This window comes from Streptomyces sp. NPDC029139 (assembly GCF_055564335.1).
Genome location: NZ_JBVHWN010000011.1, coordinates 1 through 56,530, shown reverse-complemented (window position 1 = coordinate 56,530; position 56,530 = coordinate 1). Strand labels below are relative to the sequence as shown.

Annotated in this window: 49 protein-coding genes (1 of these 49 cut by a window edge); 28 read left to right on the top strand and 21 right to left on the bottom strand. The window is 72.6% G+C overall.

The window, feature by feature from the left end; genetic code table 11:
* From ACZ4VW_RS23400 to ACZ4VW_RS23385, 4 genes are all read left to right on the top strand, one after another.
* Positions 1–362: the 3' end of a YcaO-like family protein gene (locus ACZ4VW_RS23400; RefSeq protein ID WP_467965422.1), read on the top strand. Its footprint begins 1,012 nt before the window's first position; 362 of the gene's 1,374 nt are visible here — the last part of the coding sequence; its start codon lies off the left edge, out of view; it ends in the stop codon at positions 360–362.
* 422 nt (positions 363–784) lie between these two features.
* A complete protein-coding gene (locus ACZ4VW_RS23395; RefSeq protein WP_467965420.1) occupies positions 785–2,107 on the top strand; it encodes a hypothetical protein in 1,323 nt (440 codons plus the stop codon).
* Positions 2,104–3,840 (top strand): ABC transporter ATP-binding protein/permease, encoded by a 1,737-nt coding sequence (locus ACZ4VW_RS23390; RefSeq protein ID WP_467965418.1) that lies wholly within the window; start codon positions 2,104–2,106, stop codon positions 3,838–3,840. The genes ACZ4VW_RS23395 and ACZ4VW_RS23390 overlap by 4 nt, the downstream gene beginning before the upstream one ends.
* 593 nt (positions 3,841–4,433) lie before the next feature.
* Positions 4,434–6,122 (top strand): ABC transporter ATP-binding protein, encoded by a 1,689-nt coding sequence (locus ACZ4VW_RS23385; RefSeq protein WP_467965734.1) that lies wholly within the window; start codon positions 4,434–4,436, stop codon positions 6,120–6,122.
* Between the two features lie 100 nt (positions 6,123–6,222).
* Here the strand turns inward: ACZ4VW_RS23385 and ACZ4VW_RS23380 are convergent, their stop codons facing one another.
* Positions 6,223–7,914, bottom strand: a complete 1,692-nt coding sequence (locus ACZ4VW_RS23380; RefSeq protein ID WP_467965416.1) for a PucR family transcriptional regulator — start codon at positions 7,912–7,914, stop codon at positions 6,223–6,225.
* Between the two features lie 311 nt (positions 7,915–8,225).
* Between ACZ4VW_RS23380 and ACZ4VW_RS23375 the strand changes: the two genes are divergently transcribed.
* From ACZ4VW_RS23375 to ACZ4VW_RS23350, 6 genes are all read left to right on the top strand, one after another.
* Complete coding sequence (locus ACZ4VW_RS23375; RefSeq protein WP_467965415.1) at positions 8,226–9,116, top strand: FAD binding domain-containing protein; 891 nt, start codon at positions 8,226–8,228, stop codon at positions 9,114–9,116.
* A 2-nt stretch (positions 9,117–9,118) separates the two neighbouring features.
* Positions 9,119–9,712 (top strand): (2Fe-2S)-binding protein, encoded by a 594-nt coding sequence (locus tag ACZ4VW_RS23370; RefSeq protein ID WP_467965413.1) that lies wholly within the window; start codon positions 9,119–9,121, stop codon positions 9,710–9,712.
* A 2-nt stretch (positions 9,713–9,714) separates the two neighbouring features.
* On the top strand, positions 9,715–12,117 hold the full coding sequence (gene pucD, locus ACZ4VW_RS23365; RefSeq protein WP_467965411.1) for a xanthine dehydrogenase subunit D: 2,403 nt from the start codon (positions 9,715–9,717) through the stop codon (positions 12,115–12,117).
* Positions 12,118–12,334: 217 nt separating this feature from the next.
* Positions 12,335–13,810, top strand: coding sequence for an NCS2 family permease (locus ACZ4VW_RS23360; RefSeq protein WP_467965410.1), 1,476 nt, complete (start codon positions 12,335–12,337; stop codon positions 13,808–13,810).
* Between the two features lie 42 nt (positions 13,811–13,852).
* A complete protein-coding gene (locus ACZ4VW_RS23355) occupies positions 13,853–14,989 on the top strand; it encodes an XdhC family protein (protein WP_467965408.1) in 1,137 nt (378 codons plus the stop codon).
* A gap of 76 nt (positions 14,990–15,065) precedes the next feature.
* On the top strand, positions 15,066–16,289 hold the full coding sequence (locus tag ACZ4VW_RS23350; protein WP_467965732.1) for a GNAT family N-acetyltransferase: 1,224 nt from the start codon (positions 15,066–15,068) through the stop codon (positions 16,287–16,289).
* 51 nt (positions 16,290–16,340) lie between these two features.
* On the opposite strand, the gene ACZ4VW_RS23345 is transcribed toward ACZ4VW_RS23350, so the two are convergent.
* The 3 genes from ACZ4VW_RS23345 to ACZ4VW_RS23335 form a co-directional block, all read right to left on the bottom strand.
* The gene (locus ACZ4VW_RS23345; RefSeq protein ID WP_467965406.1) at positions 16,341–16,574 is read right to left on the bottom strand and encodes a hypothetical protein; all 234 of its coding nucleotides are present in this window, start codon (positions 16,572–16,574) and stop codon (positions 16,341–16,343) included.
* Positions 16,571–17,224 (bottom strand): TNT domain-containing protein, encoded by a 654-nt coding sequence (locus ACZ4VW_RS23340; protein WP_467965730.1) that lies wholly within the window; start codon positions 17,222–17,224, stop codon positions 16,571–16,573. The genes ACZ4VW_RS23345 and ACZ4VW_RS23340 overlap by 4 nt, the downstream gene beginning before the upstream one ends.
* A gap of 172 nt (positions 17,225–17,396) precedes the next feature.
* Positions 17,397–18,002: a TetR/AcrR family transcriptional regulator gene (locus tag ACZ4VW_RS23335; RefSeq protein ID WP_467965403.1), complete on the bottom strand. Its 606-nt coding sequence runs from the start codon at positions 18,000–18,002 to the stop codon at positions 17,397–17,399.
* Positions 18,003–18,124: 122 nt separating this feature from the next.
* Here ACZ4VW_RS23335 and ACZ4VW_RS23330 point away from each other — a divergent pair, with 122 nt between their 5' ends.
* The 4 genes from ACZ4VW_RS23330 (at position 18,125) to ACZ4VW_RS23315 (ending at position 21,504) form a co-directional block, all read left to right on the top strand.
* The gene (locus ACZ4VW_RS23330) at positions 18,125–19,279 is read left to right on the top strand and encodes an acyl-CoA dehydrogenase family protein (RefSeq protein WP_467965401.1); all 1,155 of its coding nucleotides are present in this window, start codon (positions 18,125–18,127) and stop codon (positions 19,277–19,279) included.
* Between the two features lie 44 nt (positions 19,280–19,323).
* Complete coding sequence (locus ACZ4VW_RS23325; protein WP_467965399.1) at positions 19,324–20,085, top strand: SDR family NAD(P)-dependent oxidoreductase; 762 nt, start codon at positions 19,324–19,326, stop codon at positions 20,083–20,085.
* A 169-nt stretch (positions 20,086–20,254) separates the two neighbouring features.
* Positions 20,255–20,995, top strand: coding sequence for a TetR/AcrR family transcriptional regulator (locus tag ACZ4VW_RS23320; protein ID WP_467965397.1), 741 nt, complete (start codon positions 20,255–20,257; stop codon positions 20,993–20,995).
* Positions 20,996–21,105: 110 nt separating this feature from the next.
* A complete protein-coding gene (locus ACZ4VW_RS23315) occupies positions 21,106–21,504 on the top strand; it encodes a Zn-ribbon domain-containing OB-fold protein (RefSeq protein WP_467965396.1) in 399 nt (132 codons plus the stop codon).
* Between the two features lie 209 nt (positions 21,505–21,713).
* Here the strand turns inward: ACZ4VW_RS23315 and ACZ4VW_RS23310 are convergent, their stop codons facing one another.
* From ACZ4VW_RS23310 to ACZ4VW_RS23300, 3 genes are read right to left on the bottom strand one after another with little or no spacing between them, the layout of a single operon-like run.
* Positions 21,714–22,670: an electron transfer flavoprotein subunit alpha/FixB family protein gene (locus ACZ4VW_RS23310; protein ID WP_467965394.1), complete on the bottom strand. Its 957-nt coding sequence runs from the start codon at positions 22,668–22,670 to the stop codon at positions 21,714–21,716.
* A 33-nt stretch (positions 22,671–22,703) separates the two neighbouring features.
* Complete coding sequence (locus tag ACZ4VW_RS23305; RefSeq protein WP_467965392.1) at positions 22,704–23,489, bottom strand: electron transfer flavoprotein subunit beta/FixA family protein; 786 nt, start codon at positions 23,487–23,489, stop codon at positions 22,704–22,706.
* A gap of 28 nt (positions 23,490–23,517) precedes the next feature.
* Positions 23,518–24,669, bottom strand: coding sequence for an acyl-CoA dehydrogenase family protein (locus tag ACZ4VW_RS23300; RefSeq protein ID WP_467965390.1), 1,152 nt, complete (start codon positions 24,667–24,669; stop codon positions 23,518–23,520).
* A gap of 213 nt (positions 24,670–24,882) precedes the next feature.
* Here ACZ4VW_RS23300 and ACZ4VW_RS23295 point away from each other — a divergent pair, with 213 nt between their 5' ends.
* The gene (locus ACZ4VW_RS23295; protein ID WP_467965388.1) at positions 24,883–25,749 is read left to right on the top strand and encodes an AraC family transcriptional regulator; all 867 of its coding nucleotides are present in this window, start codon (positions 24,883–24,885) and stop codon (positions 25,747–25,749) included.
* A gap of 12 nt (positions 25,750–25,761) precedes the next feature.
* Here the strand turns inward: ACZ4VW_RS23295 and ACZ4VW_RS23290 are convergent, their stop codons facing one another.
* Positions 25,762–26,832, bottom strand: coding sequence for a helix-turn-helix domain-containing protein (locus ACZ4VW_RS23290; protein WP_467965386.1), 1,071 nt, complete (start codon positions 26,830–26,832; stop codon positions 25,762–25,764).
* A 115-nt stretch (positions 26,833–26,947) separates the two neighbouring features.
* Between ACZ4VW_RS23290 and ACZ4VW_RS23285 the strand changes: the two genes are divergently transcribed.
* Both ACZ4VW_RS23285 and ACZ4VW_RS23280 read left to right on the top strand, forming a co-directional pair.
* Positions 26,948–27,979 carry a saccharopine dehydrogenase family protein gene (locus ACZ4VW_RS23285; protein WP_467965384.1) on the top strand — a complete coding sequence of 344 codons (1,032 nt, stop codon included), beginning with the start codon at positions 26,948–26,950 and terminating at the stop codon, positions 27,977–27,979.
* Positions 27,980–28,160: 181 nt separating this feature from the next.
* On the top strand, positions 28,161–29,606 hold the full coding sequence (locus ACZ4VW_RS23280; RefSeq protein WP_467965382.1) for a polyprenyl synthetase family protein: 1,446 nt from the start codon (positions 28,161–28,163) through the stop codon (positions 29,604–29,606).
* A gap of 76 nt (positions 29,607–29,682) precedes the next feature.
* Here ACZ4VW_RS23280 and ACZ4VW_RS23275 read toward each other — a convergent pair whose 3' ends face one another.
* Positions 29,683–29,922, bottom strand: a complete 240-nt coding sequence (locus ACZ4VW_RS23275) for a hypothetical protein (protein WP_467965380.1) — start codon at positions 29,920–29,922, stop codon at positions 29,683–29,685.
* Positions 29,923–30,073: 151 nt separating this feature from the next.
* On the opposite strand from ACZ4VW_RS23275, the gene ACZ4VW_RS23270 reads away from it, so the two are divergent.
* Both ACZ4VW_RS23270 and ACZ4VW_RS23265 read left to right on the top strand, forming a co-directional pair.
* Positions 30,074–30,220 (top strand): hypothetical protein, encoded by a 147-nt coding sequence (locus ACZ4VW_RS23270; RefSeq protein WP_355114945.1) that lies wholly within the window; start codon positions 30,074–30,076, stop codon positions 30,218–30,220.
* Between the two features lie 9 nt (positions 30,221–30,229).
* Complete coding sequence (locus tag ACZ4VW_RS23265) at positions 30,230–30,643, top strand: FhaA domain-containing protein (protein ID WP_467965377.1); 414 nt, start codon at positions 30,230–30,232, stop codon at positions 30,641–30,643.
* Positions 30,644–30,670: 27 nt separating this feature from the next.
* Here ACZ4VW_RS23265 and ACZ4VW_RS23260 read toward each other — a convergent pair whose 3' ends face one another.
* From ACZ4VW_RS23260 to ACZ4VW_RS23245, 4 genes are all read right to left on the bottom strand, one after another.
* Positions 30,671–31,801: a serine hydrolase domain-containing protein gene (locus ACZ4VW_RS23260; protein WP_467965375.1), complete on the bottom strand. Its 1,131-nt coding sequence runs from the start codon at positions 31,799–31,801 to the stop codon at positions 30,671–30,673.
* Positions 31,802–31,865: 64 nt separating this feature from the next.
* Positions 31,866–33,053 carry a DUF4185 domain-containing protein gene (locus ACZ4VW_RS23255; protein ID WP_467965373.1) on the bottom strand — a complete coding sequence of 396 codons (1,188 nt, stop codon included), beginning with the start codon at positions 33,051–33,053 and terminating at the stop codon, positions 31,866–31,868.
* A gap of 158 nt (positions 33,054–33,211) precedes the next feature.
* Positions 33,212–34,342, bottom strand: coding sequence for an alpha/beta hydrolase (locus ACZ4VW_RS23250; RefSeq protein WP_467965371.1), 1,131 nt, complete (start codon positions 34,340–34,342; stop codon positions 33,212–33,214).
* Between the two features lie 221 nt (positions 34,343–34,563).
* Positions 34,564–37,128: a helix-turn-helix transcriptional regulator gene (locus ACZ4VW_RS23245; protein WP_467965369.1), complete on the bottom strand. Its 2,565-nt coding sequence runs from the start codon at positions 37,126–37,128 to the stop codon at positions 34,564–34,566.
* 160 nt (positions 37,129–37,288) lie between these two features.
* On the opposite strand from ACZ4VW_RS23245, the gene ACZ4VW_RS23240 reads away from it, so the two are divergent.
* Complete coding sequence (locus ACZ4VW_RS23240; protein WP_467965367.1) at positions 37,289–37,516, top strand: hypothetical protein; 228 nt, start codon at positions 37,289–37,291, stop codon at positions 37,514–37,516.
* A gap of 43 nt (positions 37,517–37,559) precedes the next feature.
* Here ACZ4VW_RS23240 and ACZ4VW_RS23235 read toward each other — a convergent pair whose 3' ends face one another.
* From ACZ4VW_RS23235 to ACZ4VW_RS23225, 3 genes are all read right to left on the bottom strand, one after another.
* Positions 37,560–38,048, bottom strand: coding sequence for a GNAT family N-acetyltransferase (locus ACZ4VW_RS23235; RefSeq protein WP_467965365.1), 489 nt, complete (start codon positions 38,046–38,048; stop codon positions 37,560–37,562).
* Positions 38,045–38,365: an ArsR/SmtB family transcription factor gene (locus ACZ4VW_RS23230; RefSeq protein ID WP_467965363.1), complete on the bottom strand. Its 321-nt coding sequence runs from the start codon at positions 38,363–38,365 to the stop codon at positions 38,045–38,047. Before ACZ4VW_RS23230 ends, ACZ4VW_RS23235 begins: the two co-directional genes overlap by 4 nt.
* A gap of 94 nt (positions 38,366–38,459) precedes the next feature.
* A complete protein-coding gene (locus ACZ4VW_RS23225) occupies positions 38,460–38,846 on the bottom strand; it encodes a DoxX family protein (protein ID WP_467965361.1) in 387 nt (128 codons plus the stop codon).
* 252 nt (positions 38,847–39,098) lie between these two features.
* Here ACZ4VW_RS23225 and sigJ point away from each other — a divergent pair, with 252 nt between their 5' ends.
* Complete coding sequence (gene sigJ, locus ACZ4VW_RS23220; RefSeq protein ID WP_467965359.1) at positions 39,099–40,031, top strand: RNA polymerase sigma factor SigJ; 933 nt, start codon at positions 39,099–39,101, stop codon at positions 40,029–40,031.
* Here the strand turns inward: sigJ and ACZ4VW_RS23215 are convergent.
* Together ACZ4VW_RS23215 and ACZ4VW_RS23210 are read right to left on the bottom strand one after the other, a co-directional pair.
* Positions 39,967–40,953: a leucine-rich repeat domain-containing protein gene (locus ACZ4VW_RS23215; protein ID WP_467965357.1), complete on the bottom strand. Its 987-nt coding sequence runs from the start codon at positions 40,951–40,953 to the stop codon at positions 39,967–39,969. The two genes, sigJ and ACZ4VW_RS23215, sit on opposite strands and share 65 nt — an antisense overlap.
* A gap of 968 nt (positions 40,954–41,921) precedes the next feature.
* Positions 41,922–43,310, bottom strand: a complete 1,389-nt coding sequence (locus tag ACZ4VW_RS23210) for a GH1 family beta-glucosidase (RefSeq protein ID WP_467965355.1) — start codon at positions 43,308–43,310, stop codon at positions 41,922–41,924.
* A gap of 204 nt (positions 43,311–43,514) precedes the next feature.
* On the opposite strand from ACZ4VW_RS23210, the gene ACZ4VW_RS23205 reads away from it, so the two are divergent.
* The 4 genes from ACZ4VW_RS23205 (at position 43,515) to ACZ4VW_RS23190 (ending at position 47,418) form a co-directional block, all read left to right on the top strand.
* A complete protein-coding gene (locus tag ACZ4VW_RS23205) occupies positions 43,515–44,618 on the top strand; it encodes an ROK family protein (RefSeq protein ID WP_467965354.1) in 1,104 nt (367 codons plus the stop codon).
* Between the two features lie 78 nt (positions 44,619–44,696).
* Entirely contained in the window at positions 44,697–45,965 is a 1,269-nt protein-coding gene (manA, locus tag ACZ4VW_RS23200; protein ID WP_467965352.1) for a mannose-6-phosphate isomerase, class I, read from the top strand.
* A gap of 305 nt (positions 45,966–46,270) precedes the next feature.
* Positions 46,271–46,423, top strand: coding sequence for a hypothetical protein (locus tag ACZ4VW_RS23195; protein ID WP_467965350.1), 153 nt, complete (start codon positions 46,271–46,273; stop codon positions 46,421–46,423).
* A 14-nt stretch (positions 46,424–46,437) separates the two neighbouring features.
* The gene (locus tag ACZ4VW_RS23190) at positions 46,438–47,418 is read left to right on the top strand and encodes an acetylxylan esterase (protein WP_467965348.1); all 981 of its coding nucleotides are present in this window, start codon (positions 46,438–46,440) and stop codon (positions 47,416–47,418) included.
* 153 nt (positions 47,419–47,571) lie between these two features.
* Here the strand turns inward: ACZ4VW_RS23190 and ACZ4VW_RS23185 are convergent, their stop codons facing one another.
* Complete coding sequence (locus ACZ4VW_RS23185) at positions 47,572–48,567, bottom strand: LacI family DNA-binding transcriptional regulator (RefSeq protein WP_467965346.1); 996 nt, start codon at positions 48,565–48,567, stop codon at positions 47,572–47,574.
* A gap of 77 nt (positions 48,568–48,644) precedes the next feature.
* Positions 48,645–51,143 carry a glycoside hydrolase family 2 protein gene (locus ACZ4VW_RS23180; protein ID WP_467965344.1) on the bottom strand — a complete coding sequence of 833 codons (2,499 nt, stop codon included), beginning with the start codon at positions 51,141–51,143 and terminating at the stop codon, positions 48,645–48,647.
* A gap of 292 nt (positions 51,144–51,435) precedes the next feature.
* Here ACZ4VW_RS23180 and ACZ4VW_RS23175 point away from each other — a divergent pair, with 292 nt between their 5' ends.
* The 3 genes from ACZ4VW_RS23175 to ACZ4VW_RS23165 all read left to right on the top strand — a co-directional run bounded on the left by ACZ4VW_RS23175 (position 51,436) and on the right by ACZ4VW_RS23165 (position 54,766).
* Positions 51,436–52,758: an ABC transporter substrate-binding protein gene (locus ACZ4VW_RS23175; RefSeq protein WP_467965342.1), complete on the top strand. Its 1,323-nt coding sequence runs from the start codon at positions 51,436–51,438 to the stop codon at positions 52,756–52,758.
* Positions 52,759–52,877: 119 nt separating this feature from the next.
* A complete protein-coding gene (locus ACZ4VW_RS23170) occupies positions 52,878–53,840 on the top strand; it encodes a carbohydrate ABC transporter permease (protein ID WP_467965728.1) in 963 nt (320 codons plus the stop codon).
* Positions 53,837–54,766, top strand: a complete 930-nt coding sequence (locus ACZ4VW_RS23165; protein ID WP_467965340.1) for a carbohydrate ABC transporter permease — start codon at positions 53,837–53,839, stop codon at positions 54,764–54,766. Before ACZ4VW_RS23170 ends, ACZ4VW_RS23165 begins: the two co-directional genes overlap by 4 nt.
* Before the next feature lie 107 nt (positions 54,767–54,873).
* Here ACZ4VW_RS23165 and ACZ4VW_RS23160 read toward each other — a convergent pair whose 3' ends face one another.
* On the bottom strand, positions 54,874–55,893 hold the full coding sequence (locus ACZ4VW_RS23160; RefSeq protein WP_467965338.1) for a LacI family DNA-binding transcriptional regulator: 1,020 nt from the start codon (positions 55,891–55,893) through the stop codon (positions 54,874–54,876).
* Between the last annotated feature and the right edge of the window lie 637 nt (positions 55,894–56,530).

Sequence of the window (56,530 nt, the reverse complement as noted above, 5' to 3'; positions counted from 1 at the left end):
GCGCGCACGTCCAGGTCTGGCTGGACCCGCGCATGGCCGCGTACGCCCGCCGCTTCACCCACCCGGCCCTGGGCGTCGTCCCCGTCGACGCGATCCCGGCGGGGAACCGCGCCGCGCTCGACGCCCGCCTGGCGGCCGGCGGTCACCGCCTGATCACCGTCGACCTGACGACCGAGGACATCGCCGAGACCCCGCTGCGCGTGGCCCGGGTCCTCGTCTCGGGCCTCGTCCCCAACGCACCGGCCGCCTTCGGCTACTTCGGCTGCGAGCGGTTCGGCCGGGCGGCGCTCGAACGGGGCTGGCGCTCCACGCCACCGTCGGGCCCGGACGACTTCACCCTCGCGCCGCCCCCGCACATGTGAGGACGCGGACGATGACCGATGCATACGTGGACCCGGCGGTCGGGCCTCCTCGAACGGCCCGGGACGGGGCCCGTCCGCACGACGCGCCTGCCGTCGCGCGGCCGGAGCCCGTGCGGCGGAAAGACCCGGGGGCCGGCCGCTCGGATGGCCCTGCGACCGGCCGCTCGGAGCGCTGGGAGACCGGTCGGCCGGTTCGCCCGGTGGGCGGCCCCCCGACGCCGGGCCGGGACGTGAGCCCGCCGCCCGTCCCGGCACGGGCCACCGGCCACGCCTCCGGTGCGGGGGCCGACCACGTGCGCGGCTCGGGGTCCGCCCAGGACACCGAGCCGGGGGCGGGAGCGGGGGTGCGGCGGGGGCACGTGCCGGCGTCCCGGCCGCGGCCAGGGTCGGCGTCCGAACCGGCGCCCCGGGCAGCCTCCTTCGTGCCGGCCACCGCCGGCGCTTGCGCGGAAGGCTGCCGTATCGCCGCCGCCCTGCGGCTCGCGCGGTCGGGGCGGCTGCCCGGGCCGGACATCGCGGCGGGGAGCGCCGTCACCGCCTGGCCCGGAGAGCCGCTGCCCGTGCCGGGCGGCCTGGACCGGCTGCTCCGGGCGTCGTTCGCGGGCGGACGACTGCGCCCCACCGCGTCGGCCGGGGCCCTGCACCCCGTCAACGTGCATCTCCTGGTGGGCCCGGGCGGAGTGCCGGAGCCCGGCCGGTACGCGTACGACCCCGTCGCCCACCGGCTCCACCGCCGAGGAAGCGCGCCCGCCGCCGCCCCGGCCGGCGTGGTCGTCGTCCTGACGGTGACCGCTCGCCGCACCGTCTCCCACTACGGCCACCGCGCCTGGCCGCTCCTCCTCCTCGACACCGGGCACGCGCTCGCCGCCCTCGCCCTGGCCGGCGCGCACGCCCACTGCGGGGACACCGACGGGACGCTCCTGGCCGCCGCCGCGGGCCTGGCGACCGGCGGCGGGGAGCCCGAACACGCCGTGGCGGCCGCCTGGTGGAACCGAGGCCCGGCCGAGCGGCCCGCCCCCGACGTGCTCGCACGCTGGGCCGCCCACGGCCCGGGGGACGCGCCGCTCGGCGCCCGCGGGCCGGCGCCCCGGGTGCTCCTTGCCGCCTGGGACGCGCTCACGGAGGTCACGGCCTCTGCGGGGGAGGGGAGCTGGCACGGCTTCCCCGGGCTGCCGTCGTCCCCGCCCGGCACCCGTCGGCGCAGCGCGCCGCCCGGCTTCGGCGGAGTCCCCGAACCGGCGGAACTGGCCCGCCTCCTGCGCGCGGCCGAGGCGGCCGGGCCCGAAGGCGTGCGCTGGTGCGTGGCCGTCGGCGGCCCCGAACCGGCCGTCCTCGGCGGCCCCGGCCTGCGCACGCTGGCCACCGGGGACGCCCGCCCCACGCTCGCGCGATGGGCCGCCGGCCAGGCGTGGCTCGCCGAGGCCGGAGCCGTACTCCTCGCGTACGGCTGCCCGGACGACGCACCGCCCGCCGAGATCCGCCGGACGCACCTGGGCGCCGGCTACGCCGTCGGAATCGCCCAAGTCCTCGCGTGTGCAGCCGGATCGGCCTCCCGTCCGGTCGGCTCGTGGCAGTCGGCCGACCTCGGCGCCGCACTCGGCGAACCGCCGGGCCGTTCCTCGGTCCTCCACGCCCTGGCCCTCGGCCGACGACCCGAGGGGTCGCCGTCGGCACCGCCCTCGGGACCGTCCGCCTCGGCCCGTCCACCGTCCAGCCCCGCCGCCCAAGGAGCCCCGCCGTCATGATGCTCCACCCGGAGCTGGTCCGCGCCGCACGTCCCGCGCGCGGACCCCTCACCGTCGCCACCGTGCTGCTCGTCGCCGTCTCGGTCACGCACCTCACGCAGGCGGCCCTGCTCGCCCTCGCCCTCGCCCGGATCGCCCGCGGCGCCGCCGACGGCCTCGGCCCGCTCCTCGCCGGTGTGCTCGGCACCGTCGCCGTACGGGCCTGGCTCACGCGCCGGCAGCGTCGGGTCGCGGTGCGCGCCGGGGCCACCGTACGGACCGGACTGCGCGACACCCTCCTCCAGCGGCTCGGGACGGTCGGAGCCCCCCGGGAGGCGGCCGCGCGCGCCGGGGCCGTACGGGCCACGCTCGTCGACGGCGTCGAGGGAGTCGACGCGTACGTGTCCCGCTACCTTCCCCAACTCCTCGTCACCGTCGCCGTACCCCCCGTCCTGCTCCTCGCCGTCGCTCTCGTCGAGCCGTACGCGGCGCTCGTCCTCGCCCCCGCGCTCCTCCTCGCGCTCTTCGCCCCCCGCTGGTGGGACCGGCTGCTCGCGCGGCGCGGGCAGGAGCACTGGGGCGCGTACGAGGCGCTGTCCGCCGACTATCTGGAGGCGCTCCAGGGGATGCCGGCCCTGCGGGCGACCGGGGCCGTCGCCCGCACCCGTGCGCGTCTGGAGGCACGGTCCGCGGAGCTGCACCGGGCGACGGTGGCCAAGCTGCGCGTCTCGCTGGTCGACACCGGGATCACCGACCTCGCCGTGCAGGGCGGCACGGTCGCCGCCGCGCTCGTCGCCTGCGCCTCGGCCGTGTCGGGGCGGATTGAGGCGACCGGCACGTACCTCGTCCTGATGCTGGCGTCCGAGTGCTTCCGGCCGGTGCGCGACCTGTCGCGGGAGTGGCACTCCGGCTACCTCGGCATCTCGGCCGCGGACGGGATCGCGGCGCTGAGGACGGCGACGGGTGCCGTGCCGGACACCGGGACCACCCCGGCCGCCTGGGACCGCGCGCCCGAGATCCGCTTCGAGGACGTCCGCCACACGCATCCCGGCGCGTCCGAACCGTCCCTGCGCGGGGTGACGTTCACCGCGGAGGCGGGCCGGACGACGGCGATCGTCGGGCCCTCGGGCGCGGGCAAGTCCACGCTCCTGGGGCTGCTGCTGCGGCAGGGCGGAGACCCCGAGGGCGGACGGATCACGGTGGGCGGCGCCGACCACACCTCGTACACGCTGGCCTCGCTGCGGCGCGGGATCGCGGTCGTCTCCCAGGAGACGTACCTCTTCCACGCCACCGTCGCCGACAACCTGCGGCTGGCGCGGCCGGGCGCCACGGACGGGGAACTACGGGCCGCGGCGCGGGCCGCCGGGATCCACGAGGAGGTGCTGGCGCTTCCCGAGGGGTACGGGACGGTCGTCGGGGAGCGCGGCGCGACGCTGTCGGGAGGTCAGCGCCAACGGCTGGCCCTGGCACGGGCGTTGCTGGCCGACGCACCGGTCCTCGTCCTCGACGAGGCGACCAGCGCGGTCGACGAACGGCGCGAGGCACGGATCGGCCGCGCCCTGCGGGAGGCGGCGCGGGGCCGTACGTGTCTGGTGGTCGCCCACCGCCTCGCGTCGGTCCGCGACGCGGACCGGATCGTCGTCCTGGACGGCGGCCGCGTCGAGGCGATCGGCACGGACGAGGACCTGCGCCGCCGGGACGGCCTGTACGCGCGGCTCCTGGCCGCGGCGAGCACGAAGGAGAAGGCGGCATGAGGAACCCGGGCAACACCCACGACCCCCTGGCGGGCCCTGACCGCCCACGCCCCTCGCCGCCTGCGGCGGGCGGTGAGCCGGAGACCCCGCCTCGGGGCGTCGCCGGCGCCGCGGGGCCGTCCTGCGGGGAACCGGCGAGAGGCGCCGGGACGTGTGAGGGGCCGCACGGCGGGTCGGTGCGGGGGGCCGACGCCCCGCCCCGACCCGCCCCGTCGGTCCCGGAGACCGACGACCCGCCCCGCCCTCCGGGGGCCGACGGCCCGCCCCGCCCTCCGGAGGCCGACGGCCCGACCCGCCCTCCGGAGGCCGACGCCGCGCCCCGACCCGCCCCGTCGGTCCCGGAGACCGACGACCCGCCCCGCCCTCTGGAGGCCGACGACCGGCCCCGCCCTCTGGAGGCGGACGACCGGCCCCGCCCTCTGGAGGCGGACGACCGGCCCCGCCCTCTGGAGGCCGACGGCCCGCTCCGCCCTCCGGGGGCCGACGGCCCGACCGAGGCCCCGCTCGACGGCCCGCCGGCTCCTCGGTCCGACGGGGCGTCCGAGTCCGGGCCGACGGCCCCCCGCCCCGAGCTCGTACCCACCGCGCGGGCTCTGCGGGCCCTGGTGCCCGTGCTCGGGGCGCACCGGGGGATGGCCCTGCGGACCTTCGTCGCCGCGCTCGTCGACCAGGCCGCGCTCGTCGCGCTGGTCACGCTCGCCGCGCACACCGTCGGTGCCGCCGTCGTGGACGGGGCGGTGCCCTCCGGCGGGACCGTGGGGGCGCTGGTCGCGCTCGTGGTGCTGCGGTCGTTCGCCACCTGGCGGGAGATGGACCTGTCGCACGATCTCGCGTACCGGGTGCTCGCCGAACTGCGCGTCCGCGTCTTCGACGGGCTCTCCCGGAGCGCGCCCGCGCGGATCGCCGGCCGGCGCAGCGGCGATCTGGCGTCGGCCGCGCTCGGCGACGTGGAGGCGCTGGAGTTCTTCTACGCCCACGCCATCGCCCAACTCCTCGCCTCCGGAACCGTGTTCACCACCGGCACGGTCGTGCTCGGGATCGTCGACCCGTGGCTCCTGGCCGCCGTCCTGCCGGCCGCCGGGCTCCTCGTCCTCGGCCCGCTCCTGGACGGCCGCGGCCGGGCCGTGCGCGGGGCGCGGACCCGCGAGGCCGCCGCCGCGCTGTCCGCGGAGACCGTGGAGACCGTCGACGGGCTGCGCGAGCTCCTCGCCTTCGGCGCGCTCGACCGGCGCCGGTCGAGCCTGCGCGCGCACGGCAGGCGGCTCGGGGACGCCCAGCGGGCCGAGCACACCTGGGAGGCCGGCGCGGCCGCCGTACGCGACCTGCTCGTGGTCGCGGCGGTCGTCGGGGTCGTCGCCGCGGCCGCACACACCCTGAGCGGTCCGTGGGCGCCGGCCGCCATGGCCCTCGCCCTGGGCTGTCTGGCACCGGTCGCGGACGCGGCCGCGGCGCTGGGCCAAGCGGGTGGTCTTCGGGCGGCGGCCGCCCGCGTCGGTGCGGCGATCGGGGCCCGGGCGGGCGCGCCGGCTGCCGCGACGCCCGTGGCGCTGCCGGACGGACCGCTGGGGGTACGGCTGCGGGGCGTCCGCTTCGACTACGGCGGTACGGACGTCCTCGCCGGGGTCGACCTGGTCGTCCGCCCCGGGGAGACGCTGGCGCTGGTCGGGGCCTCGGGGGCCGGGAAGTCGACGGTCGCCCATCTGCTGGCCCGGTTCTGGGACCCACGGGACGGCGCCGTGGAGCTCGTCGGGGGCGGCCGTGCCGTCGACGTACGCGACCTCGCCGACGCCGACCTGCGGGGCGCCGTGGCCGTGGTCGGGCAGGACGCGCCGCTCTTCCACGGCACCCTCGCGGAGAACCTGCGGCTGGCGGCTCCGGACGCCCCGGACGGGCGGGTCCAGGAGGTCGCGGAGCTGTGCGGGATCGGCCATCTGGTCTCCGGCCTCGCGGTCGGCGAGCGCGGCGCCACCCTCTCGGGCGGCCAGCGCGCCCGCGTCGCCCTGGGCCGCGCCCTGCTCGCCGCGCCCCGTGTCCTCGTCCTCGACGAGACGACGGCGAACCTGGACGCCGCGGGGGAGGCGGACCTCGCCGCGGCGCTCGCCGCCGCGGAGGGTGCGGCGACCCGCACCACGGTCCTCATCGCCCACCGGCCGTCCACCATCCGCCGCGCCGACCGGATCGCGGTCCTGGACGGCGGGCGGGTCGTGCAGACCGGGACCTGGGAGGCCCTGACGGCCCGGGAAGGCCCCTTCAGGACGCTCCTGACCCGCACCGGCCCCTGACCCGCCCGGACCGACCCGGACAGGCCCTGACCGGCGCGCACGGGTCGCTGCCCCGGCCGGTCGTTCCCCGCCAGGGGCAGGCCCCGGCCACGCTCCCGCGTCACGACATGCGCAGCGCCAGGAAGAAGTCCAGCTTGTCCTCGAGACGCGACAGGTCCCTGCCCGTCAGTTGCTCGATCCGGCCCACCCGGTAGCGCAGGGTGTTCACATGCAAGTGCAGCCGGGTCGCACAACGGGTCCAGGAGCCGTCGCAGTCGAGGAACGCCTCCAGCGTGGGGATGAGCTCGGCGCGGTGGCGGCGGTCGTAGTCGCGCAGCGGGTCGAGCAGCCGCGCCGTGAAGGCCCGGCGGACGTCGTCCGGGACGAACGGGAGGAGCAGCACGTGGGAGGCGAGCTCGTGGTGGCCCGCGGCGCACACGCGGCCCGGGCGGGCGGCCGCGACACGGCGGGCGTGGCGGGCCTCCTCCAGAGCGCCGCGCAGGCCCTCCGCCGAGTGGACGGCCGCGCTGACGCCCAGGGTGAGGCGGCCGTCACCGTCCAGACCGGCCGACAGCGGCTCTCGTACCGTCGCCAGCAGCACGTCGGCGTGCAGTCCGATGGTGCCGTTGCCCTCGTCCTCGCTGTCCGGCAGCGGTCCCGCGGGCAGCGGGACCAGGGCGATGGCCTCGTCGCCGTGGTGGGCGACGGCGATGCGGTCGGCGGAGTCGGCGCCCACGGTCGCTGGGTCCACCAGGACCTCCTCCAGGAGGGCCTGGGCCACGGGGCCGGTCTCCACGGCGCCCGCGCCGCCCTCCGCGTCCCACTCGACCCGGGCGACCACGACCTGCCAGTGCGGCGCCGTCCCGAGGCCGGGCAGCAGGACCGGGGCGGCGACCCGCAGGCGGGCGGCGATCTCGGCCGGGGCGGCGCCCGCCTGGACGAGTTCGAGGACCTCCTGCGCGAGCCTGCGCCGTACGGTACGTGCCGCGTCCCGCCGGTCCCGCTCCACGGCGATGAGCTGGGTGACGCCCTGGAGCAGGTCGAGCCGGGCCGCCGGCCAGTCGCCGGCGTCGGCCTCGACGGCGAGCAGCCAGTCGGACAGCACGGTCTCCCGCACGTCCCGCGTGGCGGGCGCGGGCCCGCGGCCGGTGTTGCGGATCGGGAACAGGGAGTACGTCGTTCCGGCGATGCCCAGGCGGTGCGGGCCGCGCCGCCCGGTGCGGGTGGCGGCCAGGTGCTCGCCCGCCAGTTTCGCCGCGAGACCGGCCTCCAGCGGCTCCCCGGCGCCCGCGATCTGGCGGCCGGTGGGGGACAGGACCCAGGCCCGGAGGTCGAGGTCGGAGCCGAGGAGGTCGAGGACGACCTCGGGGCCGCCGCCCGCCGGGCCGGAGGTCATCAGCCGCCGGTGACGGTCGACGACCGCCGCGAGGTCGCCGGCCCGCTCGCCGGACACCTGTCGAACGACGTGTTCGGTGATCGTCGCGAACGCAACCGTCTCGTTCACCGCGAACAGCGGCAGACGATGGCGCGAACACGCCTCCACGAGGTCGGCGGGGATGTCTCCGAGTTCCGCCTCGCCGGCGGCCAGGGCCGCCACCCCGGCGGAGGCCAGGATCCGGACGAAGGGCTCGGCGTCCGCCGGCTCCCGCAGCCAGGCGAGGCCGGTGAGGACCAGCTCGCCCCCGGACAGATACCTGCTGGGGTCCTTCAGGTCCGTCGTCATCACGCCACGGACGGTGCGGTCCAGCTCGTCCTCACCACCGAGCAGGCGCAGCCCCAGCGCGTCGGTTTCCAGCAGTGCGCGCAGCCGCATCTCGTTGCCGCCGTTCCTTCTCGTCCGTCGCGAAACTGTCGCGTTGTCGTCGGTGGCCCGGTGCCACCGTTTCCAGGGGAAAACAGCGAGGTTACCGAGCCCCGTCTTTCGTTCGAATCTACAAGACGAACAAGGTCACCAGCCAACTCCTTCATGTTTTCGGTGACTGCACCGGGGCGAGCCGGGCTTGTGTACTAGGCCACACATCGCGTTAACAGCGGATGAACATGAATTCGAAGTCGAGGGCCGGCCGTCCCCCCGGGCCCGTACGACCGACCCCCGATCACTAGAAGCACAAGAAGAGAGCCACCATGGACTTCCTTCGCCCCGCCAGCTGGGAGGAGGCGCTCGCCGCCAAGGCAGAGCACCCCACGGCCGTGCCCATCGCGGGTGGCACCGACGTCATGGTCGAGATCAACTTCGACCACCGGCGTCCCGAGTACCTCCTGGACCTGAACCGTATCGAGCTGCTGCGCGAGTGGGAGGTCGGCGAGGAGAACGTCCGCCTCGGCGCGTCCGTTCCGTACACCCAGATCATGGAGAACCTGCGGACCGAGCTGCCGGGCCTCGCCCTCGCCTCGCACACCGTGGCCTCTCCGCAGATCCGTAACCGCGGTGGTGTCGGCGGCAACCTCGGCACCGCCTCGCCGGCCGGAGACGCGCACCCCGCGCTGCTCGCGGCCGGGGCCGAGGTCGAGGTCGAGTCGGTGCGTGGCAACCGGTTCATCCCGATCGACGCGTTCTACACGGGCGTGAAGCGCAACGCGCTGCAGCCCGACGAGCTGATCAAGACCGTCCACATCAAGAAGGCGGACGGCCCGCAGCAGTACTCCAAGGTCGGTACGCGCAACGCGATGGTCATCGCGGTCTGCGCCTTCGGCCTGGCGCTCCACCCGGAGACCCGCACCGTGCGCACCGGCATCGGTTCGGCCGCGCCGACCCCGATCCGCGCCAAGGAGGCCGAGGTCTTCCTGAACGCGGCTCTGGAGGAGGGCGGTTTCTGGGAGAGCGGAAAGATCATCACTCCGTCGATCGCCAAGCAGTTCGCGGACCTGTGCTCGGGCGCCGCGAACCCGATCGACGACGTCCGTGGCACCGCCAAGTACCGCCGCCACGCCGTCGGCATCATGGCCCGCCGCCAGCTCGGCTGGACCTGGGAGCAGTACCGCGGCACCGGCCGCACGCTTGAGGGAGCTGCATAACCATGCGCGTCAATTTCACGGTCAACGGTCGTCCGCAGGAAGCCGACGATGTCTGGGAGGGCGAGTCCCTTCTCTACGTCCTGCGTGAGCGGATGGGGCTCCCCGGCTCCAAGAACGCCTGTGAGCAGGGCGAGTGCGGTTCGTGCACGGTCCGTCTGGACGGCGTGCCGGTCTGCTCCTGTCTGGTCGCCGCCGGGCAGGTCGAGGGCCGCGAGGTCGTCACGGTCGAGGGCCTGGCCGACTTCGCCAAGCAGCGCGAGGAGCAGGGGCACGGTGGCTGCGCCTCCGGCGCCTGTGGCACCTCGCTCGACGCCGCCAAGCAGTGGGAGGCGCGGCCGGGTCAGGACTCGCAGACCGGTGAGGGCCTCGAACTGAGCCCGATCCAGCAGGCGTTCATCGACGCCGGCGCCGTCCAGTGCGGCTTCTGCACCCCCGGTCTGCTGATCGCCGCCGACGAGCTCCTGGAGCGGCACAGCGACCCGTCGGACCAGGACATCCGCGAGGCGCTCTCCGGCAACCTCTGCCGTTGCACCGGTTACGAGAAGATCCTGGACGCGGTCCGCCTGGCGGCCGCCCGTCAGGGAGAGGCGGTCTGACCATGGCTCAGAACACGCGCACCGTTCCGGCGGGCACGCCGACGAACGTCACCCAGAGGCACAACCAGGGCGGCATCGGCGAGTCCACGCTCCGCCCGGACGGCACCCTCAAGGTCACCGGTGAGTTCGCGTACTCCTCGGACATGTGGCACGAGGACATGCTGTGGGGCCAGACGCTGCGCTCCACCGTCGCGCACGCCGAGATCGTGTCGATCGACACCTCCGAGGCGCTCGCGATGGCCGGCGTGTACGCCGTCCTCACCTATGACGACCTGCCGGCCGAGATGAAGAACTACGGCCTGGAGATCCAGGACACCCCGGTCCTCGCCCACGGCAAGGTCCGGCACCACGGTGAGCCGGTCGCCATCGTGGCCGCCGACCACCCGGAGACCGCCCGCCGCGCCGCCGCCAAGATCAAGATCGACTACCGGGAACTGCCGGTCATCACCGACGAGGCCTCCGCCCTCGCCGAGGACGCCCCGCTGATCCACGAGGGCCGCGACGACCACCACATCGGTCACGTCCCGCACCCGAACATCGTGCACCGCCAGCCGATCGTCCGCGGCAACGTGGAGGAGGCCCGTAAGAAGGCCGACGTGATCGTCGAGGGCGAGTACACCTTCGGCATGCAGGACCAGGCCTTCCTCGGCCCGGAGTCCGGCCTCGCGGTGCCCGCCGAGGACGGCGGCGTCGACCTCTACGTCGCCACCCAGTGGCTGCACTCGGACCTCAAGCAGATCGCCCCCGTCCTCGGCCTGCCCGAGGAGAAGGTGCGCATGACGCTCTCCGGCGTCGGCGGTGCCTTCGGCGGTCGTGAGGACATCTCGATGCAGATCCACGCCTGCCTCCTGGCGCTGCGCACCGGCAAGCCGGTCAAGATCGTCTACAACCGCTTCGAGTCCTTCTTCGGCCACGTGCACCGTCACCCGGCGAAGCTCTGGTACGAGCACGGCGCCACCAAGGACGGCAAGATCACGCACATGAAGTGCCGGATCGTGCTGGACGGCGGCGCCTACGCCTCGGCCTCCCCCGCCGTCGTCGGCAACGCGTCCTCACTGGGCGCCGGTCCGTACGTGATCGACAACGTCGACATCGAGGCCGTCGCGCTCTACACCAACAACCCGCCCTGCGGTGCGATGCGCGGCTTCGGCGCGGTCCAGGCGTGCTTCGCGTACGAGGCGCAGATGGACAAGCTCGCGAAGAAGCTGGGCATGGACCCGGTCGAGTTCCGTCAGCTGAACGCCATGGAGATGGGCACGATCATGCCCACCGGCCAGGTCGTCGACTCGCCGGCCCCGGTCGCCGAGCTGCTGCGCCGCGTCAAGGCCCGTCCGATGCCGCCGGAGCAGCAGTGGCTCGCCGCCGGCGAGGACGCGGACGTCCGCGCGCTTCCCGGCGGTCTGTCCAACACCACGCACGGCGAGGGTGTCGTCCGGGGTGTCGGCTACGCGGTCGGCATCAAGAACGTCGGTTTCTCCGAGGGCTTCGACGACTACTCCACCGCCCGTGTGCGCCTGGAGGTCATCAACGGCGAGCCCGTCGCGATGGTCCACACGGCCATGGCGGAGGTCGGCCAGGGCGGTGTCACCGTCCACGCCCAGATCGCCCGCACGGAGCTGGGCGTCACCCAGGTGACCATCCACCCGGCCGACACCCAGGTCGGCTCCGCCGGTTCGACGTCCGCCTCCCGGCAGACGTACATGACCGGTGGCGCGGTGAAGAACACCTGCGAGAAGGTGCGCGAGGCCGTCCTGGAGATCGGCCGGCGCAAGTTCGGCTCGTACCACCCGGCGTGGGCCACCGCCGAGCTGCTGCTCGAAGGCGGCAAGGTCGTCACCGACGGCGGCGAGGTCCTCGCGGACCTGGCGGACGTCCTCGAGGGCGAGGCCATCGACCAGGAGCACGAGTTCCGGCACCGTCCGACCGTTCCGTTCGACCTCGTCACCGGTCAGGGCGACGGCCACGTCCAGTACACCTTCGCCGCGCACCGCGCGGTGGTGGAGGTGGACACCGAGCTCGGCCTGGTGAAGGTCATCGAGCTCGCCACCGCCCAGGACGTCGGCAAGGCGCTCAACATGCTCTCCGTCGTCGGCCAGATCCAGGGTGGCACCACCCAGGGCCTGGGCGTCGCGGTGATGGAAGAGATCATCGTGGACCCGAAGACCGCGAAGGTGCGCAACCCCTCCTTCACGGACTACCTGATCCCGACGATCCTCGACACGCCGACCATCCCGGTCGACGTGCTCGAACTGGCCGACCCCAACGCGCCGTACGGCCTGCGGGGACTCGGCGAGGCTCCGACCCTGTCGTCCACTCCGGCCGTCCTCGCGGCGATCCGGAACGCGACCGGCCTGGAGCTCAACAAGACGCCGGTCCGCCCCGAAGCGCTCACCGGCACCTTGTAGGACCCTCCGGGCGGTGCGTGCCTCCCAGGAACGTCACACTTCCCCCGCCCGCACCGCCCGGAGCAACCCCCCGCGGTACCAGCAGCACCTGATTCACCCGTTCGTCTCGGGCCGTCCCCCGGGTCGTGCAGCCCACGCAGCATCCCAAATCCCGCAGCTTCTCTGACCTTCGGAAAGTCTTATGCGGGTGCCCCTTTGAACCTTGGGAGTAGGCCCCATGACCCAGTCGTCTGTGGAGCCCAAGACCGCCTCGGAGGACGCGGGCTCCGGCTCGAACGTCCCCGCCGGCCGCTCTTGGCTCGACCGGTACTTTCACATCTCGGAGAGAGGATCCACCGTCGCGACGGAGATCCGCGGCGGCGTCACCACCTTCATGGCGATGGCGTACATTCTCCTGCTCAACCCCCTGATCCTCGGCGGCAAGGATGTGGACGGAAACGTCCTCAGCCAGCCCGCCCTCATCACGGCGACCGCCCTGGCCGCCGCGGTGACCACCCTGCTCATGGGCTTCTGGGGCAAGGTCCCCCTCGCCCTCGCGGCCGGGCTCAGTGTCTCCGGTGTGCTCTCCTCGCAGGTCATCGCCGTCATGACCTGGCCTCAGGCGATGGCCATGTGTGTGGCCTACGGTGTGGTGATCTGCCTCCTGGTGGTCACCGGCCTGCGCGAGATGATCATGAACGCGATCCCCTTGGCGATCAAGCACGCGATCACGATCGGCATCGGCCTCTTCATCGCGATCATCGGCTTCGTCAAGGCCGGCTTCGTGCACGAGAACCCCTCGCCCGGCGGTGGCCCGGTCACCCTCGGCCCGCTCGGCGAACTCCAGGGCTGGCCCGTCCTGATCTTCGCGGTCACCCTGCTGCTGATCTTCGCCCTGCAGGCCCGCAACGTGCCCGGCGCCATCCTGATCGGAATCGTCGCCGGCACCGTCATCGCCCTGATCGTCAACGCCGTCGCCGACATCCCGGCCAAGGGCGCGGGCGCCTGGTTCTCCGGCGCGCCGGAGCTCAAGGGCAGCGCCGTCTCCGCACCGGACTTCTCGCTCATCGGCGACGTGTCCTTCAGCGGCTGGGGCGACGTCGGCTACATCACGATCACCATGATCGTCTTCACCCTGGTGCTCGCCGGCTTCTTCGACGCCATGGCCACCATCATCGGCGTCGGCTCCGAGGCCAACCTGGCCGACAAGCAGGGCCGTATGCCGGGCCTGTCCAAGGCGCTGTTCATCGACGGCGCCGGCGGTGTCATCGGCGGCGGCGTCGGCGGCTCGGGCCAGACCGTCTTCGTCGAATCGGCGACCGGCGTCGGCGAGGGTGCCCGTACGGGTCTGTCCTCCGTGGTCACCGGCGTGTTCTTCGCGGCCTGCCTCTTCTTCACCCCGCTCACCGCGATCGTGCCCGCCGAGGTCGCCTCCGCGGCCCTGGTCGTCATCGGCGCGATGATGATGCAGAACGCCAAGCACGTCGACTGGAGCGACCGCGCCGTCGCGATCCCGGTGTTCCTCACCGTGGTCCTGATGCCGTTCACGTACACCATCACCACCGGTGTCGCGGCCGGCGTCATCTCCTACGCCGTCATCAAGGTGGCGCAGGGCAAGGCACGCGAGGTGGGCGCCTTCATGTGGGGCCTGACGGCGATCTTCGTCGTGTACTTCGCGATCCATCCGATCGAGAGCTGGCTGGGCGTCGGCTGACGCCCCTGACCGACGCCCTCCACACACATCGAGGAGTTCGAGATGCTGGACATCGCCGAAGAGCTGCACCGGTGGGTCGAGCAGGGACGCGAGTTCGCCGTCGCCACCGTCGTGGCGGTCGGCGGGAGCGCGCCCCGGCAGCCCGGCGCCGCCCTCGCCGTCGACAGCGACGGCACGGCGATCGGATCGGTCTCCGGCGGATGTGTGGAGGGCGCGGTCTACGACCTGTGCCAACAGGCACTCGAAGACGGTCAGACCGTCGTCGAGCGCTTCGGCTACAGCGACGAGGACGCCTTCGCCGTGGGCCTGACCTGCGGTGGAATCATCGACATCCTCGTCACCCCGGTACGCGGGGGGGTCTTCCCCGCCGCCCTGGCCGCCGCCGTCTCGGGGGAGGCGGCGGCCCTGGCCCGGATCGTCGAAGGACCCGCCGACCTGATGGGTCGGGCGCTCCTGGTCCGCCCCGACGGATCGTACGAGGGCGGCCTCGGCGGCCACCCCGAACTGGACCGCACCGCGGCGGGCGAGGCCCTGGCCATGCTGGACGCCGGCCGGACCGGCACCGTCGAGATCGGCGAGGACGGCAGCCGCTGCGGACGGCCGCTCAGCCTCCTCGTCGAATCCTCCGTCCCGGCCCCCCGCATGATCGTCTTCGGCGCCATCGACTTCGCCTCCGCCCTCGTCCGGGTCGGCAAGTTCCTCGGCTACCACGTCACCGTGTGCGACGCCCGGCCGGTCTTCGCGACCGCCGCCCGCTTCCCCGAGGCCGACGAGATCGTCGTCGAGTGGCCGCACCGCTACCTCGCCTCGACCGAGGTCGACGCGCGGACCGTCCTGTGCGTCCTGACCCACGACGCCAAGTTCGACGTCCCGCTCCTCGAAGCCGCCCTGAAACTTCCCGTCGCCTACGTCGGCGCCATGGGCTCCCGCCGTACCCACGAGGACCGCAACAAGCGCCTGCGCGAGGTCGGCGTCACCGAACTCGAACTCGCCCGCCTGCGCTCTCCGATCGGCCTCGACCTGGGAGCCCGCACCCCGGAGGAGACGGCCCTGTCCATCGCCGCCGAGATCGTCGCCAACCGGCGCGGCGGCTCCGGCGTCTCCCTGACCGGTGCCCACACCCCCATCCACCACGACGGCACGCCCGCCCCCCACGGCCGGATAGGTTCCGTCGCCTGACCGGCGCATCCGCCCCTTTCGCCTCATTTCCCACTCCTCCGGGCGGCGGCCGAGCGTTAGGGTCCGGATCATGGAGATGCGAGACGCGGACATCCGCGACGTACCGGAAGCCCATCTCGACCGCGCCCTCGACCTCGCGTACCTCGTCTTCCACGAGCGCCCCGAGGAGGAGCAGCGCAAGCACCACCGCGAACTGCTCCTGCCCTGCGAACGGATCGGCGCGTACGACGGCGACACGCTGGTCGGCTTCGTCGCCGCCCACCACTTCACCCTCTCCGTGCCCGGCGGCGAACTGCCCTGCCCCGGCCTGACGTTCGTCTCCGTCGCCCCCACCCACCGGCGCCGCGGCGTGCTCTCCGCCCTGCTCGCCGAGCTCTTCCGCAGGTCCGCCGAACGCGCGGTCCCCGTCGCCGCGCTCTGGGCCTCCGAGGACGCCATCTACGGCCGCTTCGGCTTCGGACCCGCCACCCAGGGCATCACCGTCGAGATCGACTCGCGGCGCCCGCTCGCCCTGCGCATCGACCCCGACGAGCGCCCGCCGCGCCTGATCGACCCGGCCGACGCGCCGGCCGTCGTCGGGCCCTTCTTCGAGGCCACGCGCGCCCTGCGGGCCGGCCGGATCGCGCGGGACGACGACCGCTGGAGCGGGGAGTGGCTCGCCGACGAGGACGAGGACGACGACGAGCTCTCCCCGCCCCGGATCGTCGCCCTCGGCGACCCCCTCGCCGGATACGCCGTCTACCGCACCAAGGGCGAGAACGAGGAGACCCACACCCCCGGCCTCGTACGGGTCGACGAGCTGGAGGCCGACACCCCGGCCGTCGCCGCCGCGCTCTGGCGCTACCTCGCGTCGATCGACCTGACCGGCACCGTCCGCGCCTGGGGCCGGCCGCTCGACGACCCCCTGCTCCTCTTCGCCGCGGACCGCGACCAGGTGCGCGTGACCGGCCAGTTCCCCGCCCTGTGGGTGCGGCTCGTCGACGTCCGCGCGGCGCTGACGGCCCGTGGCTGGGCCGCCGCGGCGGATCTCGTCCTCGAGGTCCACGACAGCCACCTGCCCGCCAACTCCGGCCGCTTCCGCCTGACGACCGCCCGGGACGGAGCCCGGTACGAGCCCACCGGCGACCCTGTCGACCTCTCCTTCGGTGTACGGGACCTGGCCGCCTGCTACCTCGGCGGCACACGGGTCACGGACCTGGTCGCCGCCGGCCTGGTCGAGGAGCACACCCCGGGCGCGGCCGCCGCCCTCGACACGGCGCTCCGGACGGCGCTCCTGCCGCACTCGGACGACGAGTTCTAGGCGGGCCAGGCGCCGCCTGCCGGCCGGGACCTTCGCGACACGCTGCAGAACTCAGATCAGCGTACGGAAGTGCCCACAGGCATCCGCCTCGGTGGGGTGCGTGGCCACCGGCTCGTACGCGCCCCGCTCGTAGACCCCCGTCTCCCAGCCCGCACCGTCCTTCAGCGACCGCAGGTAGACGAAGTCGGGCGGCGTGGGCTCCGGCTCGTGGACGCCCTCGATCCAGTAGTGGTCCCCGGGCACTCCGGCTGCGCGCAGTGCCCGGGCCAGGGCGGTTCGGTTCACGTGGTGACGGGCTTGAGGTAACCGTGGTCGAGCAGCCACTTCACGTTCAGGCGCTGTCCCTCGCCCGGGTTCAGGAACGCCGGGTCGAGCTTGATCTGGCGGCCGCCGCCCGGCTGCTCGAACCAGGGCGCGATCCCGCCCTCCCAGACGGTGAACGACTTGGCCACCTCGTACAGGTGGTAGTCGCAGGGGAAGGCCGCGTCCCGGGTGTTCAGGTTCTGCGGGGGCAGCGCGCGCTTGGCGTACAGGTCGCCGGCCGGGGCGAGGTAGGAGCCGTACTCCGAGCCGAAGCGGTCCAGGCGTTCGCCCTCCTCCAGGACGTCCGGCGCCTTGTCGATCTCGCCGTTGACCTCGGCGAAGCCGTCGTTCGGCGGGTACTTCCAGCTGCCGGTCCCGGCCGGGCCCTCCCAGTACTTCTCGAGGAAGTCCGCCGGGGAGAGCGTTCCGGTGCGGTGGTAGTGCCGCAGCAGCGGCCCCACCGGCTCCTGCTTCTTCTTCGGCAGGTGCTGCGGGCCGAGCCGCTTGTCGCCCTCGAACTCGCCGGTGCACGGCGCGGGCGGCGCGATGGCGGCCGGGCGGGCGCCGGCGGAGGTGTCGGAGGGTGCGGCCTGCGCCACGGGGGCGGTCACCAGCGCGGCGGTCACGCCCATCGCGGCGAGTACGGCACGGATCCTCAGGTCGGTACGGCTGCGCTCCACGCGGAGATCTCCCTGTGTCGGGGTGGACGGTGCGCGGCACACAGTAATGGATCACGTGCGCAGAGTGACCGACGGTGGGCCGGTACCGGCCATGGGTCCCCGGCGGTACGGGACGGTGCGTGGGTCAGCCCTTGCGCAGGCCGTCCAGGAGCAGCTCGGCCAGTTGGCCGTACGCCTCCGCGTCCGCGAGGCCGGTCGCCGCGGCGACCTGTCGCTGCTGGATGCGGACCATGACCGAGGCGATGACATCGGCCGCGAACGACACGTGCACCTCGCGGAAGACGCCCGCGCGCACGCCCTCCTCGATCAGCTGCTGCACCCGGCCCGCCGCCGCGCGGGTGTTGCGTTCGTAGACCTCCGCGGCCGGTTCGAAGGCCGCCACGTCGTCGAAGAACTGCGGGGAGACCGGAGCCAGTTCCGCCGCCACCGCGCGCAGGTACGCGGCCAGCCGCTCCGCGGGGTCCCGCTCCGCCGCCAGGACGGCCTCCACCCGGCTGGTCGCGCGCCGGAAGAAGTGGACCACGGCCGCCCGGACGAGTTGCTCCTTGCTGTCCGCCAGACCGTAGAGCGTGCGCTTGGAGCAGCGCAGCCGGGCCGCGAGATCGTCCAGGGTCAGCCGGGCGAAGCCCTCCCCGACCAGGAGGGCCACCAGCTCCTCGAACAGGGCGGACCGGCGGGCCGCACCGCGGCCCGTCAGCTTGGGGGCGCCGGCGGCTGAGGTCTCGATCACCCGAACAGTATGCCGGGCGCCCCTTCGGGGGTTACGGGGGAATCCTTCTGCGCTACTCTCAACGGTACTGCCGTACCGCCCCCAGTACCGTTACGCCGGTGCTGAGTGTCCCTGGAGTCGCCATGGATGTCGACCGCCTGCTTCCCACCCCCGAGGCAGCGGACCTCATCGCCCTCACGCGGGAGATCGCCGACAAGGAGCTCTCTCCCCGCGTGGACGAGCACGAGGCCGCCGAGACGTACCCGGAAGGTCTGTTCACCACCCTGGGCGAGGCCGGGCTGCTCGGCCTCGCGTACCCCGAGGAGTTCGGCGGCGGAGGTCAGCCGTACGAGGTGTACCTGCAGGTCCTGGAGGAGCTGGCGGCCCGCTGGGCGGCCGTCGCCGTCGCCACCAGCGTCCACACGCTCGCCTGCCACCCCCTGCACTCCTTCGGCACCCCGGAGCAGAAGGAGCGCTGGCTCCCCGCGATGCTCGCGGGCGAGACCATCGGCGGCTACAGCCTCTCCGAACCGCAGGCAGGCTCCGACGCGGCCGCCCTCTCCTGCAAGGCCGAGCGCGCGGACGACGGCGCCGGTGGCACGGCGTACCGGATCACCGGCAACAAGGCGTGGATCACCCACGGCGGCAAGGCCGGCTTCTACGCCCTCTTCGCCCGTACGGCCCCCGGCAGCCACGGCATCTCCTGCTTCCTCGCCCCCGGCGAGACCGAGGGCCTCACCTTCGGCAAGCCCGAGCGGAAGATGGGCCTCCAGGCCGTCCCCACCACCTCCGCCCACTGGGACGGCGCCCTCCTGGACGCCGACCGGCTCATCGGCGACGAGGGGCAGGGCCTCCAGATCGCGTTCAGCGCCCTCGACTGCGGCCGCCTCGGCATCGCGGCCTGCGCCACGGGCCTGGCCCAGGCCGCGCTCGACGCCGCCGTCGACTACGCCAACGAGCGCACCACCTTCGGCCGGAGGATCGTCGACCACCAGGGCCTCGGCTTCCTGCTCGCCGACATGGCCGCGGCCGTCGACTCCGCCCGCGCCATGTACCTCGACGCGGCCCGCCGCCGCGACCTCGGCAGGCCCTTCAGCCGCCAGGCCAGCGCCGCCAAGCTGATCGCCACCGACGCCGCCATGAAGGTGACCACGGACGCCGTCCAGGTGCTCGGCGGGTATGGCTACACGCGCGACTTCCCGGTCGAGCGCTACATGCGCGAGGCCAAGATCATGCAGATCTTCGAAGGCACGAACCAGATCCAGCGGCTCGTCATCAGCCGCGGGCTCGCCCGCTGAGCCTCGTTCCCCGCACCCGTCCCCGTACCCGTTCGAGGAGTTCCATGGACATCGCCGGCTCCGCCGCGCTCGTCACCGGCGCCGCATCCGGTCTGGGCGCCGCCACCGCCGCCGCCCTGGCCGCTCGCGGCGCGACCGTCTACGGCCTGGATCTGGACAAGGCCGTCGCCGCGGCAGGCCCCCAGCCCGACGGCGTCACCCTGCTCGCCGCCGACGTCACCGAGGAGGGCCCCGTCCGCGAGGCCCTCGCCCGGATCGAGGCCGACGGCGCCGCGCTGCGGCTCGCCGTCAACTGCGCGGGCATCGCGCCCTCCGCCCGCATCCTGGGGCGCAAGGGGCCGCACGACCTCGATCTGTTCCGTACGGTCCTGAACGTCAACCTGCTGGGGACGTTCAATGTGATGCGGCTGGCCGCCGAGGCCGTCGCGCGCCAGGAGCCGGACGAGAACGGGCAGCGCGGTCTGGTCGTGAACACCGCGTCGATCGCCGCCTTCGAGGGCCAGGTCGGCCAGATCGCGTACGCCGCCTCCAAGGCAGGCGTCGCCGGCATGACCGTCACCGCCGCCCGCGACCTCGCCCAGTTCGGCATCCGGGTCGTCACCATCGCCCCCGGGATCGTCGACACGCCGATGATGGCCGGATTCAGCGAGGAGATCCGGGCCGGGCTCGGCGCGAGCGTCACCTTCCCGCAGCGGCTCGCCCGCCCCGAGGAGTACGCCCGGCTCGTCACGATGGTCGCCGAGCACGACTACCTCAACGGCGAGACCATCCGGATGGACGGCGCCCTGCGCATGGCGGCCCGCTGAGCCGGGCCCTGAGCCCGGCCCGCTGAGCCGGCCCGCTGAGCCAGGCCCGCAGAGCCGGGCCCCGGGGCGGCGCGTCCGGACCGCGCCACGCGTCGCGGAGAGCACTTGGTGCCACTCTGAGCTGGCACCAAGTGCCGCGTTCTCGGGTGCCGGATGTTAGGTTCGGGCCATGGGAACTGCCTCGACGAACACCGCCAAACCCGCGATGCGGGAGTCGCTCATCGCCGCGGCCTTCCAGCTCTTCCTGGAGCGCGGGTACGAGCAGACCACCGTCGACGACATCGTCACCCTCGCCGGGGTCGGCCGGCGGTCCTTCTTCCGGTACTTCCCGTCCAAGGAGGACGTGGTCTTCCCCGACCACGAGCAGAGCCTCGCCGACATGACCGCCTTCCTCGCCGCGAGCGAGGACGGTGACGACCCGCTGGACCGGGTCTGCGACGCCACCCGCCTCGTCATGCGGATGTACGCCGAGAACCCCACCTTCTCCGTCCAGCGCTACCGCCTCACCCGTGAGGTGACGGGCCTGCGGACGTACGAACTCTCGGTCGTCTGGCGGTACGAGAAGACGCTCGGCGATTATCTGCGCACCCGCTGGGCCGATCGCCGCGACGGCACCCTGCGCGCCAACGTCGTCGCCGCCTCCGTGGTCGCCGCCCACAACCACGCCCTGCGCCACTGGCTGCGCTCGGGCGGCCAGGGCGACCCGCTCGCCGAGGTGGACCGGGCCCTGGAATTCGTCCGGGGCACCTGGGACGAGGGACGCGAGGTCGGCGCGGGCGCCGCCGTGCAGGGCGAGGAGACGGAGGACGTGGTCGTGGTGATCACCAAGCGGTCCACGCCGATGTGGCGCGTGGTGCGCGAGGTCGAGTCGAGCCTCGGCGAGAGCGGAGAGGGACCCCGGCGATCTTGAGGGATCTCAGTATCTTCAATTGGGGGAACTGAGGTCTTTATTTGATGGCACTCAGTGCCATATCTTTGCTCCATGCACGGTTGAGCCGCCGAGTGCAAGGAGAACGCATCGTGTTCCACACCGGATCCACCGGACTGAGGACCGGGAGCGCCGCCGTCCGCACCGAGGAATCGGCCGCGGACGCCGAGCTCTACTACCAGCTCTGCCGCTGGTGCCAGACCACGACCTTCCAGCGCCTGCTCTGTCCGACCTGCGGGTCGACCGACCTCGCGCCCGAGCGCAGCGAGGGCGAGGGCGTGATCACCGTGCGCCGCGGTGTCACCGCCGCCGACGCCGACCTGTGGCCCGTGCACATGGCCGAGGGCTTCGTCGTCCGCTGCCGGGTCGACGGGCCGCCGCACGCCGTGCGCCCCGGCGTCCGCGTCAGACTCTCCGCCCGCTCGACCGCGTCCGGGCAGCAGCCCGTCGTCCGGCTCTGCGAGGAGGTCCCGCTCGACGGCTGGATCTAGCCCGACGGCCGGTCCGGTGGGGCAGGCGTGGAGGGGCGGCGTCCGGGCAGATGCGGACGCCGCCCCTGTGCGTTCCCCCGGAGACGACCCGTGCTCACGCGGCGACGACCTGGGGTGGCCCAGTGACTTGGCCCGTGACGACGAGAGCGGCCCGGTGGCACTCTGTGCCACCGGGCCGCTCTGCTCTCCGTCTGCCGGATCCGACCGGACTACCGCGCGCCGATCTCGTCCGTCAGCTGCGGCAGGACGGCGAACAGGTCACCGACCACGCCGTAGTCGACCAGGTCGAAGATCGGGGCCTCGGCGTCCTTGTTGACCGCGACGATCGTCTTCGAGGTCTGCATACCGGCCCGGTGCTGGATCGCACCGGAGATGCCCGCCGCGATGTACAGCTGCGGCGAGACCTGCTTGCCCGTCTGGCCGACCTGGTTGGAGTGCGGGTACCAGCCGGCGTCGACGGCGGCGCGCGAGGCGCCGACCGCCGCGCCGAGGGAGTCGGCGAGCTTCTCGACGACCTCGAAGCCCTCGGCCGCGCCGACACCACGGCCGCCGGAGACCACGATGGCGGACTCGGTCAGCTCGGGGCGGCCGGTGGAGACGCGCGGGGTGCGCGAGACGACCTTGGCCGCGTTGCCGGTGAAGGCGACGGTGACGTTCTCGACCGTACCGGCGGCCGGTGCGGCCTCCGGCGCGGCGGAGTTGGGCTTGACGGTGATGACCGGGACGCCGTGCGACACGGTCGACTTCACCTGGTACGAGGCGGCGAAGACGGACTGGGTGGCGACGGGGCCGTTCTCGCCGGCCTCCAGCTCCACGGCGTCGGTGATCAGACCGGAACCGAGGCGCAGCGCGACGCGCGCGGCGACCTCCTTGCCCTCACCGGAGGAGGTCACGAGGACGGCGGCGACGCCCTTGTCCTTCGCGATCTGGGTGAGCGCGTCGACCTTCGGCACGACGAGCTGCTCGGCGAACTCGGCGCCGTCCGCGACGTACACCGTGGCCGCGCCGTACTCGCCGGCGGTGGCGGCGATCGACGCCGCGGCCTCGCCGGCGCCGAGGACGACGGCCGTCGGCTCGCCGATCCGGCGGGCCAGCGTGAGCAGTTCGAGCGCCGGCTTGCGGACCGCACCGTCGGCGTGGTCCACGAGAACCAGGATCTCAGCCATGATTCCTTGCTCCTGAACGGTAGTGACGGTGGGTCAGATGAACTTCTGGGCGGACAGGAACGCGGCGAGCTGCTTGCCGCCGTCGCCCTCGTCCGTGACGATCGTGCCCGCGGTACGGGCCGGGCGGGCCGCGACCGACTCGACCAGGGTCCAGGACCCGGCCAGTCCGACCCCGTCGGCGTCGATGCCGAGGTCGTCCAGGTCCAGCTCCTCGACCGGCTTCTTCTTGGCGGCCATGATCCCCTTGAAGGAGGGGTAACGCGCCTCGCCGGACTGGTCGGTGACGGAGACGACGGCGGGCAGCGGGGCCTCCAGCTGCTCGGTGGCGGCGTCGCCGTCGCGGCGGCCCTTCACCAGCCCGTCCTCCACCGAGACCTCGGAGAGCAGGGTGACCTGCGGCAGGTTCAGCCGCTCGGCCAGCAGCGCGGGCAGCACGCCCATCGTGCCGTCGGTCGACGCCATGCCGCAGATGACCAGGTCGAAGCCGGTCTTCTCCAGCGCCTTGGCGACGATGGCGGAGGTGCCGATGACGTCCGAGCCGTGGATGTCCTCGTCGTTGACGTGGACGGCCTTGTCGGCGCCCATCGACAGCGCCTTGCGCAGGGCGTCCTTGGCGTCGTCCGGGCCGACCGTGATGACGGTGACCTCGGCGTCGTCGGACTCCTCGGAGATCCGCAGCGCCTGCTCGACCGCGTACTCGTCCAGCTCCGACAGCAGGCCGTCGACCTCGTCGCGGTCGACCGTCAGGTCGTCGGCGAAACCGCGGTCGCCGGTCGCGTCGGGTACGTACTTCACACAGACAGCGATCCTCAGGGTCACGGCCTGGCTCCTTTCAAGTGACAGACGATTACGGGAGGTTGCGGGCCATGACGATGCGCTGGACCTGGTTGGTGCCCTCGTAGATCTGGGTGATCTTGGCGTCGCGCATCATGCGCTCGACGGGGTAGTCACGGGTGTAGCCGTAGCCGCCGAGGAGCTGCACGGCGTCGACGGTGACCTCCATGGCGACATCGGAGGCGAAGCACTTGGCCGCGGCGCCGAAGAACGTCAGGTCACCGTCCACGCGCTCGGACTTGGCGGCGGCGGCGTAGGTGAGCTGGCGGGCGGCCTCGAGCTTCATGGCCATGTCCGCGAGCATGAACTGCACGCCCTGGAAGTCGGCGATCGGCTTGCCGAACTGCTTGCGCTCCTGCACGTAGCCCTTGGCGTAGTCGAGGGCGCCCTGGGCGATGCCGATGGCCTGGGCCGCGATGGTGACGCGGGTGTGGTCCAGGGTCTTCATCGCGGTGGCGAAGCCGGTGCCCTCCGCGCCGATCATGCGGTCGGCGGGGATGCGGACGTTGTCGAGGTAGACCTCGCGGGTCGGGGAGCCCTTGATGCCGAGCTTCTTCTCCGGGGCGCCGAAGGACACGCCCTCGTCGCTCTTCTCCACCACGAACGCGGAGATGCCCTTGGAGCGCTTCTCGGGATCGGTGACGGCCATCACCGTGTAGAACTGCGACTCGCCGGCGTTGGTGATCCACCGCTTGACGCCGTTGAGGACGTAGAAGTCGCCGTCGCGGACCGCGCGGGTCTTCATCCCGGCGGCGTCGGAGCCGGCGTCGGGCTCGGACAGGCAGTACGAGAACATGGCCTCGCCCTTGGCCAGCGGGCCGAGGTACTTCTTCTTCAGCTCCTCCGAGCCGGACAGGACCACCGGCAGCGAGCCGAGCTTGTTCACCGCCGGGATCAGCGAGGACGAACCGCAGACGCGGGCGACCTCCTCGATCACGATGACCGTGGCCAGCGCGTCCGCGCCGGCGCCGCCGTACGCCTCCGGCACGTGCACGGCCTGCAGGTCCGCCGCCACCAGCGCGTCCAGCGCCTCCCGCGGGAACCGCCCCTCTTCGTCGACCGCGGCGGCGTACGGCGCGATCTTCGCCTCCGCCAGCGCACGGACCGACTCGCGGAGCATGTCGTGCTCCTCGGACGGGCGATACAGGTCGAAGTCCTTGCCCATGATGGCGAGCTCCCCTAAAAGGCTTGTGGCACTGAGTACCCTCAGCAAAACACACTCAGTGCCATGATGCCAGTGGCTAAGGGTGACGCCATGCTCCGGGTCCCCGAAGCGGGCCGGGCCGCCCCCGTCGACCCGACCGATGCGGGCACAGGATGTCGGGTGCGGCAGGGTGGTCCCTTCCTAGCGTGGTGGGCGCAAGGGAAGGAGACCGGAGTGCTGGAGCGGCTGAACCAGGCGATGGACCACATCGAGGCGCGTCTCGACGGCCCGATCGAGGTCGCTGAGCTCGCGCGGATCGCGGTGACGTCGGAGTACCACCTGCGGCGGCTGTTCTCGGCGCTGGCCGGCATGCCGCTGTCGGAGTACATCCGGCGCAGGCGGCTGACCGTCGCGGGCGCCGAGGTGCTCGCCGGCGAGCGGTCGCTGCTGGATGTCGCGACGCGTTACGGCTACGGGTCCGGGGAGGCGTTCGCCCGCGCGTTCCGCGCGCTCCACGGCGTGGGGCCGGGCGAGGCGCGGCGGACCGGTGCGGCGCTGCGCTCCCAGCCACGGATGTCCTTCCGGCTCGTCGTCGAAGGGAGCAGCACCATGCGATACAGGATCGCGGACAGGGAAGAGTTCCGCGTGGTCGGCAAGAAGGCCCGGGTCCCGCTCGTGCACGAGGGGATCAACCCGGCCATCGCGGAGTTCATCCGGGGCATCGGCCCCGAGACGCTGCGGCGCATCATGGCCTTGTCGGACCAGGAACCGGCGGGGATCGTCGCCGTGAGCGACCAGCTCGACCCCAGCCGCGCGGAGGGGACCGAGCTCGACTACTACCACGGGGTGGTGACGCGCGCCGAGGCGCCGGAGGACCTGGACGTCCTCTCCGTTCCCGCGGGGACGTGGGCCGTCTTCGAGAACACCGGCCCGTTCCCGCAGGCGCTCCAGTACCTGTGGCGGGACGTGTTCACCCAGTGGTTCCCGTCGAACCCGTACCGGAGCAGGCCCGGTCCGGAGATCCTGCGCGTCCAGGTGGCGCAGGACGGGGCGACGGCCGAGGCGGAGCTGTGGATCCCCGTGGAGCGTTCCCCCTCCTGAGGGGGCGGTCCCTCACCTCCTCCGGCGCTGTCGCGGAGCGTCGGAGGGGGCCGTGGGGGAGGCGCCGGAGGTGCGGAAGGTGCGGCGATAGGCGTCCGGAGGGACGCCGATCGTGCGGTTGAAGTGGCGGCGCAGCGTCGTGGCGGTGCCCATGCCGGTCGCCGCCGCGATGGCGTCGATGCTGTCGCCGGTGGTCTCCAGCAGTTCCTGGGCCCGCCGGATCCGCTGCGTCAGCAGCCATTGCAGCGGCGTGGTGCCGGTCGTCGACCTGAACTGGCGGCCCAGGTGGCGCGAGCTCATGTTCGCCCGGCGCGCCAGATCCTCCACCGTCAGCGCCTGGTCGAGCCGTTCGACCGCCCACGGAAGCAGGTCGCCGAGCGGGTGGTCGTCCCGGGCCGGGACCGGGGCGCTGACGAACTGGGCCTGGCCACCGGCCCGGTGCGGCGGTACGACCAGGGTGCGGGCGATCCTGTTCGCGACCGCCGAGCCGTGGTCGAGGCGGACCAGGTGCAGGCACAAATCCATCGCGGCGGCCTTGCCGGCGGAGGTGAGCACGCTGCCGTTGTCGACGTAGAGCACGTCCGGATCGACCTCGACCCGGGGATGGCGGGCGCCCAGGACCCCGGTGTGCGCCCAGTGCGTGGTCGCGCGGCGGCCGTCCAGCAGCCCGGCGGCGGCGAGCACGAACGCGCCCGTGCACAGCGAGGCCACCCGCGCGCCCGCCTCGTGGGCCGCCCGCACGGCGTCGACCAGGTCGGCGGGCGGGTCCACGTCGACATCCGCCCAGCCGGGCACGATCACCGTGTCGGCGTACGGGAGCCGGTCGAGCCCGCCGTCCGGCTCCAGCCGGAACCTGCCGAACCGCACGGGGCCGGGCCCGCAGACGGCGACCCGGTAGAGGGGATCGGCCGCGGCGATCGCGTCGTTCCCGTCGGTCGAGTCGGTCGAGTCGGTCGAGTCGGTCGAGTCGGTCGAGTCGGTCGTGTCGTCCCGGTCGGACCGCTCGGCGCCGAACACCTCGTACGCCACGGAGAGTTCGAAGTGCAGCATCCCGTCGGTGACGGCCAGCGCGACAGTGTCCATGTCCGGAAGTGTACGGGTGATGGCGTTCCAGACACTCGTGTGCGGCAACCGCCCCGGCCAGACTGTTCACCGTTGAACAACCAAGCGGGAATCATCAAAACGGCGGGAGAACGCGATGAATTCGGGTCACACGGTGATGGTGTTCGGTGCCTACGGCCACACCGGGCGGTTCGTGGTGGCGGAGTTGCTGGACCGGGGCTTCGTCCCGGTCCTGTCCGGACGCGACGCCGACAAGCTGCGGGCGCTGGCGGCCTCCCGCCCCGGGCTCGAGGTCCGCCCGGCCGCGGTCGACGACCCGGCCGCCCTCGACCGCGCGCTGGCCGGCGCCCACGCCGTGATCAACTGCGCCGGGCCCTTCGCCGCGACCGCCGCCCCGGTGATCGAGGCGGCGCTGCGCGCCGGGATCCCGTACATCGACGTGGCCGCCGAGATCGAGGCCAATCTCGACACGTTCGCGCACTTCGCGGAGCGCGCGACCGCCGCCGGCACCGTCGTGATCCCGGCCATGGCCTTCTTCGGCGGCCTCGGCGACCTCCTGGTCACCGCGGCGATGGACGACTGGACGACGGCCGACGAGGCGCATGTCGCGTACGGGCTGAGCGGCTGGCACCCCACCGCCGGGACCCGCACCGCGGGCGCCGTCTCCCGGGAGCGCAGGGACGGCCGGCGCGTCGTGTACCGCGACGGGCGGCTGGAGTACCGCGACGACACCCCGCCGACCCTGAAGTGGGACTTCCCCGAGCCGATGGGTCTCCGGTCCGTGATCGGCGAGTTCACCATGGCCGACGTCGTCACCGTCCCCAGTCACCTGCGCATCCCCGAGGTGCGGACGTACATGACGGTCGAGGCGGCCGGGGACCTCGCGGCTCCCGACACGCCCCGGCCGGCCGCCGTCGACGCGCACGGGCGGTCCGCGCAGACCTTCCTCGTCGACGTCCTCGTGCGCTCCGGCGGAGCGGAACGGCGCGCCGTGGCGAGAGGCCGGGACATCTACGCCGTCAGCGCTCCGCTCGCCGTGGAGGCCCTCCACCGTGTCCTCACGGGCCGGACGGGGGCGGTCGGTGTCGTCTCCGCCGGCGCGACCTTCGACGCCCCCGACTTCCTCCGCGCCCTGGCCCCGCACATCTCGCTCGAACTGTTCCGGTAGAGCGGGTTCCGCGGTGGGCGCGGTCGGCGCGGCGCGTGGTGTGACGCGACGTGACCTTCCCGACCGGCCGCCGTTGGGCACGGCAACGCGCCACGACGGCGTTGCCCGTCCACCCGCCCACGGCCGGGGCACGCTCCCTCCACGTGACCCGCCCGTCGGCATGTTCAGGAGAGTGAAGCCCGTGTCCCGGGAAGACCTGCACGCGCTGTTCGGCCTCGACAGATCCCGCTTCCTGGAATGCCACGACCCGCTGAACCGCAGGACCGGCGCGTTCGTGAACGCCTTCTCGGTCCTGCCGGACGGCACGGACCTCCGCGCGATGCCGCTGCCGGTGGAGCACCTGGACGCGGACCGCTTCCGGTTGTACGGGGAGCTGGACCTGGCTGCGCTGCGCCGCGAGGTGCACGGCCCGTACCGGGACGTGCACGACGAGCTGGCCGCGCTTCCGCTGTTCGGCCCCAACGACTCGCCGTTCAACCGGAAGCACCTCGACGCCTGGACGGAATACCTGGGACGCGGCCTCTGGTCCACGGCCTGGCAGGATCACTACGCGGCGGCGCTGGTGATCTTCCTGTACCGCCGCATCACGCCGCCCGCGTATCAGAGCGCGGCTCACATGCGGCTGGTCCACACGGTGGCCACGGCGGCGGAGTGGCTGACCACACTGACGATCATCATGGACGACTGGATGGACGGTGCGCGGGTGCGCAACGGTGCCCCCGCGTGGCATCTGCGCCACCCCCGGTCGTTCGCCAACGACAACCTCGTCGTGGCCGCCCAGGCGCTGAACGTCCTGTCGGCGGTGGTGCCGGACCGGCATCCGTTCAAGCGGGAGATGTACGACTACGCGGCGCGGCAGATGGCTAACAACGCGCACTACTTCACCTACCACTCGCTGCTGGACGCCCGCCGGACGGAGATCCGTGCCGACGGCGAAGGACGCCGCTCCGTGGTTCCGGTGGACGACATCACGCTGGACACCTATCAGTCCGCGGTGCTCAACCGGGCGTCGCACTGGTTCCACTTCCTGGTCGGGCTCAGCCACCTGCTCGCCTGCTACGGGCCCGCGATCTCCCAGGGCGTCGGCGTACGGAACTACCTCGACGGCGCGGCGATCGCGACCTGTGTGCTGGACGACATCATCGACCACCCCACGGGCGAGGACATCCGCGTCGGCGAACCGGCGATCCAGCTCTGCCTCGCCGCGCACAGGGCGAAGGGGCTGCTGGGTCCCGTGCGGCCCGAGGACTCCGCCGAGATCCTCGGCACGCTCAGGACCCACCTCGGCTCGGACACCGGCGCGGACACCGACCTGGTCCGGCACATGTACGCCCGGCACAAGATCCCGGAGCTGGCGCTGGACTACCTGGAGGCCGTCCTCGACCGCCTTCTCGACGCACGGCGGGCCGCTGTCGACGAGTGCGGCTTTCCGGCGGACCTCGCGGTGTTCATGCTGCGCTGGATGGCCATCGACGAGGGCGGTGTCACGGAGCGGGCGGAGGAGAGCGGTGACCTGCTGGGCCAGGAACGCTTCCGACGTCTCGTCACCCAGCTCGCTCGCGCCGACGGGGAGCCGCAGGGGGCGCTGTCGGCCGCGATCGATCCGGGCCGGCATCCGTTGCCGTAGCAGCCAGCAGGATGCTCGCGTACAGGGAAAGCGCGGCTCCACCCGAGGGGGAGCCGCGCTGCTGTCCGCCTGGGGCCTACGGGAGAAGGTGGCTGATGACGTTTCCGTTGGAGCAGTTGTTGGCGTGATCGCCGACCCAGTCGCCCAGCACCGGGACGACGGCCACCTCCTGCAGGCAGACGACGGCGGAGGTGAAGTTCCAGTTGTTGGCGGCGTTGACCCCACCGCCGAAGTTGCTGTCGTTGTCGGCGTGGGCAGGGGCGGCGAGGGCCACGGTGCTCAGGGCGAGGGCCGCGGCCACGAGGATCTTCTTCATGTGCTGGGGAACGAGCCGCCTGAGCCCGGGACACGGGCTGTGGTCCGCCCGGGCGGCCGTCGTCACCGGGAGGGATGTCCCCGCACTCTCCGGATTGGCCCGGGGGCGGCCGGGTAGGCGATCCGTACACAACGGCCCGAGGGAGGACACCATGTCCGGACTGATCACCCGACTGAAGCAGTACACCCGCACCCCCCAGGGACAGCGAGCGGTCGCGTCGGTGCGGCGCGCCGCCGCCGACCCGCGCAAGCGCGCCCAGGCCCGCAAGCTGTTCGGGCGGCTGCGCGGACGCCGGTAGGGGTCGGACATGGGCATGACCCGGGAGACGCTGACCCGTTGGGAACGAGTCCTGGAGCGGTGGCAGGAGGCGCTCCTCGCCAAGGTCAACCCACAGGAGCCCGTGGAATTGCTGGACACGCTGCACCACGAGTGCGATCGCCACGCCGTGGTGTGCAGCGAGAGCCGCGTGGTCGTCCCGAACGCCTACGAGGTGGAGCTGGACGCCGGGGTGTACGAGGAGCTGGTCCGCCAGGGCTGCGGTGACGTGGGCGAGTTGCTGACGGACAACCTCGCACGCCACGGACAGCGGAACGGCTACGAATGGGCGGGACCGCTCGCCGTACACATCACCCCGACGCGGCTCACCGGCGGCGATCTGTACCGGGTGCACAGCAGCCCCATGCCGCATGTGCGCGCCGACGCCTTCCCCCCGGACAGCTGAGGTCGGCGCGCCCATCGCGTTCGTCGGCTAGTCCCGGTCCTCGCACAGGGCCGTGTCCAGCAGCGTGGTCAACTTGTCGCCGGACGGGTTGCCGGCGAGGTAGGCGTTGGTCATCGCGGAGACGTGACGCCCGTCCTTGGTCACCATGGTGTGGGTGAAGTAGCCCGGGACCGCACCGTTGTGGCCCCATGCCTCGCCGCCGCACGACAGGTCGACCTTGACGATCCCCAGGCCGTAGCCGCCGCCTGCGACGTCCCGCACCTTCTCCATCTCCGCCAGCGCCGCCGGCGACACGACCTTGCCGGCGGTCAGCGCCTGGTAGAACGTGCTGAGGTCCTGCATCGTCGAGATCATCGCACCGGCCGCACCGAAGACGGACGGATCGTAGGAGAGGACCGGGCTCCAGAAGTAGAACGGTCCCACCCGCGCACCGTGGTAGCCGGGCACGGCCGGCGTGGGCAGGGCGCGGTCGCCGGGGGCGGGGAAGACGGTGCGGGTCAGGCCGAGGGGCTCGATGACGCGGCGCGTGACGGCCTCGTGGACCGGCAGGCCCGTCGCCTTCTCGATGAGCAGGCCGAGGATCAGGTAGTTCGTGTTCGAGTACGTGAAGCCTGCCCCCGGCGCGGAGACCGGAGCCCGCTTCAGACCTTCCCTCACGAGAGTGGCCGGCCGGTAGGTGCCGTCCGGCTCGGCCAGCGCTATGGAGGCCAGCGGATCGTACGCCGCGATGCCGCCGGTGTGCTGGAGCAGATGCCTCACGGTGATACGGGTGCCGTCGTATCCATTGCCGCTGACGGTGCCCGGCAGATAGGTGTCGATGTCCGTGTCGAGGGCCACCTTTCCCTCGTCGACCAGCTGCAGGACCGTCGCCGCGGTGAAGGACTTCGTCTGGCTGCCGATGCGGTAGTGCTCGTCGGCCCGGATCGGCCTGGTGGTGTTGATCGTGCCGGTGCCGGCGGACAGCGTCCACGAGCCGGTGCCGTCCCCGGCATGGACCGCGGCGCCGGGGCCCGCGACGGCCTGGAACGCGGTGAGCGCCGAGCGCGTGGCGGGATGGTCGTCGGTCGAGGCGGCGTGTGCCGTGGGCGTCGTCAGCATGACGATCGCCGCGGCCGCCGCCCCGGCGACGGCCGGGAGCCGCTTCCTGCTGTGCTTCACACTGGTCTCCTCTGTCGGTTCCGGAACGTGCGGACTGACTGGCCGTGGAGCGGCAAGACACCCTCTAGGGGTTGATGCCGTCGAACTGCAGCACCCTGTACGGCGGTTGGTGGACGACGCCGGGCCACTGGGACACGATGAGGGTCAGCGAGGTCGGGCCGGCGCTGCCCGGGTGGATGTAGCCGCCGTACAGGTGAGGCACCTGCGGCTTGCCCCAGTGACTCGCCGGCCAGCGGTTGTCGCCGACGATCTGCGGCTTGGGCGCGCTCCACACGGCATCGGGCCGCGACGCGGTCCGCGTGCAGATCGAGTAGTCGGTGACGTCGAAGTAGCTCATGCAGTACCGGCCGCCGATCCGCTTGACCGAGAACTCGCCGATGTTGTTGCCGGTCAGGACGGGCGTGGGCGAGGCGGTGTGGGTCCACTGCCAACGGCCGTCCAGATGGGCCCAGTTCTGCTGAGCGCCGAAGTTCCCGGCCCGGAAGTCGTCGGGCCGGATCCGGAAGAGCTGGATCGCACCGCCGTCGGCGGTGTTGCGGTGGGTGCCGTTCCAGCGCTTGGAGAAGATGTACAGCCAGCCGTCGGGGTCGATGCCCGCGAACGACCACATCCCGTACATGGACTGGTTCACGCCCTGCATGTCGCCGGCCCAGTGGTAGGGGTAGTCGCGCCAGGTGACGCCGTGGTCGTCCGAGTAGGCGACCCCGGACATCACGGACCCGTCGTAGCCCGCGGGCGGTTCCCAGGTGCCGACCGAGGTGTACTGGATGTAGGTGCGGCCGCCGAACTCGATGCAGTCGTTGGGAATGCGGCTCACCTCGAAGCCGAACCCGTTGTTCGCGTTGGTCCGGTAGTCGAACAGCTGCCCGGCCCGGCCGCCGGTGGGCATCGCCCAGGTGAACGAGATGGGGGTCGAGCCCGAGGCGTCGAAACCCGACTGGCAGAGCATGAGCGGTGATCCGAGGTAGTCGCCGTACTGCTGCATCTCGGACCAGGTGTCACCGAAGACATAGCCCCAGGTGCCGTCGTGCTCGCGGAAGTACGGGATACCCAGGTCGCTGGAGCCCACCCCCTGGGCGGCGGCCGAATCTCCGGGCTCGTCGCACAGGGGGGTGCCGCGCTGTGCCGCCGAGGCGGGAGTGGCCGGGGCGAGGGCGGTCAGACCGGCGCCGAGGGCCAGGCCGCCCCCGGTCCTGAGGGCGGTGCGGCGCGAGATCGGGGGACGGGGGTCGGTGGGGGACTGTTCGGGCATGGTGGTTCCTCCGCGGGAAGGCAGCGTGGGCAGGGGCGGTGCTGGTGCGCGCGGGCACCCGGTGCGGTCCGGTGCCCTGCCGACCGGTCGGCGCGGTGGGCGGGAAACCGGTCGGCGGGCGGTCGGCGCGGTGGGCGGGAGCCCGCTCGGCGGGCCGGTCAGCCGGCCGCGGTGAAGGCGGCTTCGAGGCGCGGGACGTAGTCGGCGAAGGCCGGGGCCCAGCAACCGTAGTTGTGGCCGCCGTTGCAGCTCGGGGCCAGTGAGGCACCGTTTCCGTAGTCGACGAGGCGACTGGGGATACCCAGCTGGTCCAGGCGGGCCTTGACGGTCCTGGATGCCGCCGCGGTGTGGACGTCGATGAGGTCGTTGTCGCCGGTGTAGAGCGTGATGCCGGTGCCGGAGAGCTTGGCGAGGTTGGCCGGCGCGGCCGGATCGACCGCCTTCCACACGCGGTCGGCGTTGAAGACCGGGTACGGGGAGCCGAAGATCGCGTCGCTGTCCACGTAGGGGCCGTGACCCACGCAGGTGCCGGATCCCGATCCGGACGAGCTGCTCGCCGCGCACCAGGCGCCCGAGAGGTTGAGCTCGGTGGCCAGGACGGCCGCGCGGACCTCCCACTTGCCGAAGTCGATGCCTCCCGACAGCGCGGCCACGTGGCCGAACAGGTCGGGCCGGACCTGGGCGTAGTGGAGGGAGCCGTAACCGCCCATGGACAGTCCGACCACGGCCCGGTGGGCCCGGTCGGTGCGGGTACGGAGATGGGCGTCGATGAACGGGACGACCTGGTCGAGGTGGAAGGTCTCCCAGTTCGCGGCCCCGAGCGCGGTGTTCTGCATCAGCCAGTCGGCGTACCAGCCCTTCAGCCCGCCGTCCGGCACCACGGTGATCATCGCGTCCGAGTGCAGCGCGGGTGCGGCCGCGACGTCGTTCACGTTGCCGCCGCCGCCGTGCAGGAAGTAGGTGACCGGCCAGCCCGGTCCGGGGTCGGCGTCGTATCCGGTGGGAAGGAGGATGCGGATCTTGTGCTTCCCGGAGAGCTGCTTCGTGGTGACGGTGAGGGTGAAGTCGGTGGGGCTGTGCACCTGCGTCTCTTCGGGGACCAGGGTCAGCCCGTAGCTGTCGCTGAACGGGGGAAGACCCGCGGTGGCATCGGCCGAGGATGCCGGCCCGGACGCGGAGACGGTGACCGCCGGCGCGGCGGCCGGTGGTGTCGCGTATGCCGCGCCGGTGCCCGTCAGGGCGGCGAGCGCGAGGGCCGCGCCGAACGCGGTGAGGCGCAGGGGAGTCATCGGGAACCCTTCGTCGAGGCGTCGTCCGTCGATTCGTCGAGGAGGCTCGCGACACGGTGAGCTGCCGCGAACCGGACGTCCCGAATGCTGCTGTCCCGTACCGTCCGGAGGACAGGCCACACCACCGGCCATCGGTGACCGGCCGCCCCGGCGCGCCCGCGGCCCGCGCCGTTCCCGCTGCTCGCGCCGCCCCCCCGCCGACCGGTGTCACACTCCCGCGGTCACGAGGTGCCGGTCGAGGAGGGCGGGAAGGTGGCCGGTGCGAAGGCCGGGTGCTGCCGGCGGAACGCGGTCCCGAGGTGGTGCTGCAGCCGGACATGGCGGAACTGGTACACGGCGCCGGTCCGGCGCAGCACCCCTCGACGGTAGGCGTCGTCCAGGAAGGCGGCGGGGTCCCAGGGGAGCCGGCCGGTCAGGGGCAGCCAGACCCGTGCGAGCAGGAGCCACTGCCCCCAGGCGGTGAAGGCGAGCACGTAGGAGGCGGCGCCGCCGATGCCGCCGACCGTTCCGATGAACAGACTGTCCTCGAGTCCCCAGTTGAGTGGTCCCAGCGAGCCCTGGAGCAGCAGGACGACCAGATGCCCTCCGAAGGCGATGGCCAGGGTGAACATCGGGGCCAGGAGGAGGAACTGCCGAGCCACCGTCGTACGGTTGGCGAACAGCAGGCCGACCGGGGTGGCCGCGGCGCTGACGTCGACCGGTGCTTCGAGCGCGGCCATGAGCCCGAAGACGAGACCCGCGGCCGAGCCGAAGATCAGCCCGAGGACCAGCATGTTGATCAGGGTGCCTTCGACGACGCGCGGCTCGGTGAACGATGTCCCCGCCGCCCAGGCGCGTCCGAGGGTGAGAGCGCACGCGCATCCGATCCCCATGACGGCCCCGCCGAGCAGACCGTGCCCGAACCGAACCGTGAAGGTCGGCAGGGGCCGGCGGGCCAGACTGTCGTGCGTGGGGCGCAGTCTCAGCCGGACGCGGGCCGGCTCGAAGGCCGCTCCGCCGCCGGACTTGTCCGCCAGCGCGTAGACGGCTCCGAAGGACAGCCCCGCCGCGGGTCCCATGAGGCTGCCCTGCAACAGCAGTTCGCCGATGCCGAGCGGGGCGAGCACCAGGCCGACCAGCCAGTCGGCCAGGGCGACGCACAGGGCGGTGGCCAGGACGACGGCCAGGGTCCGCGTCGAGCGGGACAGCGAGTCGCCGAGCTGCCACCACGCGAGGTCCTGCCGCTCCCGGTCGAAACGGACCAGGTGGTGGGCGAGGTGGCCGAGCCAGCGCTCGGCCCGTACGGGGTCCGCGTACGGGGTTCTCGGCTGCCGGCCTTCGGTGTCCCGTTCCGGGGCGTGGCGGCGGTACACGGCGGGCACGAAACCCGCCAGCAGATGTTCCTCCAGGCTCTTCACCGTGGAAAAGCGGGTGGTGTCGAGGAGTTCGGCCGGGTCCCGTCCGGGCGTCTCGCTGTACAGGGTCCGGGCGAGGATGACCATGAGCGGGGTCGTCAGCACCGTGGCGAGGGCCGCGGCCGCCGGGGTCTTCGGCGTGCGGAGTTCCGCCAGGACCGCGTCCCACCCCGTCCCGGAGGCCCCGGTGCCGTCACCGCTCTCCCCGGGTGGGACGGCACGGGTGGTGCGCGGCAGGTAGCCGGCGAGGTCGTCGAAGGTGAGATCGGTGAGCTCGATGCCCCCCGCCCAGACGAGCGGCGCGTGGGCCGCCCGGACCGCCTCGGCGTACTCGTCGCGTCGGCTGGTGAGGACGAGCGGTGTGGAGGTCGCGTTGAGCGCGTCCAGGGCGTCGCGCCGCAGTCCTTCGGCGATCTCGTCGAATCCGTCCAGGACGGGGAGGATGAGGTCGGCGTCGACCAGCGAGACGGCCAGGGTCGTCCCGCGGGAGCCGCGGCGGGCCAGATGGGGGTGGTCGCGCAGCAGCCGGCCGATCAGCCAGTCCCGCAGGGCGGTGGTCGACGGGTCCCAGCCGCCGATGCTGAAGATGACCGGCACGCGGCCGTCCGGAGCCGGGGCTTCCAGGAGGTCGAGGGTGAGCCGGATCGTCAGGATGGACTTGCCCGAGCCACCACGTCCCAGGATCGCCATGCGTCCGGAGGGGATCCGGCGGTAGACATCGGCCACGCTCCGCAGGTCACCGTCCAGATCCACCTCGCGCGGCGCCTCACCCGGCCCGAGGCGCTGGATGTTCTCCACGCGGTCGGTCAGACCCGCGGGCGCCGGCTGCCACCGGACAGGAAGGGGGTACGGGTCATGGACCCGGCGTTGGGCCTCCTCGCGGCGCCAGCGCCGCCGGACCTCCGTCGCCAGTTCGCGCGCCGCGTCGGCGAGTGCGTCGGGGACGGGCACCAGGGTCGGCGCGGCGGGGGCAGGGCCGGGTTGGGGCCCGGGTTCGGCTCCGGGTTCGGGCCCCGGTTCGGCTCCGGGTTGGGGCCCGGGTTCGCGCCCAGGTCCGGGTCCGGGTCCGGGTCCGTTACGGGGTTCCGTTCCGGCTCCAGGTCCGGCTCCGGGTCCCGGTCCGTTGCGGGGTTCCGTTCCGGCTCCGGACCGGGCGCCCGGGACGCCGCGCGCTCCCGCGAGGGTGGCCGCCAGACGCCGGCGGTCCTCCTCCCCGAGGTCGAGCGCGTCCGCGAGCAGATGCACCGTCCCCATCCGGTGGTTCGTGGATCTGCCGCTCTCCAGCCGGCGAATGGTGCGCACACTGACCCCGGACCGCTCGGCCACCTGTTCCTGCGTCAGGTCGGCCTCCTCGCGCAGCCTGCGTAAGAACGTGCCGAGGTCGTCTGTCACGGAGCGTCTCCCTACCCACCAGTACGAACGGCGGTGAGCCTACCCGCGGCCCCCGGTCACGGATGGCCGGTTCCGTGACCTGTACAGCCGACATGACCAAGGTCACCGTCGAGGGTCGGCGTCCCGTGGGCACGCCGACGCGAGGGGGCGAGGAGTCGACATGGCCAACCGCTACTGGTGCGGCGAGTGCAGCTTCAAGACGCCGTGGCGCGGGGAGTCCGAGGGACTGCGCCGGCAGATCGAGCACTACGCCGACAAGCACCCCGGCATTCCGCCGGGTGGCCAGGTCGAGACGCGTCGGAGGGGTTCCGGCGAGGGGTACGGATGCCTGCTGATGGCGGCTGTCGTACTCGCCCTGCTCGCCGTCGAGGTCGCCTGCCGGCACTGAGCCCCTGCGCGGCGCCCGCCCGCCAAGCTCCGGCCGTCGTCCGTCAGTCGACGCGCGGACTGCGGCGCTCGACGAGCACGACGTCGCGCCAGCGGCCGTGGTGGCAGCCGATGCGCTCACGCGTGCCGATGACCCGGAAGCCGGCGCGCGCGTGGACGGCGAGGCTGGCGGTGTTCTCGGGGAAGATGCCGGACTGGATGGTCCAGATCCCGGCCGCCTCGGTCGACGTGATCAGCGCGTCGAGGAGCGCGGAGGCGACGCCACGGCCGCGCGCGCGGGGGTGTACGTACACCGAGTGCTCGACGACCCCGGTGTACGCGCACCGGTCGGAGACCCGGCTCGCGGCCACCCAGCCGAGGACCCGGTCGTCCTCGGCGAGGGCCACGAAGCGGTGTCCGGGCAGTTTGGCCGCGTCGAACTGCTCCCAGCTGGGGGCGGTGGTCTCGAAGGTGGCGTCGCCCTCCTCGATGCCCGCCCGGTAGATGGCGAGGACGTCGTCGGCGTGGGCGGTGGTGAGGGGCGTGATGTTCACGGCTGTCCCAGGATCGCGCGTACGGCTGCGGGAAAGCACGCGAGGCAGCCGGCGTTGACCTCGTACGAGGTCGAGGTGCCGGACCGCTCGCGAAGGACGAAGCGGACGTCGGCCAGGACCTTGAGGTGGTGGGACACGGTCGACTGGCCGATCGGGAGACGGTCGACGATCTCGCCCACGGACAGCGGGCGCCGCTCGGTGGCCAGCAGGTTCAGGAGGCGGACGCGCATGGGGTCGGCGAGCGCCTTGAACCACTCCGCGTACAGGACGAAGTCCTCGGGGCCGAGGGGCGCGACGCTCTCGTCGGTTCTGTTCATCGATCATCGACGATAGTCGATGGCGGGTGGCCGGACAAGGCCGCGCACCGCCGCGCCGGACTTCGCGGTGCGCAAGGTGAACGGCCGCCCCCGGTCAGCCGACGAAGGATTCGGGGCCGAAGCGCCCCCAGGCCACGAAACCGGCCAGGACGAGATAGACCAGGTCCACCATCATGAGCTTGATCTCGTGACGGCGGAACCGGAGGATCGCCGCGCCGATCATGATGAGCACCAGACCGAGGGCCGCCAGCGGCACCAGGACCGGTGCGATGTCGAGCAGGGCGGGCAGGACCAGACCCACCGCGGCGAGGACCTCGAGAGCGCCGATGGCCTTGACGCCGCCGGCGCTGAAGTCCTTCACCCAGCCCGCGCTGGGGCCGAAGGAGGCGATCTTCTCCTTCGGCATGATCAGCTTGCCCGCGCCCCCGAAGAAGTAGGCGGCGGCCAGCAGTCCGGTCACGATCCACAGGGCGATGTTCATGAGTCCTCCTCGCAAGGGTGTGAGCATCCGTCCCGCGTTCCTCGGCGGGGCCGTTGCTCGTCGACACCCCTCTAGGACAGAGCCGCCCGGCACCCTGTGACGGCGGGGCGTGTGACGTGCGTCTCGCCGCCCGCACGGCCGCGCGCACCTGCCGCCCGGCATGATCGACGGGACGGATGCCTCGGCTACGCTGCGGACCGTCGTCCGGTGCCCAAAGGGGGTTGGCCGTACGTGAGTTGGGGGAGGGGTCTCGTGCGGGGAGCAACGGGTGGGACGGAGGAGGCCGGCTACCGGCCGCTGCTGTTCTCCATCGCCTACGGGATGACCGGGTCCGTGGGCGACGCCGAGGACATCGTGCAGGACGCGTTCCTCGGCCTCACGCGGGCCCACCGGGCCGGGACCACGATCGCCGCTCCGAAGGCGTACCTGACGACGGCGGTGACGCGGCTGGGGATCAACTACCTGGGCTCGGCGCGGGTGCGGCGGGAGACGTACGTGGGGGAGTGGCTGCCCGAGCCGGTCGTCGTCACGGCCGACAGGCCGGGCCCGGCCGAGCACGCCGAACTGGCCGACTCCCTGTCGATGGCGTTCCTGGTGCTCCTGGAATCCCTCTCGCCGGTGGAGCGCGCGGTGTTCATGCTGCGCGAGGTGTTCGGCTACGGCTATCCGGACGTGGCGAGGATGACCGGCAAGACCGAGGTGAACTGCCGCCAGATCTTCGCCCGCGCCAGACAGCGCGTCTCCGCCGCGGGCCACACGGCCGACAGCGTCCCGCCCCGCGAACGGAAGGCGGAGGGCGAGGAACTCGCCCGCAGGTTCTTCGACGCCGCCGCGGGCGGCGACCTGGACGCCCTGCTCGGCATGCTCGCGCCCGACGTGGTGCTCCACGGGGACGGCGGCGGCAAGGGCCAGGCGCTCGCCCGGGCGCTGTCCGGCCGCCTGCCGGTCGGGCGCCTCCTGGTCACGGGCCTTCGCCGCGTCGGCCTCCTCGGCGCCTCCCTCCGGCCGGCCCTCGTCAACGGCGGCCCCGGCGCCGTGCTGTACGACGCCGAGGGCCGGGTGGCCAGCGTGGTCGGTCTCGAGATCGCCGACGGCGTGGTCACGGGCATCCGCTCGGTGGTCAACCCCGACAAGCTGGGCCACCTCGGCCCGGTGTCCGACATCGCACTCGTGCGCCGGAAATGACGGCGCTCGCCCGACCAGGTGGGGGAGCGGCCGCCGTTCGGCAACTGAACCAGCTGCCGAACGAGTTCGGCAGCGGATCCGGTCGATCACGTCTCGTCCGGCCGGTGTCGTCGCACCGCTCAGTCCCAGTCGGACGGCGGCTGGTCGACGTCGCCGCCCTTGTGCGGTGAAGGGATGTGGTCGCAGCGCCGGCGGGCAGCGCGGCGACGCAGGCCGCCGAGCAGGCGTTGACCAGCAGCGGCAGGACGTCGGTGGCCACGCGCAGGGAGATCCACACCGGATGGAGTCCACCCGGTGGGACCGGCCGGTCGCAGACGCTGCACCCATGAAGGGCGGTGGCACCCCACCGCCGGGGGTCCAGGTCCCCCGGCGCGAGGTCCCCGACGGAGTCCCGGGACGGCTGAAGCGGGGGGAAGGGCGGTCGCATCTTGTAGTTGCCGAACAGGGCGCGCGTGCTGACCGTACTGCGCGTCAGGTTCCGGCATCGGGTGATCTCGTAGGGGAACCAGTGCAGCCGGTAGGAGGTGTACGGGGTGAACTCCTCCAGGCTGGTCATGGCGCCGATCTCGGGCGGTATCCGTATCAGGTTGCTGCCGTAGAGCACGAGGTGCTTGACCGCCGTCAGCCGGGCGATGCTCGGGGGCAGGGTGATGACCTGCCGCCGTTCCTCCGGACTGAGTTCGATCAGGGGACGGAACTCCTCGCGTCCGTCGAAGGCGGCCTCGTCGACCAACTCCAGAAGGCGCTGCCAGCCGGGAGCGGAGGTGTCCTGCCGCTCGGCGTGGAATGTGACGCGGGCTCCGGGACCGGGCCGGTCGAAGCACGAGCAGGAGTCCTGGCGAAACCGTCGCGGGTTCGAGGCCGGGTCCGATGTGTCGCCCCAGCGGTTCACGTAGAGCCTCGACTCTGTCTCGTCCGTCATGGCGCCACGATACGGTCCCGGTACACAGGGGGCTTCGGGAGTGAGCACGCGTACTCATGTGCGCGATGATCACGGTTCGGCATGGTGCCCGTATGCGATCGACATCTCTCCCGAAGCCCGTCCTGCCGGCCGTCCTCGGCTGCCTCGTCCTCTCCGCCTGCGGTACGCAGGGCCCCGGCGCCCAGCGGACCGCCGCGGGCGGCGCCGTCGTGCCGGCGGCGGCACCAGAGACCCCGCCGAACGGCAACGATCCGGAGCTGCGGTTCCTCGAGTTGCTGAACCGCGTCGCCGCGCCCTGCGCTCCGGACGCGCCCGCGGACAAGGGTGACGTACCCGCACCCGAGGATCTGCCGGGTGGGGTGGCCGCGCCCACAAGAGATACGGGCCGGGGGAGACCCCGACCGGGGCCCCGAACGCCGGCGGGGACACACCGGTCGGCCCTCCCGCAAACGCTCCCGCCCCGCCGGAGCCGGCCGACGACTCCACCCGGCCCGAGCCGCTCGACGAGCTGCCGCTGACCGGATTCGAGACCTGCGACGGCGGCGCGCACGCGCAGCGCATCGGTGCGGCCTTCGGGCACACGAGGACGACCACCTACCAGGCACTGCACGGGAGGCTGACGGAGCTGGACCACCCGGCGGCGCGGATCCACCGGATGCCGGACCGGGCGGGCGCGCCGCGGGCGCGGATCGACCTGCGCGTGTTCGGCAGCCGCCTGGCGCTGGAGGCCACCGGCGCCGACGGCGGGGTGGCGGTCGACGCCTTCGGGGCCAGGGAGACGGAGGACGTGCGTGGCGGATGTGAAGCGGAATTCCGAGCCGTAGCCGGCAGAGGGAGCCGGAGGCACCGCCGGATCCTGAGCCGTGGTCGGAGCCGTCGCTTCGGACGGAGCCGTGGACGGAGTCGTGGCTTCGGACGGAGCCGCAGAGCGGCCGGCGCTGCGTCTCGCCTGGATCGGACGGGACCGCTCAGCCCGCGCGATTCCTGGAGGCGGCGATCGCCGCCTTGTACCAGTGGTACGAAGCCTTCGGAGTCCGCGTCCCCGTCGGGTAGTCGACGTGCACCAGTCCGAAACGCTTCGTGTGACCGTGAGCCCACTCGAAGTTGTCCAGGAGCGACCAGGCGGTGTAGCCGCGCAGGTCGACACCCTCCGCCAGCGCCTCGGAGGCCGCGCGGAGGTGGCTCTCCAGGTACGCGATCCGATCGGTGTCCCGCACGGTGCCGTCAGGGGCCGGGGTGTCGTCTTCGGCGGAGCCGTTCTCCGTGATGTGCAGGGGCGGAAGAAGAGCGCCGTAGCGGTCGCGGAGCGAGGTGAGGAGCCGCCGCAGCGCGTCGGGGACGACCGGCCAGCCCATCGCGGTGTGGCGGACGCCCGGGCGCGCGACCCCCTCGAAGCGGTTGTCCATCGCGGTACGACGGTCCGGGTCGGTCTCCTGCCAGGGAGCCGCGCGGACGGTCGACGGCGTGTAGTAGTTGAGGCCCAGGAAGTCCATGGGGGCCGACACGAGGGCGAGGTCCCCGTCGCGGCGGAAGTCCTGACGCTCGATCAGTTCGCCGAACGTGTCCGCCTCGGCCGTCGGGTAGCACCCCTTGAGCAGAGGGTCCGTCCACATCAGATTGCGCTGGGTCTCGGCGCGCAGCGCGGCCGCGACATCGGCCGGGTCCGGTGTGGCCGGGTCGACCTGGTCGAGGTTGAGGGAGATGCCGGCCTCCCGGACCTCGGCGGCGCGCAGGGCACCCATCGCGAGCCCGTGGCCGACCAGCAGGTGGTGAGCCGCGGCGAGCGCGGGTGTCCCCTCGGTCGCTCCCGGGGCGTGCTCACCGTTGGCGTACCCCAGGAAGGCGCTGCACCAGGGCTCGTTCAGGGTGATCCACCGGGGCACGCGGTCCCCGAGCCTCGCCGCGACCAAGGCCGTGTACTCCGCGAACCGCTCGGCCGTGTCCCGGGAGCGCCAGCCGCCCGCGTCCTCCAAGGGCTGCGGAAGATCCCAGTGGTAGAGCGTCAGAACCGGCTTGACGCCGGCCTCCAGCAGGTCGTCGACCAGGCGGGCGTAGAAGTCCAGCCCCCGTGGGTCGGCGGGGCCTGAGCCCGACGGCTGGATCCGCGGCCAGGCGACGGAGAAGCGGTACGTGGACACCCCGAGGCCGGCGAGCAGCGCCACGTCCTCCCGGTGCCGGCGGTAATGGTCGCAGGCCGTCTCGCCGCTGCTGCCGTCCGAGACGGCGCCGGAGCGCCGGGTGAAGGTGTCCCAGATCGACGGCCCGCGCCCGTCCTCCTCCGTGGCGCCCTCGATCTGGTACGCCGAGGTCGCGGCACCGAACTCGAAGCCCGACGGAAAGACCGGGAAGTCACTCACGGAAATGGAACCCTTCGTGCGAGGCCGGGAAACAGGTCCGAGCATGAAGCGATTCAGCTCTTCCGTCCAGGCTGTGCGAGTCTCGCGGTCAGGCTTTTGCTAAACCCGGGCTTTACTGAACCAGTTTACTGGACAACGTTGTCAAAGGGCGGGCACAGTGGCCCGGAGATTTCACCGGCGGGACGGAAAGGTTGGTTGGACGCGATGGTGTACGGAGCACTCGACATCGGGGGCACGAAGATCGCCGGCGCTCTCGTCGACGGCGACGGGCGTCTGCTGGCCCGGGCCCAACGGCCCACTCCCGCGCGCGGTTCCGCGGGGGAACTGATGGCCGCCGTCTCGGCGGTCGTCGACGACCTGGCAGTTCGTCCCGAGTGGGCGTCCGTGTCCTGTCTGGGCATCGGCAGCGCGGGGCCGGTCGACACGGTCGCGGGCACGGTCAGCCCTGTCAACATCCCGGCCTGGCGCTCCTTCCCCCTGGTCGACCGGGTACGGGCCCATCCGGCGATGCCGACGGCGGTGCGGCCCGTCCTCGTCGGTGACGCGGTGGCGATGACCGCCGCCGAGCACTGGACGGGTGCGGCCAAGGGCGTCGACAACGCCCTCTGCATGGTGGTCTCCACGGGCGTGGGCGGCGGACTGATCCTCGGCGGGGCGCTCCACGCGGGGCGGACCGGGAACGCCGGCCACATCGGCCACATCACGGTCGACCAGAACGGGCCGATCTGCCCCTGCGGCGCACGGGGGTGTGTGGAGCGCTTTGCCAGCGGCACGGCCATCGCCGCCCACGCGCTCGAGTCCGGCTGGACGCCGCCGCCCGGTGGCGCCGCGACGGCCCGGGAGGTCGAGGCGGCCGCGCGCGGGGGCGACCCGAGGGCGCTCGCCGCCTTCGACCGCGCCGGGCGGGCCCTGGCGGCGGCCATCGCGGCGACGACGGCTCTGGTCGAGCTCGACCTCGTCGTCGTCGGCGGCGGGGTCGCCCAGTCCGGCGAGGTGCTCTTCGGTCCGCTCCGCCGCCACCTGGCGTCGTATGCCGTCCTGGACTTCACCCGCGACGTGCCGGTGGTGCCGGCGGACCTCGCCCTCGACGCGGGCCTGATCGGCGCGGCCGCCGCGGCCGCCGCCACACGGGGCGCCGCCGTCGGCTCCTCGCGTACGGGGGCTTCGGGTTCCAGCCCTTCGGGTTCCGGCCCTTCGGGTTCCGGTCCGGCCGTCGTGACGTCTCGGCCCGGTCCGTCCCGTACGTGCACGTCGGACACCGGCCTCTCGCAGACCGGCGCCGGTGGCACCGGCCGCCCCTCGAGCTGAGCGGCGGTCCGCCGCACCGTCCGGCCTCCCCGTCACACCCACCGGCCCACCCCCACCCCCACCCACCAGGACGCACCCGTGGATCTCCTCCTCAGCACCGTCCAGCCCTACGACTGGGGCTCCGTCACCGCACTGCCCCGCCTGATGGGAACGGAGCCCACCGGCGCGCCCCAGGCCGAACTGTGGATGGGAGCGCACCCCGCCGCGCCCTCCCGCGTCCGGCGCGGCCGGGGCGCGCTCCCGCTGGACCGGGTCATCGCCGCGGACCCGGCCGCCGAGCTCGGTACCGCCGTGCTGCGCCGGTTCGGAGCCCGACTGCCGTTCCTGCTCAAGCTGCTCGCCGCCGACGCGCCGCTCTCCGTCCAGGTCCACCCCGACCTCGCGCAGGCCCGGGCCGGCTTCGCGCTCGAGGACGCCCTGGGAGTGCCCCTGGACGCGCCGCACCGCAACTACCGGGATCCGCACCACAAACCGGAGATGATCGTCGCCCTCACTCCGTTCCGCGGCCTCTGCGGTTTCCGGTCGCCTCGGCAGTGCGCCGACCTGCTCGACACGCTGCGGGTGCCCGCGCTGAGTCCCTGGGCCGCGACGCTGCGCGCGCTGCCCGAGGCGCAGGCCCTCGCCGAGGTGTTCGGCGCCTTCCTCCACCCCCCGGCCGGCCTCGTCGCCGCCGTCACCGAGGCCGTCGGGGCGGCGGCCGCCCGGCCGGGGCCGTACCAGGAGGACTTCTCCGCCTACGCCGACGTCACCCGCGCGCATCCGGGGGACCCGGGGCTCCTGCCCGCCCTGATGCTGCGTCACGTCGAGCTGGAGCCGGGGGAAGCCCTCTTCCTGGGAGCGGGCATTCCGCATGCGTACCTGTCCGGGCTCGGGGTGGAGATCATGGCGAGCTCCGACAACGTCCTGCGGTGCGGGCTGACCTCGAAACACGTCGACGCGACCGAGCTGGTGAAGGTCGTCCGCTTCACGGCGATGCCGACCCGAGTCCTCACCCCCCGAGACCCGCGCAGCCCTCAAGAGCCCCGATGTACCCAAGAGCCGCAGAGCCCCCGGAGCCTTCGAGGAGAGGACGGCGAGGAGGTCTATCCGGCCCCCGTCGACGACTTCCGCCTGTCACGGTTCCTGCTCCGACCGGACGAGCCGCCCAGACGGCTCGCGGCCGGCGCTCCGCAGATCCTGCTGTGCGTCGACGGCGAGGCCGCCGTGGAGTCGGGGGCCGACACCCTGCGCATCGGGCCCGGACGATCCGTCTACGTCCCCGCCACCACCGAGGTCGCGATCACGGGCGCGGCCACCGTCTTCCGGGCCACCGTGGATGTCGGCACCGCCCCGATCCCCGCCTCGTAACCACCGGACTTCCCGTCAAAAGGAAGAACCACCACCGAACTTAATCGGTTCCGCTCTGCCTGTTGTTTCCGGCGTCCCTCCGCTCTGGCCTCATGGCCGGCCCGCACGGCGAGGCGCGAATTACTCACACTCACGGTGATACGAGGGACGACCGCATTTCCCCTGCCTCCGTGGCCTTTTCTCTCTTTCAGCATGCCCCGGCGGGTTCTCCTGCCCCCGCGCGCTCGTGCGGGCCCCGAAGTCACGCCACCCCGTCAGCAACCGCCGCGCCCCCGACCGAGCGTCGACCGGTGCGCGGAAGCGAGTTGGGAGCACCCCATGACAAGGAACCGCTCACCTCGGCGGCAGCGCTGCTCGCCGTCGCCGCCACGATGATCGCCCTGCCCGGCACGGCCCAGGCCGAGGACCGGCGGACCTCGCGCGAGGCGAGCGTGTACCGCCACGGGTGCCACGAGTAGGAGCAGCCTTTCCCATGCCGTACGCCGATCTGCCCCCCGACCATCCGGCGGCCCGCCCCGAACCGCCCGCCGAACCCGAGGGCTTCGACGCCTTCTGGAGCGAGACCCTCCAGGCCGCCCGGAAGGCCGGCGGGGCTCCGGAACTCCGCCCCGTACGGGATTCCCCCCTGCTGACCCTGGACACCTACGACGTACGGTTCCCAGGGTGGTCCGGCCACCCCGTCGCCGCCTGGTTCGTGGTGCCGTCGGAGGCCGAGGGGCCCCTGCCGACGGTGATCACGTATCTCGGATACAGCGGCGGAAGGGGGCTGGTGACCGACCATCTGCTGTACCCCTCGGCTGGTTGCGCGCAGCTCGTCGTCGACAGCCGGGGCCAGGGGCACGACACCCCGGACCCGCACCCGGACGCCGCCGCACACTGGGTCCACGGCTACATGACCAGGGGGATCGAGGATCCGCGCGCCCACTCCTACCGTCGTCTCATCACCGACTGCGTGCGCGCCGTCGACGCCGCCCGCGCGATTCCCCACGTGGACCGGGACCGGATCGTGGTGCAGGGCGCGAGCCAGGGCGGCGGTCTCGCCCTCGCCGTGGCCGGGCTCGCCGGCGACGACATCGCCGGTGCCCTTCCCGACGTGCCCTTCCTGTGCCACATCCGGCGCGGCGCCGAGACCGCGACCGAGGGCCCCTACACCGAACTCGTCGACTATCTGCGCCACCACGCCCCGTACGAGGCCGAGCGGGTCTTCGCCACCCTCGCCCACTTCGACGCCGTGCACTTCGCCCGGCGCGCGACGGCCCCCGCCCTGTTCAGCGCCGGATTGATGGACCCCGTCTGTCCTCCCTCCACCGTCCTGGCGGCCTACCGGAGCTACGCGGGCGAGAAGGACATCCGGCAGTGGCCCTTCGCCGACCACGCGGGCGGCAAGGGTGCGACGGCCGTCGAGCACCTGCGCTGGCTGCGCTGCCGGGGCCTCGCCCCCACCAAGGGCTGAAGCGCTTCTTCCGGACCACATGCGGACCCGGCTCCGGCCGCCCGGGGGCTCGCCCCCATCTCCGCCGGAGACTCCGGAGACTGAGACTCCGGCGGAACGAAGAGAGGCTGCACCCCCTCCGGTGGGGGTCCAGCCTCTTCTCCGTTCCAGGGACTACGCGCGCCGGGGCGGGCCCGTGGAGCCGCGTGGTGTCAGGGAAGGCGTCGGAACCTGCAGCGCGCCCTTGTGGGTGCCCTCGATCACCCCGAACAGGGCGCGCGCGACCTGCTCCCCGAACCGGTGCACATCGTGGCTCATGGCCGACATCGGCGGGTGGGTGAGCCGGCACAGCTGCGAGTCGTCCCAGGCCAGCAACGAGACGTCGTCCGGCACCACGAGCCCCATCTCCGAGGCTACGGCCGCCCCCGCCACGGCCATGATGTCGTTGTCGTACACGATCGCCGTAGGCCGGTCCGGGCCCAGCAGCAGGCTCCGGGTCGCCCTGGCCCCCTCCTCGCCGGCGAAGCCGGTCGAGACCTGGCGGCAGCCGTTCAGGCCGAGTTCCGCCATGGTGGACTCGAAGGCCGCGGCGCGGATCCCGCTGTGCCCGAGGCCGGCGGGGCCGCCCACCCGGGCGATCCGCCGGTGACCGAGCGCCGCCAGATACCGCACCGCCTCCGCCGCCGCCGAGGCGTCGTCCGTCCACACCGAGGGGAACCCGCCGGTCAGCGACGGGTGGCCCACGGCCACGGTGGGCATGCCGAGCGCGCGCAGGGGCCCGATCCGCGGGTCCTCCCGGTGGAAGTCCACCAGGATGGCCCCGCCGATCGTCCTGCTCCGCCACCACTCCTCGTAGAGCGCCGTCTCCTCGCCCAGATCGCGGACGAGCCGCAGCAGAAGGGAGCAGGAGCGTTCCGCGAGAACGTCCTCGATGCCGGAGATGAACTCCATGTAGAACGGCTCGAGTCCGAGCAGCCGGGCCGGACGGCAGATCGCCAGGCCCACGATGCCCACGCGCCGGCTGGACAGGCTCCGCGCGGTCTGGTGCGGCGTCCAGCCGAGATCCCGCGCCGCCTCGAAGATCCGCTCCCGGGTCGCCCGGGAGACACCGGGACGGTTGTTGAAGGCCATGGAGACGGCGCCCTTGGACACTCCGGCCCGCGCGGCCACATCGGTGATGGTGACGCGGGACCGCGGGCTCGGCGCTGTCGGTGCCCCCGCCGAGGAGGGTGAGGACGGTGGGGCGCTCACGCCGGTCCCACGCTGAGCAGGGCGCCTCGCGCGGCGGCCACGTCGACCTCGGTCCAGCCCGTCACGGCGATCCGCGCCTCCTCGCCGGGGAGCAGCGTGATCAGACCACGGTCGGCCGCCGCCGCGGGACCGAGCCGGTCGGCCTGGAGCAGGAGGTCCCGTACGAGGCTGTGGGCCGTGACGACCACGTCCACGGTGTGGCTCCCGGCCCGGGTCTCGAGACGGACGTCGTACCGCGGGGCGGGATAGGCGAACTCCTTGTCGGTGACCGGGAAATGGACCGCACGCAGGCCGTCGGCATCGGCGACGAGGAACTCCTTGCCAGACCCCGGCTCGGGCACGAGCTCGGCCGGCAGGGCCGGCCTCGCGACGGAGCGCGGGCCGGCCTCGACCTCGACGACCGCTTCGCGCAGGACGGTGCCGTCCGCGCCGATCCGGCGCAGGGTGACCGCCGCGCGCCAAGGAGTGCCGGACTGGTTGTCGACCGCGAGCACGGGCCCGTCCGCGCCGGGTACGAGGGCCAGCAGCCGGTCCGCGTAGACTCGGCGCAGCTCGTGATAGAGCGGCTTGAGGCGCCCGTCGCCGTCGATCGCGGCCCAGGAGCTGACCGGCCAGCAGTCGTTCAGCTGCCAGACCACCGTGCCCGCGCACACCGGCCAGTTGGCCCGCCAGTGCTCGATGCCCGCCGCGACGGCCCGGGCCTGGACGACCTGGGCCAGGTAGTGCCAGCGGTCGAAGTCCCCCTCCGGCAGGGCGAAGTGACGCTCGATGCCGCGGTTCAGCTTGCCGTTGCCGTCGTCGGCCTTCTGGTGGTGCAGCATGCCGGGGGAGTCGGGGGCGAGTTCCTCGCCGGGCAGGGCACGCCGCAGGGTCGCGAGGGCGGGTGGCGCCTGCCAGCCGAACTCGGCGACGAAGCGCGGCACGCTCGCCCGGTACTCCGTGTAGTCCTGACGGTTCCAGACCTCCCACGAGTGGTGGGTGCCGTGGCGGGGGTCGTTGGGGTGGTGGTCCCAGGAACCGGACCACGGGCTGCCCGCCGTGTACGGCCGGGTGGGGTCCAGTTCCGCGACGATGCGCGGGAGGACGCCGAGGTAGTACCCCTCGCCCCACGAGTCACCGGCGAGCGGCGTCTCCCAGTCCCAGTCGCGGAAGCCCCAGAGGTTTTCGTTGTTGCCGTTCCACAGCACCAGACTGGGGTGCGGCATCAGGCGGACAACGTTGTCACGAGCCTCTGCCTCCACCTCTCCGCGCAGCGGCTGTTCCTCCGGGTAGGCGGCGCAGGCGAAGAGGAAGTCCTGCCAGACCATGAGGCCGAGCTCGTCGCACACGTCGTAGAAGGCGTCGTCCTCGTAGATGCCGCCGCCCCAGATGCGGACCAGGTCGATGTTGGCCTCGGCGGCCTGGGTCAGCCGGGTCCGGTAGCGCTCGGGCGTCACCCGGGAAGGGAGGACGTCGTCGGGGATCCAGTTGACCCCGCGGGCGAAGACCCGGACGCCGTTGACGACGAAGGTGAATCCGGTTCCGTGCTCGTCGCCGGAGCGGTCGATCTCGACGGTGCGGAACCCGATCCGGCGCCGCCAGGCGTCGAGCGGGGCGCCGTCCTGGTTGAGGAGGGTGACGTCGAGGTCGTACAGCGGCTGGTCCCCGTAGCCGCGCGGCCACCACAGTTCGGCCCCGGGCACGTCCAGCGTCAGCACGGCCTCGTCGCCCTCGAAGGGAACCTCCGCCTCCAAGGGAACCTCACCCTCGAAGGAAACCCCGCCCCCGGCCGAGGCCACAGCCTCCGTTTCCGCGGCCCGGGGCCCTCCGGCCCCGACCCCTCCACCCTCGGGCCGCGCGACCGCGGCGCGGAGGCTCAGTGCGCGGTCGGTGGCGGTCCCGGTACGGGCGATCCGGACGCGCAACTCGACCCGCCCGGTCGTCCCGTCGACCGTGACCAGGGGACGTACCTCGTCGAACCGGGCGGTGGACCAGCACTCCAGACGGACCGGGCGCCACATACCCGCCGTCACGACGGTCGGACCCCAGTCCCAGCCGAAGGAGCACGCCATCTTGCGGATGTACTGGAAAGGCTCGGGGTAGACGTTCGGCCGCTCCCCGGTGAGGGCGCGAACCCGGTCCGCCTCCTCGTACGCCGAGGTGAACCGGACCTCCAGCGGCCCCGTGCGGCCGGTGACGTCGAAGCGGTGGACGCGGTGCATGTTGCGCGTCGTGCCGAGACTCTCGCCGTCGAGGAGCACCTCGGCAGCGGTGTCCAGGCCCTCGAAGACCAACTCGGCGCGCTCGTGGCGGCCGGCGTGCTCCCACTCCGTGACGTAGGACCACTCCTGCCGGCCGACCCAGGCGATCTCCGCCTCGTTGCGGCCGATGAACGGGTCGGGTATGACCCGCGCGGCGAGCAGATCGCTGTGGACGCAGCCGGGGACGACAGCCGGAAGCAGGGTGTCCTCGTGGCGCAGTCTCCAGCCCTCGGTCAGCTGGGTGACGTCCTTCATGATGTGCGGCTCCAATCGCCTGGCAGGGGGCGGGTGCAGGGGTGGGATACGTGTACGTGGCGACAAACTAGCTGTCCGCCGACGCGTATGTCCATGAACCGGTCAAGCGACGCTTGGCTTCGGACGGAACGTCACTCCTGGGACGGACAGGTCTCGTACCTGGGCTTTCATGCGGCCTCGGTAACGATTGAGTATCACGCAGGAAATCATCACTTTACCGGTTCACATCCGGCTGACATAGTGCCGACATCCCACCGCAAGACCTGAGCCGTGACCCTGAAGGAGTTGGGCAATGGGGAAGAAGCCGAAGGCGCTCACGGGCGCCGTGCTGGCCGCCGCGATATTGACCGTGGCGGGCTGCAGCGGGGGAGGGGGCGGCGCCACCGGAGAGATCGCCGCCGCCCCGTCCGACCCGAAGGGGGTCTCGGGCGAGATCAAGGTGCTCACGCACCGGACCGATCTCGTGCAGAACGGGACCATGAAGCAGTACGCCACGGAGTTCAACAAGGTCTACCCCAAGGTCAGGGTGACGTTCGAGGGCGTCACCGACTACGAGGGGGAGGTGAAGATCCGTATGAACACCAAGGCGTACGGTGACGTGCTGGTGATCCCGGGGGCCGTGGCCAAGAACGACTACCCGAAGTTCTTCGCGCCCCTCGGCACGGCCGCCGAGCTGTCGAAGTACCGCTTCGGGGACAAGACCGAGGTCGACGGCAAGGTCTACGGCATAGCCCAGTTCGGCACGGTCAACGGGTTCGTCTACAACAAGGCCCTGTGGAAGAAGGCCGGGGTCACCGCGTGGCCCAGGACGCCCCAGCAGTTCCTCGCCGGCCTGAAGGCGATCGACGAGAAGACGGACGCCACGCCGTACTACACCAACTTCAAGGACGGCTGGCCGCTGGTCCAGTGGAGCGCCAACCACGGATCGGTCAGCTGTGACGCGCAGGCGGGCAACAGCCTGGCCGGCCCCGTCTCGCCGTGGAAGGCCGGCAGCGAACTCCGTACGATCGACACGCTGCTGCACGACATCGTGAAGCAGGGCCTCTCGGAGAAGGACCCCACCACCACCAACTGGGAGGCATCCAAGGACCTGCTCGCCGAGGGCAGGATCGGCACGATGATGCTCGGCTCCTGGTCGATCACGCAGATGCAGGGTGCCGCGAAGGACGCGGGCGTCTCCCCGGCCGACATCGGCTTCATGCCGTTCCCGGTGCAGAAGGGCGGCGCCTTCTGCGCGGCCGTGACCTCCGACTACCAGCAGGCGGTCAGCGTCTACTCCGAGAACAAGCCCGCGGCGCGCGCCTGGATCGACTGGTTCACCGAGAGGTCCGGCTACGCGGAGAAGGAGGGCGTCGTCTCCGCCCTCAAGTCCGCTCCCATGCCGACCACCCTCAAGGATTTTGTTGACAACGATGTCAAATTCGTCGACCGCTCGGAGGCGAAGACGGCCGCCGTCAACGACATCGACGAGGCGGCCGAGATCGGCCTCACCAAGCCCGACTACCGGCAGAAGCTGATCGACACCGCGCGGGGCGCCCAGAAGGGCAGCCTCGAGGACTTCTTCGCCGACCTCGACAAGAGGTGGGACGAGGCGGCGAAGAGCGCCGGTTCCTGACGACCGGCGGAGCGGGCCCCGGCCGTACGACACGGCCGGGGCCCCCTGACCTCCCGCAGCCGCGGACACGAAAGGCCGACATGACAGAGACAACCGACACCGTCCCCGAGGGGGCCGCCATGACGAGGCGATCCACCACGGACACGACCGACAGGAGAAGCGGGCCCGCCGGCCGGCGCGCCGTCCCGGAAGGCGGCCGGTCCCGCTCCTGGCGGGACTCCCCGCTCCGGCGGCTCACGCCCTGGCTCTTCCTGGCGGCGCCGCTCACCCTGCTGATCACGTTCACGTACGTCCCCGTGGCGAGCATGATCTCGTACAGCTTCACCGACTGGGACGGGGTGAGCCCGGACCGGGAAGTCGTCGGCTTCGACAACTACGTACAGATCTTCACCCGCCCCGAGCTCTTCCGGGTCTTCTTCGTCAGCGGCTACTACCTCGCCGCCTCCGCCCTTCAGATCGGGGTCGCGCTCTACTTCGCCGCCGTCCTGAGCTTCGACCTGAGGTTCCGGAACTTCTTCAAGGGGATCCTCTTCTTCCCCTACCTCGTCAACGGCGTCGCCATCGGCTTCGTCTTCCTGTACTTCTTCCAGGACGGCGGCACCCTCGACTCGGTGCTGTCCTGGCTCGGTGTGACGACCGACCACCCGTGGCTCGGCGACCCCACCTCCGCCAACGTCTCCCTGGCGAGCGTCTCGGTCTGGCGCTTCACCGGACTGAACTTCGTCCTCTTCCTGGGCGCGATCCAGTCCATCCCCGGTGAGCTGTACGAGGCCGCCCAGCTGGACGGGGCCGGCAAGTGGAAGCAGTTCCGCCACATCATCGCCCCCAGCATCAAGCCCGTGCTGAGCCTCAGCGTCATCCTGGCGATCTCCGGCTCCCTGTCGGTCTTCGAGATCCCCTACATCATGACCGGCGGGGCGACCGGCACCTCGACCTTCGTCATCCAGACGGTCAAGCTCGCCTTCCAGTTCAACAAGACCGGCCTGGCCTCGGCCGCGGCCGTGGTGCTGCTCCTGATCATCCTGCTCGTCACCTGGATCCAGCGCCGGCTCGTGCCCGACGACAAGGTGGACCTCGTATGACCCCCGACCTCCTCGCAGCCTCGCCCGCCTCCGGGACCACCGGGCGGCCGGATCGCTGCCGGCCGCTGAGCCGTCGACCGGATCGCCGCCGCCCGGACCGCCGTCGTCCGTGGGTCGGCACGGTGCTGACCTATCTGTCGCTGCTGGCCGCGAGCGCGGTGGTGCTGCTGCCGCTCGCCGTGGTCCTCCTCACCTCGCTCAAGACCTCGGAGGAGGTCAACGACGGCAGCGCCCTCTCGCTGCCGGGGAACTGGCTGAACCTCGACAACTACGTCACGGCGTTCACCGACGGCAACATGCTCACGGCCTTCGGGAACACCGCGTTCATCCTGTTCTTCTCCATCGGCGGCACCGTGCTCATCGGCTCGATGACCGCCTACGCGGTGGACCGCTTCGACTTCCGGGGCAAGAAGCTCGTCATGGCGCTCTTCCTGGTCGCCACCCTCGTCCCCGGGGTGACCACACAGGTGGCGACCTTCCAGGTCATCAACAGCTTCGGTCTCGTCGACACCCGCTGGGCCCCGATCCTGCTCTACATGGGCACGGACATCGTCTCCGTGTACATCTTCCTGCAGTTCATCCGGGGCATTCCCAGGTCGCTGGACGAGGCGGCCCGGCTCGACGGAGCCAATGCCTTCACGATCTACCGGAAGATCATTTTCCCGCTGCTCAAGCCGGCGGTCGCCACCGTCGTCATCATCAAGGGGATCACCACGTACAACGACTTCTACATCCCCTTCCTCTACATGCACTCCGAGGACCTGGGCACGATCTCCACCGCGCTGTTCCGTTTCAAGGGGCCGTTCGGAGCGCACTGGGAGGCGATCTCGGCCGGCGCCATCCTGGTCATCCTGCCCACGCTGATCATCTTCCTGCTGCTCCAGCGGTGGATCTACAACGGCTTCTCGCAGGGAGCCACCAAGTAGCGGGACGGGTGTCGGCGGGAGGCCGGGTCCGGCGGGAGGCCGGTCCGGGGGGAAGTGGGCGCCGGCGGGAGGCGGGGGCTCGCGCGGCAGGGTCGTACGGGCGGCGGTCAGGTGGTGCCCGGACGTCCGCCCGGGGGCGGGCAGGTGCTGCCCCGGGGGACGAAACGGGCGTACCCCTCGCGGATGTCGTCGACCGTCTCCCCGGCGATGAGGGACAGCAGCGCGTGCGCCGCCCGCGCTCCGTACGCCGGGATGTCCCGGGCGACGGACGAGAGCATGGGGCGGACCACCTGCGTCAGCGGAGACTCGTCCCACGCGACGATCGACAGATCGGCGGGGATGGAGAGGTTCAGCTCCTGCGCCACCGAGAGCGCGGCCACGGCCATGATGTCGTTGTCGAAGACGATGGCCGTCGGCCGCTCCGCGGCGATCAGCAGCGCGCGGGCGGCCCGGGCGCCCGCGTCACCGGTGTAGTCCGTGTGCACCACGGTGGCCTCGGGAATCCCCGCCTCCCGGCACGCGTCACGCAGCGCCCGGTCGCGGATGGCCGTGTGGGCCAGCTCCGCGGGCCCCGCCACCCGGGCGATGCGCCGATGGCCGAGCACCGCGAGGTAGCGCACGATCTCATGGACGCTCTCGCCGTCGTCCGACCAGATCGAGGGCAGCGACCCGGACGCGTCGGGCGGCCCGACGACGAGCGCGGGCAGGCCGAGGGCCTCGACGGCGGGGACACGCGCGTCCTGCGCCTGAAGATCCGTCAGGAAGACGCCGTCCACCCTGCGTTCGCCCCACCAGCGGCGGCACACCTCGATCTCGCTGTCCTGGGTGGCGACCATCTGCAGCATCAGCGCGTACGACCGCTCGGAGAGCACGCTCTCCACGCCGCTGATGAACTCCATGAAGAACGGCTCCACGCCCAGCGTCCGGGCCGGCCGGCGCACGAGGAGGCCGACCACCTGCGCGCGGCCCCCGGTCAGGGCGCGGGCGGCACTGCTGGGGCGCCATCCGAGCTCCTCGGCGATGCTCTTGATCGACGCACGGGTCGCGTCGGAGACGCCGGGCTGGTCGTTCAGCGCGTATGAGACCGCCACCTTGGACACCCCGGCGCGGCGTGCGATGTCCGCCATGGTCGGCCGCTTCACGCGCCACCCCCGTCGTGTCCTGTGCTGGTTCGATGCAGGTGATCGACCTTACCGCCCGTCCGCGCGGGAGAGGGAAGGGCCAGGGGCTCTGCCAGGGACCGGGGCCACGTGGTCCCTGCCCGCGTTCGTGCCCGCGTTTCCTGCCCGCGTTCCTGCCCGTGTTTCTCGTCCGGGACGACGTCGGCTACGGAATGCCGCACATCGACGAGGAAAAGCCGTGGCGTCGACGAGGAATGCGCACCGGGGTCGCTGCCGGACGCGAATGCCCCGAATGCGTCGACAGGCTTTCCCGTGGCGACGGCGGAATCGCGGGAGAACGGGGCGCGCCCCTTTCCGGTGGCCGGCCACAGCGGCTCGCCCACGCGCGAGGGTGCCACTCGGTACGCCTGAGCGCCGAGGGGGGGGGGGGGGGGGGGGGGGGGGGGGGGGGGAGGGGGGGGGGGGGGAGGGGGGGGGGGGGGGGGGGGGGGGGGGGGGGGGGGGGGGGTGGGGGTGGGGGGGGGGGGGTGGGGGGGGGGGGGGGGGGGGGGGTGGGGGTGGGGGGGGGGGGGACCCCCCCCGCGCCTTGGTCTCCACGATCGCCAGCTTGCAGAACTCGATGCCGGTGCAGGCCATCGTCCCG

Bases quoted from the DNA above. Each gene is read 5' to 3' on its own strand.
- ACZ4VW_RS23225 (WP_467965361.1), bottom strand. From the start codon at position 38,846: ATGAACATCGCCCTGTGGATCGTGACCGGACTGCTGGCCGCCGCCTAC.
- ACZ4VW_RS23350 (WP_467965732.1), top strand. From the start codon at position 15,066: ATGCGAGACGCGGACATCCGCGACGTACCGGAAGCCCATCTCGACCGC.
- pucD (WP_467965411.1), top strand. From the start codon at position 9,715: ATGGCTCAGAACACGCGCACCGTTCCGGCGGGCACGCCGACGAACGTC.
- ACZ4VW_RS23300 (WP_467965390.1), bottom strand. From the start codon at position 24,669: ATGGGCAAGGACTTCGACCTGTATCGCCCGTCCGAGGAGCACGACATG.
- ACZ4VW_RS23215 (WP_467965357.1), bottom strand. From the start codon at position 40,953: ATGACGGACGAGACAGAGTCGAGGCTCTACGTGAACCGCTGGGGCGAC.
- ACZ4VW_RS23165 (WP_467965340.1), top strand. From the start codon at position 53,837: ATGACCCCCGACCTCCTCGCAGCCTCGCCCGCCTCCGGGACCACCGGG.
- ACZ4VW_RS23330 (WP_467965401.1), top strand. From the start codon at position 18,125: ATGGATGTCGACCGCCTGCTTCCCACCCCCGAGGCAGCGGACCTCATC.
- ACZ4VW_RS23370 (WP_467965413.1), top strand. From the start codon at position 9,119: ATGCGCGTCAATTTCACGGTCAACGGTCGTCCGCAGGAAGCCGACGAT.
- ACZ4VW_RS23205 (WP_467965354.1), top strand. From the start codon at position 43,515: ATGGTGTACGGAGCACTCGACATCGGGGGCACGAAGATCGCCGGCGCT.
- ACZ4VW_RS23160 (WP_467965338.1), bottom strand. From the start codon at position 55,893: ATGGCGGACATCGCACGCCGCGCCGGGGTGTCCAAGGTGGCGGTCTCA.
- ACZ4VW_RS23265 (WP_467965377.1), top strand. From the start codon at position 30,230: ATGGGCATGACCCGGGAGACGCTGACCCGTTGGGAACGAGTCCTGGAG.
- ACZ4VW_RS23270 (WP_355114945.1), top strand. From the start codon at position 30,074: ATGTCCGGACTGATCACCCGACTGAAGCAGTACACCCGCACCCCCCAG.
- ACZ4VW_RS23175 (WP_467965342.1), top strand. From the start codon at position 51,436: ATGGGGAAGAAGCCGAAGGCGCTCACGGGCGCCGTGCTGGCCGCCGCG.
- ACZ4VW_RS23375 (WP_467965415.1), top strand. From the start codon at position 8,226: ATGGACTTCCTTCGCCCCGCCAGCTGGGAGGAGGCGCTCGCCGCCAAG.
- ACZ4VW_RS23355 (WP_467965408.1), top strand. From the start codon at position 13,853: ATGCTGGACATCGCCGAAGAGCTGCACCGGTGGGTCGAGCAGGGACGC.
- ACZ4VW_RS23320 (WP_467965397.1), top strand. From the start codon at position 20,255: ATGGGAACTGCCTCGACGAACACCGCCAAACCCGCGATGCGGGAGTCG.
- ACZ4VW_RS23230 (WP_467965363.1), bottom strand. From the start codon at position 38,365: ATGAACAGAACCGACGAGAGCGTCGCGCCCCTCGGCCCCGAGGACTTC.
- ACZ4VW_RS23325 (WP_467965399.1), top strand. From the start codon at position 19,324: ATGGACATCGCCGGCTCCGCCGCGCTCGTCACCGGCGCCGCATCCGGT.
- ACZ4VW_RS23340 (WP_467965730.1), bottom strand. From the start codon at position 17,224: ATGGGCGTGACCGCCGCGCTGGTGACCGCCCCCGTGGCGCAGGCCGCA.
- ACZ4VW_RS23170 (WP_467965728.1), top strand. From the start codon at position 52,878: ATGACGAGGCGATCCACCACGGACACGACCGACAGGAGAAGCGGGCCC.
- ACZ4VW_RS23190 (WP_467965348.1), top strand. From the start codon at position 46,438: ATGCCGTACGCCGATCTGCCCCCCGACCATCCGGCGGCCCGCCCCGAA.
- ACZ4VW_RS23180 (WP_467965344.1), bottom strand. From the start codon at position 51,143: ATGAAGGACGTCACCCAGCTGACCGAGGGCTGGAGACTGCGCCACGAG.
- ACZ4VW_RS23285 (WP_467965384.1), top strand. From the start codon at position 26,948: ATGAATTCGGGTCACACGGTGATGGTGTTCGGTGCCTACGGCCACACC.
- ACZ4VW_RS23250 (WP_467965371.1), bottom strand. From the start codon at position 34,342: ATGACTCCCCTGCGCCTCACCGCGTTCGGCGCGGCCCTCGCGCTCGCC.
- ACZ4VW_RS23390 (WP_467965418.1), top strand. From the start codon at position 2,104: ATGATGCTCCACCCGGAGCTGGTCCGCGCCGCACGTCCCGCGCGCGGA.
- ACZ4VW_RS23380 (WP_467965416.1), bottom strand. From the start codon at position 7,914: ATGCGGCTGCGCGCACTGCTGGAAACCGACGCGCTGGGGCTGCGCCTG.
- ACZ4VW_RS23360 (WP_467965410.1), top strand. From the start codon at position 12,335: ATGACCCAGTCGTCTGTGGAGCCCAAGACCGCCTCGGAGGACGCGGGC.
- ACZ4VW_RS23240 (WP_467965367.1), top strand. From the start codon at position 37,289: ATGGCCAACCGCTACTGGTGCGGCGAGTGCAGCTTCAAGACGCCGTGG.
- ACZ4VW_RS23290 (WP_467965386.1), bottom strand. From the start codon at position 26,832: ATGGACACTGTCGCGCTGGCCGTCACCGACGGGATGCTGCACTTCGAA.
- ACZ4VW_RS23275 (WP_467965380.1), bottom strand. From the start codon at position 29,922: ATGAAGAAGATCCTCGTGGCCGCGGCCCTCGCCCTGAGCACCGTGGCC.
- ACZ4VW_RS23310 (WP_467965394.1), bottom strand. From the start codon at position 22,670: ATGGCTGAGATCCTGGTTCTCGTGGACCACGCCGACGGTGCGGTCCGC.
- ACZ4VW_RS23255 (WP_467965373.1), bottom strand. From the start codon at position 33,053: ATGCCCGAACAGTCCCCCACCGACCCCCGTCCCCCGATCTCGCGCCGC.